The organism is Dokdonia sp. Asnod1-B02, assembly GCF_045063955.1.
Classification (GTDB): Bacteria; Bacteroidota; Bacteroidia; order Flavobacteriales; family Flavobacteriaceae; genus Dokdonia.
The window spans coordinates 1,724,899-1,782,202 of the sequence record NZ_JBEFNW010000002.1; the positions used below are offsets into that span (position 1 = coordinate 1,724,899).

A 57,304-nucleotide genomic window follows, 5' to 3' on the forward strand; every position below is an offset into this window, starting at 1 on the left:
CACTTGTCTAGCAACGTTACTAAGATCGCTTTTTTTAGAAAGGGCTTAGAGAAGCGTCTCTTGCTTTATCTAGGTATTCCTGCCGTAATTTTTGTGACGATAGGAGCATTTGCAAGCAAGTATGTAGACCCTACATTTCTAGGACTTATACTGGGCATATTTCTCATTCTCTTGAGTCTTACTTTTTTGATATTTAAAAAACTAACCATCAAAGATTCTCCTAAAAATGCAATCACGGGAGGTATACTTTCTGGTTTGAGTGCAGGATTGCTAGGCACTGGTGGAGCCATACGAGGTATTACCATGGCAGCCTTCAAGATGGATAAGGCAACTTTTATTGCAACCTCTGCGGTGATTGATCTTGGTGTAGACTTTAGTAGGACTGTCATTTATTTTTATAACGGATACATACATACGCATGATCTTTACCTAGCTCCATTATTACTCGTAGTAGCAGTCATTGGTACATGGATAGGTAAGAAAATTTTAAACCATTTTTCGCAAGAGCAATTTAGAACTTTTGTACTTGTATTGATTTTACTCGTTGGTATCGTCAGTATTGCGTCAGATTATATTTAAAAGAGTTCAGCTATCTAGAGTTATGAGCTCTCTGTTGTAAATGCTATGATTGATGTAAAAGGTTGTTACGCTTTCGCGAAAGCGTTATTATCACCATACAAAGTCTTGAAAACCTACTTAAAAAGATCAGAATTTTCAAGTTGCTTACAAGCCTCTTCATAACCAATCTCAAAAATCGCAGGAATACTTCGCATGCTGAAAGTACCAAATTTGGCTAACTTCTCTGGGCATATTAATAAATCACAGTCTTTGAACTTGTTGAGTCCTTTTTGATGTAAGTTGATTTCATAAGCTCTATTGAGTACTTGATATGAGTATTTTAAATCTCCTATTTCAATAGCACTCAGCGGATTTACATAACTACCGATAATAAGGTCACACTTGGGTACAAGTGGTTCTATAGGAAAGTCATCTATCACACCGCCGTCAAAGTAATGAACACCGTCAATCTCTATGGGAGTAAAAATCCCAGGAAAAGAAGCAGATGCGATAACTGGATTAATTAAAGGACCAGCGTCAAAAGTGCGCAGTTGGCCAGTAATCACCGTAGTCGCTGTAATGGATAATGGAAGTTGTAGGGACTCAAAACTATCTTCTGAGAAATATGCCGATAGGTCTTTGTGAAATAACAAGGAATCTAAGAAGCCAGGTTTCCTTCGAGCAAATCTTTTTATGGAGAAAACAGGCGTTGTTTTAAAAAAATCATAAATCGCTTCCCAGTCGTGACCAGCAGCATATAGCGCACCTACAATAGCGCCAGCACTAGTGCCAGAAATATGCGTAGGTTTAATATTATGTTCTGATAATGCTTTGAGTACGCCCAGATGAGCAACACCTTTAATTCCGCCTCCAGAAAAAGAAAGACCTATGTTCATGATTGATTTATTATAATGCTAAGATAGCAAACCGTGTAAAGGAATATCTTAAGATTTACTTACAACTTCACACCATAACTCAAATCTCCAGCATCACCTAGACCCGGAATAATATATCCTTTTGAACTAAGCTTATGATCAATAGCCGAAATCCACAAATGTGTGCTCTCTGGAAATTCCTTTTGCACATAATCAACTCCTTCTTGAGAACCAATTACTGAGATAATGTGTATTTGTGCTGGTGTGCCATGAGGTTTTAATGCATCAAGCACATTTTTAAGCGTTTTACCCGTTGCAAGCATAGGATCCGTAAGGATTAACGTCTTACCCTCAAGCGATGGAGCCGCTAGATATTTTACAATAACCTCAAATTCATCATCATCATTAGGGTGATTTCTATAGGCAGATATAAATGCATTTTCTGCTCCGTCAAAATAATTGAGGAGTCCTTGATGTAATGGTAATCCCGCACGTAATATAGAGCACAACACAATGTCTTGTTGTGGTAAACTCATTTCCTTTTCACCTAAAGGAGTTTGTACCTTTTTAGTATCAAACTCTAATGATTTACTCATTTCATAAGCTAGAATTTCTCCGACACGTTCAATATTTTTTCTAAAACGCATTGCATCTTTCTGAATATCATGGTCTCTCAACTCATAAATAAACTGGTTAAGGATAGAATGATCTTTAGAGTAATCGTGTATGTGCATATCAAGAATTTTTAATGAGATATAAATATATAGAAAGGCAGACTTATAAGACCTTTTTTAACACGGAGTACATAAAGGATTGTAGTCGGTACATTTCTGTTCTACCTGTTTTTTTTCCTATTCTACCCGCAATATAAAGACCAATCCAAATAAGAAAAAGCAGTATCATCCCTAATAATGGAAATATGTAAGATAGTGTCAAAGTAATGTTAGTGTATAACCATACTACACTTGCCATAAATAGAATAAAAACTACAAAATGAAAAAACATAAATAGTGTCCATACCGTTGGGCTAGGTCCATAAAGTCCCTTTATTACTGTAGGTTGTGAATCAATTTTGTAGATTTCAAGATGTAGTTGTGGAGACCAGAAGTGTTGCTCATTCTTAGGAATACTTATAAAAATATGATCATCTGCTCGATGTACTAAAAAGTCTTTTGAGATTGCCCCTACATCTTCATAAGCTCGTAGAATCGTTTCTGGAAGCACCGTATACTCAAGCGTAAAACGCGGTCTTAATACAATATCATTAGGAAGTTCCATAGGTTAGATGTTTCTAGTAATTATTATCATACTAGTAGGGCGATGTATATTATAAATATAGTTCTGTTCTATGGCATGTAATATGACCGTTGTCATAGTATTCCCTATACGTAGCCAATAGCTTTGAGTAGTTATATCTCTCAATAATTACGACATATGAAACATCTTTTCCAACTTCTTTTGTTAGGTCTTACCATGTCCAGTTATGCTCAAGTATGGAGCGTAGAGTTACGACCTACTTTACATATTCCTACTCGTGAAGTAGCAAATCAAAAGTTGCGCATAGGTAATGGACTAGAGTTGACAGGAGTTTTATCTATAGGTAAGCGCACAGATCTATATGGCGGTCTTATCTGGAATCGCTTTGATACGGATGAAGGTTTTGAAGAGTCTGATATAGAATTTATACAAAAAGGTTTTCTCTTTGGAGGGATGGTGTCATTCTCTATACTTGAATCCCAGAAAAATCCTTTTTATGTACGAGCTGGCTTAACCCTAATGACCGTAGACACAGAGCGTACTGAAGGAAATTTTATTATTAAAACAGATCCCGCAATTGGTACTCATCTAGGGCTGGGGATGAAAATTATAAGCTTAGGGAACTGGCATGTGCTTCCAGAGGTGCGCTACGGAAACTCTTCACACAGATATCAAGAAGCAGGTGAATATCGCCATATCTCCTTTGGTAATATTTCTATTACAGCAGCATTGAGAAGGAGTTTTTAATAGGATTAATGATGATATAAAGTAAGTATACAGCAGCTGATAATTATCATAGTATACACTGCTCTTTCTTTCTAGATTTACTGTAAACACTACATATTATGACAATTACATTTCAATACGTAAAAATTCAAGAGAGTGATACATTAAGTGCTGCTACGATAGAGCATCTCAATAAACTCAATAAAAAGTATCCAGAACTTATAAGAGCTCAGGTATACTTTAAGGTGGAGAATACTTCTGCAGCTGCCCATCAAATATGTGAGATAGAAATAAGTGCTCCTAGGCCTAGACTATTTGCCACTACAACCGCTGTACACTTTGAAACAGCAATGAAGGAAACCATCTCAGACCTCGATAAACAACTGAGTAAACGCAAAGCAATATTAAAAGCACACTAAATCAATTTATTATGAAAAAGATACTTGTACCCGTAGACTTTTCTGAGCATTCAGAATATGCACTTGAGACTGCTTCCGCTTTCGCGAAAGCGCACAACGCAGAGATTATATTGCTCCACATGTTAGGCTTATCAGATAGTCTTCTTCCTAAGGATGAAAGCGAAGGAGTAAACCAAGCTGTCTTCCATATGAAACTTGCCGAAAAGCAATTTAAAGAGTTTAGAAACAAACCTTATATGAAAGGTATCACAGTGACCGAAGAAGTTCAAAATCATACAGTTTTTCAAGATATCAACGAGCTGGCATCTCAGCAGGAAGTAGATTTAATAGTCATGGGGTCGCATGGGGTTAAAGGACTCAGAGAAGAGTTTGTAGGGTCAAATACTGAGAAAGTGGTGCGTAGCTCCACCATTCCCGTGCTAGTAGTTAAAGAAAAAATGACCTCTTTTATACCTAAGAATGTTGTTTTTGCCTGTGACTTTAAATTAGAAAATATCAAAGCATATAGAGACGCAATTCCACTATTTGAAGAAATGGAGGCTCGTATCCATCTTGTATATGTGAATCTCCCTACAGATCGCTTTAAAAGCTCAAAGGAGATAGAAGAAACCATGGCAGCCTTTATGCGTGCAGCAGAGTTTGGGACAGAATTACATCAAGAAGATCTTGTGATTGTAAACGGTTACACCATAGAGAGCGGACTTTATGAATATGCAGAAAAGGTAGGTGCAGATGCACTTGCAATGCCTACTCATGGTCGTAAAGGGCTAGCACATTTCTTTGCTGGGAGCGTGGCAGAGAATATAGCAAATCACTCAACACTACCTGTGTTTACTTTTAAAATGTAGCGCACAACTTCCAATTAAAGAGGGTGAGTTTCTCAAGAAACTCACCCTCTTTTATGCTTGACTTTTAGATGAATTATCTTGAAGCTAGCAACAAAGGTTGTTGATAGTGCTCTATAAGATGCATAATTTCTATGAGCGGTATTACAACGCTATACTGGCCGGTATATGAAGGGCAAATGATACAGTCGTCAAAGTAAAACTCAATAGCGTTATCGTTAATTACAAAGTTATTTTTATAGGCTTTAAAGTCGGTATCAGATATTTCCCAGCAGTCATAAAACATTTCGCCAGAGTGAATTTGCTCATAAATGGTTTGATTAATTAAATCAAATACTTTCTTCTCTGCTCCAGCGATAAAAAAGTCGTCAAAATAGATAAACTCCTCCTTATCTACATTGTAATTAAGACAGTCAAACATGTAAGTAGAGTGCAACATTCCTGAGTAATAATTTTCTTTATAGAGCAGTATACTTACAAGATTTCTCTCATTTGCATGCAGTTTAAAATCTATAATACGTTTATCTCTAAAACGTTTAATACTTAAAGTGTCGCATAGTAATTCTTTATCCTCAAGAATCTCATTTACAGTGCGCTCTACATTTAAGTAACTCTCTGCCATATATTCATTAAATGCCTTGTAATTAGGGTTTACAGTCTCGTTAAGATAAGGATAGGTGTAATCTAGAAGATAATCGTCTGCCTCTTTATATAGAATTTTTGACTCTACAACGGCTTTTAAAATTGTGCGATCATCTGGTATTTTGATCAACGCTTCTTTTTTTGAAAGCTGACTTTTTGCTTGAATTTCCATGATGTCCTTATCTGTGAGGTACAGAGAATCTGCAGAGTCTGGATCGAGTAATCCGGCTTCTTTCTGAGGTTCGGTATTTAATGGTGTTTTCTTCAGTTTATCTGTAGGTTCTTTGCAGCTAGCTAGTAATAATATGGCGATTAGGGTTAGATAGGTTTTCATAATGATGTTTTTAAGTGTCGTAAATGTAATTTTGAGATTGATAGATTACTATGATATCCGTCAGCTTAGATGTGTTACAACAAGAAGAAGTACATATTTTTTTAATTCGCTTTCGCGAAAGCGTACCTTAAAAATCCACCCTATTTTGTGGTAGTTGTAGTCATATTAATAGTAGTAGGCGGCATTTTAATAACCTCAAGAGTGGTAGAGGCGATAACCACTTGGTCATTGGTTTTAAGAATCGCTTGTTGAATACGAGACTGAAGAAGATCCTTTGTGATCCTACGCTTTTTGTAGTCTACTATATATCTCAAATTAAATTGCACCCAGTTATCTGTGAGCGTGATGGCAAGGCTAGGAGCAACAAGGGCATCTTCTATGTAGTACTTTGCAACAACTTGCTGCCAGTGATCGCGCGCAAAATTTACATAGTCTCCAAGTACCTCTTGTGCAACATTTGTGATAATCTCTTTTGTAAGTGCCATATCTGAACTATGATGAATGGGGAGATTAAATTCATCCCAGATAAAAGGAAAATCTTGGGAGTAATTATAAATAGGTCCTTTAAAAACAAAGGCATTACTCAGTTTTACAATTCGGCCGCTATAATTATCTGAGCTTACCCATTCTCCTATTTCCATCATGGTGGTGTAAATGCTATCTATATCGATCACATCTCCTTTAATCCCATTAATCTCTATGCGGTCTCCAGGCGCATATACTTTTACTATAAAAATGTATAAAGAGCCAGCAATACTGAGGATAAGTTCTTGTAAAGTAAATGCTATTCCTGCAGAAAATAACCCAATGGCGAGCGTAAAGTCTTCTATATTTCCAGTAAAATAGGAAACTGATAATAAGGCGATAAAGACGTAACCCACAATTTCAATCGCTTTTTGAGATTTGTAACGAGTGTTTGTATTGGGTAATCTTTTCTTAAGAAACTTACGTACTAGTTGTACGATTATAACAATAAAAAGCACCCATAAAACATAGCGTATTACATCAATACCTGCGGGATGCTCCGTAAACCAGTTTCTTATGTATTCTAGTTGATCCAAGATAATTAATTTTTTGCCTCCCCATATTTGAGAATAATCCCGATTTGTCCTGCGTGATATGCAGTATGTGATGTGATACGACCTAGGGCTTGCGCTTTTGTTTTTGCACCAAATTCTGTGGTCTCAATAACTGTCTCCCAGTCTGCATCTACTTGCTTCTCTATAATTGCCTTTAAAACAGATTTTGATCTTTTTAAGATGTCCTTAAGCGCGTTGAGATCTACCCACTCACCAGTATCATGCTTTGCGATAACCGTTTTTGCAATGATTTTTGTGTCTTTTGCTCCAAAAACATTTTTGGCAAATAATAATTCCACCTCTGCAATATGTCTTAGTAAGAAACCTAAACTATTAGGAGATGGAGATAGTTTTTTTTGTAAATCTTCTTCTGTAATTAAATGGAGTTTATCCTCTAGTCGTGTATGCGCTTCTTCCCATAATGCTAGTAATAATGAAGTTTGTGTAGCCATTATTGAAATCTTTTAAGTTGGTTTTCTAGCTCGCTCAGATGATGTTGCATTTTTTCAAGACGTTCTAATAGATGAAAAATCGTTTCAATACCGGGTAGGTTAATGTCGAGCTCTTGATTAAAAACAAGAATGCGTTCAAGTTTTTGAACTTCTGTTTCTGGTATAAAGAGCGTGTTCTCTTTAGTCACTACAGTAACAAGTCCAAAGTTGTTTAAATCTTCTATAAATGTTAGTGCAATCTCATGACTTGTACAGAAGTTTTCGGCGGGTATTAAGATGTGTTTTTCCATAATTAATCAAGTGCTGCAAGTTGTTTATAAAGCTCTTTTTGTGCTGGAGTAAGGGTAGTAGGTATGGTGATTTGATAAGTCACAAACAAGTTTCCGAAGGTGTCATCCTTTTTATAAACGGGAAATCCTTTTCCGCTAAGTTTTACTTTGGTGCCATTTTGAGTACCAGGTTTCACCTTGAGCTTTACGGTACTGTCTAAAGTTTTTATCTGAATATCTCCACCTAGTACAGCCGTGGTGAGCGGGATGTTATGTGTAATAAATAAATCTGCTTTTTCGCGATGAAAAGGAGTGTTATTTGTAATTGCAAAAGTGATATACAAATCCCCTTTAGGACCGTTATTAGGACTTTTACCACCATGATTCTTGATCTTAATGGTTTGACCATGTTCTACACCGGCAGGTATGGTAATTCTTAAGTTTTTACCATTTACAGTGAGGGTACGCTTTGTGGTTTTAAACACGTCCATTAAGTTGAGATGCAACTCTGCTTGCACATCTTGCCCACGATAAGTGGCTCGCTGTTGCTGTCTTCCAGCACCTCCAAACATTTTTTCAAAAAAGTCTGAAAAGTCCTCTTCACCACCTCCAGAATATCTTTGATATTGCTGTCGTGATTGCTGGCTATTACGTTGCTTACTAGCTTTTTCATAAGCCTCTGCATCTTTCCAGTTTTCACCGTATTGATCGTATTTTTTACGATTTTCAGGATGGCTTAAAACTTCATTTGCCTCGTTTATTTCCTTAAACTTATGTTCTGCCTCTTTATCATTAGGATTGAGGTCAGGATGGTATTTGCGTGCGAGTTTACGATATGCTTTTTTGATATCTGCTTCGCTTGCACTTTTGCTAATACCTAGTATCTTATAGTAATCTATAAATTGCATCTTTAAGAAAATATATTAATGTGAGAGCGCCATTTCTAATTTGCCTAGCATGACAAGTTCAGATTTATTAACGCCAGAAAATGCTCGCGCAATTGTCCATGCTGTTTGTAGAATGATGTTCTTAACTTCTAGTGTGAAAAACTGTGGCTGTTTATTTCTATAGGTAATAAAAGCATCATACATATCTTGAGGATCTTCATTAAAAGCTTCTACACCTTCAAAAACAATCTCTATAAGATAGGCAGCATCAGAGCCAAAGGCATCCTCCAGATCATCAAGATCTAGCCAGTAATCATGAATACACGATTTGAGCCTAGAAAACTCCTCATCTTTTACAACATTATCTGCTGCGGCAACAGCATAAAAGAGTTTTCCTAGCTGGTGATAAAATAAGTTGTCTTTTTTGTTAGTAAGAGCCATAAGGATAGTATTTACATCTGCAAATTAAGTCCTTGAAACGGTGTAGTCTATGATATTTATCATAGGCATATCTTGCTTTTATTCTCAAGTTTATAGGGTATTAAAAGTTATACCCACGAGCACTAGACAGCACATTACCAAGACAAGAAATTGCTCTCTTTATGTAATAGTATAAGTAAGCTTTCGCGAAAGCGTAAAACATTATAATTATGCTCTGTAAATAGTTATAGTAAAGTGCCTTTAAAATGAGGTGTGCAAGTTTCTTAATAAGTCGCAAATCCGATTTTGTTTTTGGTGTGTATTAATTTCTAGTTTCATTACTTCATACTCTATTATTCTTGTACTTTTAGGGGTATGGAATTTTTTGAAGAAAGTATTGAAGAAGCTTTTATGATTCTCTTTGAAGGAGCGTCAGAAGGGATTGTAGTTGTAAATGCAGACCAGATGATTGTAGCAACAAATCAATCTGCTCGCGACATTTTTGGCTATGAAAAGAAGGAGCTAGAAGGCAAGCCACTAGACACACTTATTCCTATGCGCTTCCATAAGAGGCACGGGGGTCATTTTGACAAGTTTATGAATCACAGTGATAAGCGCGAGATGGGTATGGGGCGTGATTTATTTGGACAGTGCAAAGATGGACGGCAAGTTCCGGTAGAAGCGGGTCTCAATCCTTTTGTACTGCATAATAAGAATTATGTAATGGCACTGGTAACAGATATTACCGTGCGTAAAAACGCAGAAAAGGAACTTAGACAATGGGCAAACATTTTTAATGAGTCGCTCAATGAGATTTTTATTTTTGATGCAACAAGTCTAAAGTTTATCAATGCAAATCTAGGAGCGCAAGAAAATATAGGATACACACTTGATGAGCTCATCTCAATGACTCCTGTTGATATAAAGCCAGAGTTTACACAAACTCAGTTTCGTGATTATATCGCTCCATTACTCAATGGAGTAGAGAAGAAGTTAATTTTTAAAACCACGCACGAGCGCAAGGACGGTAGTCATTACCCAGTAGAGATACACTTACAACCTTCAAACGCTGACGATACTAATACGCTTGTTGCCATTATTCTTGATATTACAGAGCGTGTAAATTATACAGATAGACTTGAGAGGACTGTAGAGGAACGCACACATCAGCTAGAAGAAGCCTTGCAAACAGAAATAGAACTCAACGAACTAAAAACAAAGTTTTTGTCTCTTGTTTCTCATGAGTTTAAAACACCATTGAGTGGTATTTTAACTTCGGCGACACTCGCAGGAAAGTATACAACAGAAGAGCAACAAGATAAAAGAGTAAAGCACCTTACCACGATACAGAATAAGGTTAAGTATCTCAATACTATTATAGATGATTTTCTATCTATCGAGAGGTTAGAAACTGGAAAAACTAATTATGCATACACGACGTTCCCACTTAGCAAAGTGCTTAACGAGGTAATTTATGATGCAAACATGCACCTTAAAGATGGCCAGCATATTAAGTATCCCACAGATGCAGATGAGTTTATTATTAATTTTGATGAGAAAATTATGGAGCTCGTGTTGAGCAATTTAATTTATAACGCCATCAAATATTCATCTGAAGGCACGATAGTAGATATCCAACTCAAAAAGAATGAGCAAGGACTCGAGATTAAGATTATTGATCAAGGAATAGGGATACCAGAACACGAGCAAAAATTTATTTTTAATCGATATTTTAGAGCAGAAAATGCATTGTTAAATGCAGGAACAGGGATAGGACTTAACATTGTCAAGACGCATTTAGAAAACCTTGGAGCTTCTATTAGTTTTGAAAGTAAACATAATGAAGGTTCTACATTTACAGTTACAATACCAATCACATAGATTATGAAAAAAGTACTTTTAATAGAGGATGATATGGCGCTGCGTGAGAATACAGCAGAACTTCTAGAGCTTTCTAACTATGAGGTTACGACGGCTCCTAATGGTCGCATAGGTATTGACCTAGCTATAGCAAACCCACCACAAATAGTAGTTTGCGATATCATGATGCCTGAGGTAGACGGTTATGGAGTACTAGAAGCACTATCTAGTAACCCTAGTACAAGTCATATTCCATTTATTTTTCTTTCGGCTAAGACAGAGCACAAGGAAATTAGAAAAGGAATGGATATGGGAGCAGATGATTATCTTACAAAACCTTTTGAAGAAGAAGAACTTATAAGTGCCATAGAAAGCAGAATTGCAAAGGCAACGATACTTAATAACATATTAAAAGAAGAACCAGTAGCAAAGGAGGAAGACTCACTGCGTAGTCTCAATGAGCTTAAAAACTTTTTTGATGACGAGGGTGGAGAGTTAAGCTTTAATAAAGGCGCATTAATCTATAAGGAAGGAGAACATTCTAACATGATTTACCTCATCCTCAAAGGTGTGGTAAAAACACATAAGATGGATGAAAGTGGAAAGGAACTTATCACCGGACTTTTAAAAGCAGATGATTTTCTTGGTTTTACCTCATTTATTGATAACATAGCTTACCTCGAGTCTGCTACGGCTATAGAAGATACTATTGTTGTAGGAGTGAGTAAAAACGAACTAAAAGAAGTGCTTGAAAAAAGTAAGAATGTATCCTTAGAGTTAATGGAACTTCTTACAGATAACCTTGCAGAGATTAAAGGACAATTATTACAAATGGCATACAGCTCTGTGCGCAAAAAGACAGCGCAAACCATTTTACAGTTTGCTGTAATTCTTAATAAAAAGCCAGAAGAAGGAATTAAAATTGCACGTAATGATCTAGCAAGTGTGGCAGGTATCGCTACAGAAAGTTTAATAAGAACACTATCTGGTTTTAAAAAAGAAGGTCTTATTGAAATAGAAGGGCGCAACATCAGGTTGATTGATGTGGAAGGACTTGAGATGATAGACTAAATCGTGTAAACTGACTTTTGTCATATTTTATGGCTCAACAGTAAAATACATTTGTGCTATTATATATAGTACTCATGAAGCATATTCTTATACCTGTAGATTTTTCAAGCCAGTCATGGAACACAGCCTTATGTGCAATAAACTTATATAAAAGTCCGAGAGTTCGCTTTTATCTTTTCTTTTCTGAAGAGCTTGATTACAGTACAGATAGAGAGGCAACTATTTGCGAACCTCCCACACAGCAACTTACTTCTTGGATAAAGAAATTAGACAAAGTAATAGCTGGAGGACAAACTATTGAACCCCTCAGATGGAAAAGTGATTTTATAGGTGGTATGCGTAAAGCAGTTGCAGATAATCACATAGATCTCATTGTGATGAGTACTAGCTACCCAAATATATTTTGCGATGTACTTAAAGGAAGTCATGTGCGAGAAGTAATCACACGCTTAAAATGCCCTGTACTTATCGTGCCTAGAGAGTTTCACTGTAAAAGTCCAGAGCAGGTAGTTTTAATTACAGATTATAATTTTAACCATAGGGCAGAGCCCACTTCTGTGATTAATAATTTTATAAAGCGCACAAGTGCACACCTCAATATTCTACAATTATCAAAAACAGGTAATGCGCTTAGTGAAACACAGCAAACTAATAAAACCTTCCTGCAGACTTCTTTTCATGACATACCACACAGTTTTCATTTTGTAATGGAAAGAACAATGGATGAGGCTTTGCAATTTTTTGTAGATGTGCAGCAGGTAGACCTAGTGGTTTTATTTGCAAAAAATATAAACCTGTCTGAGAATGTGCTTTTTTCTCCAGCCCTTTCAGAAGAGAAAGATTATCACAAAAACATCCCGTTTCTAATAGTACACGAATAACTGGCGAGCTGATAAAAGTCATAGTTTACAGAGTGTTAAGTTTCTAGTTTTGAGTATCAATAAATACTTGCTACTATGAGAGTTATCATCATACCCACAGATTTTTCAGAAAATGCTTTTAACGCACTTCGCTGTGCGCAACAGTATTTTAAATATGAAAAAAGTAAATTCATATTAGTTCATACCTATGCAGATGAAGTTTATGAGAATAAAGAGGTTCTCTCAAGAGATATTCTAGAAGAATATAAAGCAGTTAAACACAAAGAAACAGAAGCATCTCTTGCCTTAGTTTTAGAGCAAGCTATGGGTCTAGAGCCTAATCCGAGACATGAGGTGGAATCTCTTGCGATATTTGGAACCTTGGTAGATGAGGTTAATAGTCTTGTAAATAGTGAGAATGCAGATCTGGTAATAATGGGTTCTCAAGGTAAGACTGCAAATCGTAATATCACTTATGGTAGCAACACATTACAAGTTGTAAAATATGTGAAATGCCCAGTATTAGGAATTCCTTTAGGGTACAATTATGAGCGACCAGAGCGTATTTTATTCCCATCAGAATTGTTGATCCCTTATAAAAATAGAGAGTTAAAGCTCATAAGCTGTATGGCAAAGAGCTTTCGTTCTGAGTTGCACTTACTATATATCTCAAACTTTGATAGATTATCCCTTAGACAAGAAGATGTCAAGAGTGGTTGGGAATACCGCTTTCGCGAAAGCGAACAAACCTACACACGTCATGACGAAGGAGATATAGCTCAAATTATAAATGAGCACATAAGTAGCAATAAGATTGACATGGTGGTGCTAGTAAACTCAAAGCATACCTATATGGAAACATTGTTACATACATCGACCATTGATACAGTAGGTCTTAATACCAAAATCCCATTTTTAATTTTACAGAATCTCTCACGCTAAACCATCACTTTATGAAACATATATTAATACCTACAGACTTTTCTAATGCTTCATATAACGCACTTGAGTATGCAGTGCAGTTATTTATAAACGATGCATGTACTTTTTATGTGTTGAATACTTACACACCTGTTGCTTTATACACAAGCACTATTTACGATAATCATACAGCGCTTAATATAGACTTAGGTGAGATTTATAAAAACAACTCTTTAGAGCGACTCGAGACTATTATAGATAAAGTAAAATATGCCTACCCAAACAGTAAACATATATTTACTCCAATAGCAAGCTATAATGTATTAACACTGGAAATAGATGAGATTGTTACAACTTCAAACATTGACGCCATCGTTATGGGAACCAGTGGAGCATCTGGACTTAAAGAAGTTTTTATAGGTTCTCAAACAATGCATGTTGTAAAAGATGCAAAAGTGCCTGTAATAGGCGTACCAGAGGGCTATACTTATAAAGCCCTCAAGGATATTCTGTTTGCTACAGATTATCGCACTGGAACCCATCAAAAGGGACTTTCACTTCTAGAGGAGCTTTGTAGAAAACATATATCTAGGCTCATTTTTTTAAACGCTTACTTTGGTCTTTCACTAGATGAAGAACAGCTTGAAAATAAAGAGAGCCTTGATACATATTTTGAGCGCGATGCACATATAAATGAAATAGCAGATGGCATGACTGTGCTAGAAGCGGTTGAAGATTTTCAGTCTAAGCATTCGATAGATTTACTAGTACTCGTGCACAATAAGCATAGCTTTTTTGAGAATCTATTGTTTACACCTGTTGTAAATAAGATTGTCCATCATGCAGCCCTTCCTTTTATGATTTTACCACCCGTTAATACCGCTATATAATGATACGTGTTTTAGTACCTACAGATTTCTCTAAGCATGCATTGAATGCATTCACTTATGGGCAGCAGCTTTTTAAAGGAGAAAAAGTGACGTTTACATTATATCATGCTTATGAGCCATCTGCATTACAATTATTAGGAAATAAAAGTCCGCTCGCACTTTCTAAGATCTATAGGGATTTAAAAGACGAGTCAGAAGTGCGCTTATCTGTATTTCTATCAGAAATTCTAAGTAAAGATAAGAGTACGACTTTCTTTTACAAAACGGCAAGTTACTCTGGCCACCTTAAGGATGGTATTGCAGCGCTAGAGGAAAACGCGTATGATTATATAGTGATGGGAACCAGTGGAGCATCTGGACTTAAAGAAGTTTTTATGGGTAGTACGACCCATAGCATAGTAGCACTTCACAAAAAAATACCGCTACTTGTTATTCCAGAAAATGCTGTATTTAATGATCCAGACAACATAGGCTTTGCAACAGATTTTGCAAGAGCGTATAGCCATGAGGATTTACAACCACTTATCGTGCTTACTAGGTTATGGAAAGCAACGGTGCGCATGGTAGAGGTATATGAAAAACCAAAGATTACTCAAGTAAAAAAAGATCATTTACAACAACTAGAAGACTTACTTTCAGGGGTAGATTATCGATTTCATACAGTCCCTGAGTTTTCATCATTAGAAAATTGTATAAATGTGTTTGATGATGAACTCAACATAGATTTACTTGTGATGATTGATTATCCTAAAACATTTTTTGAAAGTCTCATGCGCGAGCCTGTTATAAAGAAGATGACATTCCACACTACACTACCATTTCTTATACTTCCCAGCCATAACTGATTATTGTCATAGAATAAGAGTGTATCTCTCACTAGTTTAGAGGTATAAAACTTATGAAAATGGCACACATACTAGTACCCACAGATTTTTCTGAGAACGCTTACAACGCATTATTTTATGCAACTAGATTGTATCCTAATGAGGAATGCATAATAACGCTAGTACACTCTTTTGAAAATTTATTTTCAACCAATACGAGTCGTATAGATATAGGTAGAAATGAGCAATTATATGATGAGTTAGAACGTGCAGCTTTTGATAAGCTTGATACGTTGAAGCATGAAATAACTCTTGATAGTGAAGGCATTTCTCTTGTTATTGATATGGTAACGAGCGCACAGCCTTTATACAAAATAGTAAATAAGCTTATCATAAATTCAAACATAGATCTAGTGGTGATGGGGACTAAAGGCTCCTCAGGAATGCGAGAAGTATTTCTAGGAAGCCAAACGGTAAAACTAATTAAGAAAATAAAGCCTGTGCCTGTGTTTGTAGTGCCTCAAAGCGCCACTTTTCAAGCGCCTACAAAGGTTGCTTATGCTACAGATCTTAAAATTGATTATGCTCAGTATCCACTAGAGATTATAAAGGAAATCATAAGAACTCATAAATCTAAGTTGTACATCACACATATTTATAATCAAATGAGCCCAGGTCAAACTGTGGAGACTAATTATAGAAAACTTAAGCACAAACTGGAAGACGTCTCTTATACTACGCACTGGTTGTCTAGTACAACTAAGATGGAAGATGCACTAGGCGTTTTTATTAATGAACATGATATCAATTTACTAGTGTTGATGTACCATAAAAGTGGCTTTTTAAAGAAACTTTTTAATAAATCGTTTGTAGATAAATTAAGCTTTCACTCAGAAATACCTTTACTCATATTACCAGAATCATTCTGATATATATCATAGTTTATACAATAGTACTCCCGTATTTTTAATTAATAATCAAACACTTACACGATGAAAAAGAAGATTCTAATACCTACAGATTTCTCAAAAAATGCTTGGAACGCGCTCACCTATGCAGCCGATCTTTTTAAGCATGAAGAATGTTCTTTCATTGTTCTCAATACCTATAGAACTAAAGGTTACAACTTAGGCGATTTGATGGTTCCAGAACCTGGAACACCATCGTATGAAAGTGCAAAAACGTCATCAGAGAAGCACATGGACAAGCTGGTGAGTATGATAGAATTCAGGGATACTAACCCTAAGCATGAGTATGAAATCATCACAAAGTTTGGTGGTCTTATGGAGGTGATGGAAGCTATAATTGAGCAACGAGACATAGAGTTAGTGGTGATGGGTACTAAAGGAGCAAGTAATAGTAGGGGAGCTCTTTTTGGTACAAGTACCATTCTCGCGATGGAAAAACTACGCAATTGCCCTGTGATGGGAGTGCCTCTCGATGTACGAGTAGCCAGTCTCAAAGAGATTGTAATGCCTACAGGATATAAAACTCATTATAAACGCAAAGAGCTCAGCAATCTCACAACAATTGCAAACCTTCAAGACGCAAATATCTGTGTGCTTTATGTAAATCCAGATGAAGAACTGAGTAAACAACAAGAAGCAAATAAAGAGTTGCTTGCAGAGTGTCTAGAAGATGCATCCTTTAGTTTCCACCATCTGAGTGGAGTGGATGCTACTATTGGTGTGAGAAATTTTGTAGAGAGTCGTGATAGCGATATGGTTGCTATCATTAATAGAAAGCATGCCTTTTTTGGAAGTGTTTTTACCACACCTATGATCAAGGAGCTCGGTATGTTCAGCAAAGTGCCTTTATTAGTGATGCATGATTTACGCAATTAATGGTGTGATTAGTACGCTTTCGCGAAAGCGTAATTGCACTATTTAGAAAACTACGTAGTTGCAAAATAAATTGATAACATAAACCCAGATTTACTCGTGATTAAAAAGTCTATCCAAGTCAAAAAGTCCTCTGGTGAAAAAGTAGATTTTTCACTAGAAAAACTGAAAGCCTCTTTACATCGCAGCGGCGCTGGAGAAAATGACGTAAGTCACATTCTTAATATAGTTCGCGATGAGCTTTATCAAGGCATATCTACCAATGAAATTTACAATAGAGCCTTTGCGCTGCTCAAAAAAAAGAAATCTGTTTTTGCGTCAAAATATAAATTAAAGAAAGCCATTTATGAATTTGGGCCTACAGGCTTTCCCTTTGAAAAATTTATAGGGCAGGTGTTAAAGCATAGTGGTTATGACACAGAAGTAGGAGTTCTTGTGGATGGAAAATGCGTACAGCATGAAGTGGATGTGGTGGCAAGTAAAGAAAACATAACGGTTTATGTAGAGTGTAAATTTCACGGTGAAGAAGGGCGTAACTGTAATGTAAAAGTGCCGCTTTATATTCATGCGAGATACAGTGATATTATTGCTGAGACCAAAATTAAAGGAGCTATAAGTACTGAAGGATGGGTAGTTACAAACACTCGTTTTACAAAAGATGCTATAGATTATGGTACCTGCGCAGGTCTTACTTTATTAAGTTGGGATTATCCTAAAGATAACGGACTTAAAGACCGTATAGACAGCTTAGGATTATATCCCATTACCGTTTCTACACTTCTTACAAAACGAGAAAAAAACTTTTTACTTGGTAGAGATGTTGTGCTTTGTAAGCAATTACTAGGTGATAGCTTTTACCTCGATCATCTAGGAATTTCGGAGACTAGGAAGTCAAAAATTTTAAAGGATATTCAATTTCTGTGCAATGTAAGTGAGTAATAAATACTGCTCGATAGCTGATAATTATCATAGTTTAGGTAGCTCTACTGCGCTATTTTTAAACTAGTTAACACGTAAAACTCTTTTAGTATGGAATCGACACTCCCACTCACAATAGACCAGTTTCATCAAGATGTTAAGGTCTGGAAATCTAATGTTGCACTCGCAAGCGACGAAATTCAGTTTATAGAAAATCTGACACATTCTTACATTTTTGAACCTAGTTCACCTAATCTTTTTGAGCGTTTAGAGCATTACAAAATCGAAGTTTCTAAAATCAAAGTATTACTCAAGAGTATTGAGGTTTTACTTGTAAAACATGATGCAGAACTAAGCGGCATGCTAGAGTGCGACACCGTTTCTTGTGATGTGTTTTTTCAAGAAAAACACTTGACAATTAAAGAGCAATACAGACAATTTATTGATTCTTACAATAAAACCAAAAGTGAGATTTTTAACTACTGTGGTAATATTCTTAAGACAAAAAAGAAATAAAGTATAAACATATAAATCTTCATATTAATTGGAGATTACATGAAGAGCCACCTCCTGGTTAGAGGGGAATCAGGAGTGGTTTTTCTTTGCTTTCGCGAAAGCGTATTCTCAACAATATCAAAACCTCATAGTTATTATGAAACATCCATTTTTTAATCAGTATAAGTTTAAATATCTTGAGTGGAATGATGCTCAAGCCATACATGATGTCACACTACTCTGGAAATCACAAGTGGAATTTATAGCTGTTGAGCAAGCTTTCTTAGGAGAGCTTTTAACCGAGCATACCCTGCAACTACTTTCTGAAACAAGCTTTGAATATGCAAGACATCTCGCCGTAGAGCTTGATGCTTTTATAAAAGAAGTTCCAAAATTAATTAAACGTATTACAGAGCATTTAAACGAGGTAAAAGTCCTTATGGATGGTAAAGATGAGTTCCAGAAGGAGCGCACTTTTCAAGATGCCCATATCTTGCTAGAACTCAAAATGGGTGACTATCAAGATAAGTACAAACTCTTAAAAGAGGAGATATTTAAAACGATGAAGTCTGTCTTTGTAAAAAGCAAAAGCAAAATAATAGCTTAAAACGTATTAAGATGAGAATATTATTAGTGTGTGTGAGTATATGTATAATAAGTCTGTTGCAAAGTTGTAACAGCTCAGAGCTTATTGAAAATTGGAAAAATCCAGATATCGATGTTTTTCAAGCAGAGAAAGTGCTTGTGCTTGCAATGACCAGCGATGTAAAAAACCGAAAACTGTTTGAAAAACGATTAGTAGATCTTCTTAAAGATAAAGGAGTTAACGCGGTAGGAAGTGATGCTTTTTTTAATCCAGAATTCACCTCTAGACCGCGCACAGAAGAAGAGTTAGGAGATCTTGAGAGAGCCATGCTCTCAGAAGGATTTGACGCTATTCTAGTTTCAAAAGTGCTAGGGGCAGAGGATAAGGTGACGCTAGTACAGTCTTATCGCAACTGGGATAAAAGTGTAAATGGTTTTGAAGATGATTATTTTGCACATCAAGGAATTTATGTGGAGGATGAAGAGATGCAAAAGTATACAGTCTATCATGCAGAGAGTGCACTGTACTGCATCTGCCCGACCAAGGAGCGTGAGATTATCTGGAAAGGATCTATAGATGTTACAGAGCCAGATAACGACCGTAAGGCGATTAAAGATTATATAAGCATGTTAGTATGGGCGCTTGAAGAACAAGAATTATTAATAATAGGACCTGTAGATTATTAAGTGTATAATTTATAACGCTAGCAACCTGCGATTTTAGTACCACAAGTTGCTAGCGTAATTTTTATAAAACTTTTAAACTTTAAGAACGTTCTCGTTGCGGAAAGTCTTCATACCTATCCTCAAAAGTTTTATCAGTAACATAGTTGTCTTTAAGAACTTTGTAAACCATTACAACCACAGATGCTTGACCTAGCATGGTGATATAAAATACCCAGTTAAAAGCTAGATTCATTGTTGCAAAAATGTTGACTGTAATCAAAAGTAGGGTAGTGATCGCTACCCAGTGCATTGCTGTAATTTTCATAGTTATCTTTTCTACTAAAGATAATAATTATTGTAACCATTTAAAAATGAGCATACATATTCTTAATAAGTAATAATCCTTCACGTGTACTATATAAATAGTGTCACTTATGATAGCAACTCATACGTTTGCTTAGCAATCTCCAGTTCCTCGTTTGTAGGGATTACTAGTATTTTTACAGTACTACTATTACTATTGATTTCCCTAAGTGTACTAGATGAGGCCTCATTTTTTTGATCATCCATCGTGATACCTAGGTAGTCCATATCTGAGCATACCATTTTCCTAATCAGGCTTGAGTTCTCACCTATGCCTGCGGTAAATATGATAGCATCGATGCCATTCATGGCAGCAGTATAAGCCCCTATGTATTTCTTAATGCGGTAAGCATTCATTTCTAACGCAAGTATGCAGTCTGCATTTCCTTGTGCAGCTTCTCTTTGTATGTCCCTTAAATCTGTAAAACCTGTAATACCTAGCATACCGCTTTCTTTGGTAAGTAGGCGCTCTACAGTCTCAAGCTTGTAACCTAAGTTATGTACTAGATAAAAGATAATCGCGTGATCTATATCGCCACTACGGGAGCCCATAATAAGTCCGTTAGAAGGTGCAAATCCTAAGCTATGGTCAACACTTTTACCATTTACAATAGCAGTCATGCTACATCCATTACCTAAGTGAATCGATAAGATTTTTGACTGTTTGAGTTTCAGGTAAGCTATTGCTTTTTCTGAAACGTATTTATGACTAGTACCATGAAAGCCATAGATCTGTACATGATAATCTGTGTAGAATTTAGATGGTATTGCATAACGCTTAGCCTTTTCAGGTAGCGTTTGATGAAAAGCAGTGTCAAAAACGGCAACTTGTTTTGATGCTGTAAAAAGCGCTTCGGCGAGTTCTATTCCTTGAAGATTTTTAGGATTGTGTAAAGGAGCAAGTGGAGCAAATTTTTCTATCTCTCTTTTTACATCAGGCGTGATTAAGGTAATGTTAGAAAATGAAGTTCCTCCATGCACAACTCGATGTCCTACGGCGTGTATTTCATCTATATGTTTGATAACACCTTTTTCTATATCTAGTAAAAGCGCTATAATTTTTTCAAAACCTTCATTATGCGTTTTAATTGCTTGTACAAGTTTGAGCTTAACCGTGGCGGTTTTAAATGAAAGTACTGCATCTTCTTCTCCTATGCGTTCCAGTAAACCTGTACACACAACTTCTTGAGAAGGCATGTTTAATAGTTGAAATTTTATAGAAGAACTTCCTGCGTTTATTACTAATATGTACATACTATCTTATGTTAATTCTTCTTGTGCTTGGATTGCTGTTACAATCACAGTATTAAAAATATCGTCTACGGTACAACCTCTACTTAAGTCATTTACAGGCTTGTTTAATCCTTGAATAATAGGACCTATGGCCAGTGCTTTAGTTTCTCTCTGCACTGCTTTATACGTGTTATTCCCAGTGTTTAAATCTGGAAAAATAAAGACGTTAGCCTGTCCTGCAACTTCAGAATCTGGCATTTTTGCCTTACCTACTTTAATATCTACTGCGGCATCATATTGTATAGGACCTTCTACTTTAAGGTCTGGTCTTTGTGATTTTATAATAGCAGTTGCTTGGCGCACACGCTCTACATCTTCACCCACACCAGATGTTCCAGAAGAGTAGGAGAGCATTGCAATCTTAGGCTCAATACCAAACGCCTTACTCGTAGCTGCAGATGAGATGGCGATTTCGGCAAGCTGTTGGGCAGTTGGGTTAGGATTAATGGCACAATCACCGTATACAGACACGCGATCTTCTAGACACATAAAGAATACAGAAGATACAATAGAGGCATCTGGTTTTGTCTTAATAAATTGTAGTGCTGGTCTTATGGTGTGTTGTGTGGTATGTACGGCTCCAGAAACCATTCCGTCGGCTTTTCCTTGATAGACCATCATGGTGCCGTAGTAAGAGACATCTTCCATAAGATCTCTTGCCATAGCAAGATTTACATTCTTATGTTTACGTAGTTCGTATAACGCTTTCGCGAAAGCGTCAAAATCTACACTCTCCGCTGGATTCACAATAGTAACGCGATCTAGATCTAGTCCAATATCTAAAGCCGCCACTTTTTCTGCAATTTGTTTTCTATCCCCTAGAAGTGTAATCTTTACCGCATCAATGTCTGTGAGCTGCTTTGTAGCTCTTAAAATGCGCTCGTCTGTTCCTTCTGGTAAAACGATATGCTTTTTGTGTGAGGTGGCCTTTTTCAATAAGTTGTATTGAAACATTCTAGGCGTGATACCAGCTGTTTTGAACGTGATAAGTCGTTCTACGAGCTCGTCTACGAGGACGTAGTTTTCAAAATCTTTTACAGAGGTCTCTATCTTTTGCGTATTTGCAGCATAGATTTGAGATTTAATATCACCTATGGTATTGGTCACCGAGAATGTACCTCCTTGTACAGAGATGATAGGTACTACATCAGAAAGTCCTTCAATGAGTTTATTAATAGAATCTTCTGGAACCAAGCCTCCCGTGAGTACAATACCCGATATAGAAGGATAGTTTGCCGAAATATTTGCTTGTAATGCGCCTAGTATAATATCTGCTCTATCTCCTGGAGTAATGACTAGGCCATCTTTTTTTAAGTGGGTGAGATAATTGCGCAATTGCATTGCACCTACGCTAAAATAGCCCGCTTGATTGTTTAAGTAATCCTTACCAAAAAGTACCGTTGCATCCAGTGCATCTACAATCTCTTTTATAGACGGATTTGCAAGAATAGGATTAAGCGGGATAGCATTTACAATAACCGATGGTGGCAGTTTCTTTTGCAGGGCTGTGATGACAAGCTCTCTATTTTCTATGGCAACTTTATTTGCTATAACAGAGAGCACCTCAACGCCTTTATCTCTAAAAGAGTCATAGGCAATCTGTAAACCTCCTACGAGTTCTTCAAGAGGTTTTCCTTTGCCACTAGCTAGAATTATCGCTGGTACACCTAGGTTTTTTGCTATGAGTACGTTAATGTCAAATTCTATTAAAGAACCTTCACCTGTAAAGCTTGTGCCTTCAATGAGGACATAGTCAAAACGTTCTTCGAGCGCTTTATACTTCTCTATAATCCTACTTATAATTTCATCCTCTTGGTTTTGATTTTTCTTGCGTAAGACCTCTGTGCGCTGAAATGCGTAGGCATCTTCAAAAGCCAGATCAAGGTTAAAATAAGAGGTTATGGTATTGATATGGTTATCTATCTCGCCAGGTAGGCAATCATCTATAATAGGTCTAAAATAACCTACTTTGGCAGTTTTACTTAGTAATAGCTTCATAAGGCCCAGCGATACAATAGATTTACCGCTATCTGGCTCAATGGTAGTAATATAAATAGCTTTATTAGTAGGCTTATAAGTCATAGTAGAAGATTATGAGAGATGCATAGTAGTCTCATTACAAAAATAATACTCTCGTACCATAATGCCTTATAAATAGCAGAGGTTCCTCCTGTTATTGGATATAAATAGTAAAGGGAATATTACTTAAAGCAACTTCCCTTTTATCCATATTATCTACGAGAGTAATAGTTTTTAAAATTGATCTAGTAAATAATTTATTAAGTCTGTAGTGGTAACAATCCCTACTAGTGTATTGTTTTGTAGTACTGGGAGTGCGTGAAACTCTTTGCTAGCAAGAATTTGTGCCACTTCTTTTACGGTTGTATCTGTGGTTACGGTCACAAGTTTTTTTGCCATAACTTGCTCAATGGTAAACATATTATAGACGATGGTATCTACGTCTTGCTCATCTTCATCTATTGCATCTGCAAAGCTTATTCTCAATAGATCTGTATAGCTCAAGATGCCTATAATATTATTACCGTCTACTACAGGAATATGTCTTATACTATGATTTTTAAAAAGTTGCTCGGCATGCTCTAATGAGTCAGTTTTATGTAGTGTGACCATATTTGAGGTCATTATGCTAGAAACGGGCGTTCTCTTTTTCATCTTTTAGGTTTTAATGATTTCTCAAAAGTAGCTGATGGCTTGCTTGAAAAAGATGATATAAATCAGCTTTTGGGATGACTTCTTGAGTACTCATTAAGAGCTCGAAAATTGCCCAATTAATTTATAAAAATCTTCTAAAAATGATATTTGTCATAATTTAAAAACCAACATAATCTCAAATTTGCCATAGGTATAATGGACTTTTTAAAAGTCTGAGCAAATTAGAATTATGGATAATTGTTTCCATTGTGGAGATCCCTGTACAACAGTGATACACCATCAAGAAAAATCGTTTTGTTGTCACGGTTGTAAGACGGTGTATGACATATTGAGCGATAACGATATGTCGTACTACTACGACCTTGAGAATACACCAGGTACGTCTCCGCTACTTCAAGAAGGTAAGTTTGACTTTTTAGAAAATGAACAGGTAGTTGCCAAACTTTTAGAGTTTGATGAGCAAGGAACACAAGTTGTATCCTTATTAATCCCTACCATACACTGTAGCTCTTGCATTTGGGTGCTAGAAAATCTTAACAAATTGAATCCTGCGGTCAAAACCGCGCAAGTAGATTTCCCTAAGAAAACTATAAGAATCACATACTCATCTCAGGAGTTGTCACTACAAAATCTAGTGATGCTTCTGGCAAGAATAGGGTATGAGCCATACATCTCGTTAGATGATACCACAAAGAAGAAAAAGACGGTAGACAGGAGCTTGACGTATAAGCTTGGTGTTGCAGGTTTTGCTTTTGGGAATATTATGTTTTTATCATTTCCTGAGTATTTTGAGGTAAGTGAGTTTTGGTTAGATAAGTATAAATATGTCTTTAGAGGGTTAATGCTTTTATTTGCTATTCCGGTAGCCTTTTACTCAGGTCGTGACTATTTTATCTCTGCCTACAAAGGATTGCGGTCTAATATCCTCAATATAGACGTGCCTATCGCCATTGGTATTTCTGTACTATTTATAAGATCTACCGTTGAGGTTTTGATGGATTGGGGTTCGGGATTTTTTGATAGTATGGCGGGACTTGTATTCTTCTTGTTGCTTGGTAAATTCTTTCAGCAAAAGACCTATGCGTATCTCTCTTTTGAGCGTGACTATAAGTCGTACTTTCCTATTGCTGTAACACGATTATATAGGGATGATAACGCTTTCGCGAAAGCGCAACCTTCAAGAAAAGAAGAGCAAACACAAGTATACGACCTTAAGAAAGGCGACCGAATTTTAATACGCAACAGTGAGTTATTGCCTGTAGATGGCGTCTTGATTAACGGAAATGCGCTCATAGATTACAGCTTTGTCACAGGAGAAGCAGAACCAGTAGCCAAAAAATCTGGCGATCAGTTATTTGCTGGAGGGAGACAGCAAGCAGGATCCATAGAAGTAGAAGTACTGAAGCCAGTGGCACAAAGTTACCTCACGCAATTATGGTCTAACGAAATATTCTCAAAAGGCAGACAGACCGTTTTTGAAACCCTTACAGATAGTATAAGTAGACGTTTTACAGTGAGTTTGCTCATTATTGCTGCGATTGCAACGGCTTACTGGTTATTTATAGACACATCAAAAGCACTTCAAGTATTTACGGCAGTTCTCATTGTGGCTTGCCCTTGTGCTATCGCGCTAGCAGCACCATTTACGTTAGGAAATATACTACGCATTTTTGGGAGACATAAACTGTATCTAAAAAACAGCGGCGTTATTGAGCAGCTTGCTCATATTGATACCATTGTCTTTGATAAAACAGGAACACTTACTACGAGTGCAAAAAGTGTAATCACTTATGAGGGAGTGGCGCTTACACCAGAAGAAGAATCACTATTGACAAGCACGCTGAGAGCTTCAAACCATCCCTTAAGTAGATTTCTTTATGATTTACTAGAATCTCACGATATAAAAACACTAGACTCCTTTACAGAGGAAGTAGGACAAGGAATCATAGGAACACATAATAATCATACGATTAAAGTAGGTTCTTATGGATTTGTGGCAACTGCACAAACAACTTCTCCTGCAGCCGGTGCCGAACGTACTGCTGTGCACATAAGTACAGATAATGAATATAAAGGTTGCTACATCTTTTACAATGAATATAGAGAAGGTGTGCAATCGCTTTTTAGTGAATTAAAAAGTAACTACGAGATTATCATACTTTCTGGCGATAATGCTGGAGAGCGTACTTTTTTATCACAGATATTACCAGATAATGCAACGCTACTTTTCAACCAGAAACCTGGAGATAAATTAGACTTTATAAAAAACTTACAGGAACAAGGTAAGAATGTACTTATGGTGGGAGATGGTCTTAATGACGCTGGTGCACTAGCACAGAGCCACGTAGGTATTTCTATCTCAGAAAATGTCAATGTTTTCTCGCCAGCTTGTGACGGTATTCTAGACGCTTCAAGGTTTACAGATATTGCAACTTTCTTAAAACTCTCACACAAGGGAGTGAGCATCATTAAGTATGCTTTTATATTCTCATTATTCTATAATCTTATAGGCTTAGGCTTTGCCGTTACAGGCAATCTTGCTCCCGTAGTTGCTGCTATTTTAATGCCGCTTAGCTCTATAAGTATTGTTTTATTTACAACGATTGCCACTCATTTTATGGGTGGAAGTCTCACATCAAAAAAACTATAATATGAACAGTATTATTAATGTACAAAGTACACCTCAACTTGCTCAAGTAGCATTTAAAAAAGCATCTTATACGGAGCGTGATCTCATAAGTCTTTTTCATAAATCTGCACATAAAGGTGCAGATGAGACGGTTTTTAATAGTTGGGTGAGAGACACCGAAAAGCGAATTTACAGCTTGCAAAGTGGCTTATATGGACGATCATCTGTGTGCAGTACGGTGAGCCTAGGCATTGCATCAATGCTTAATATGTATGTAAATGCGATTACTCGTTTTGAACAGCAGTTTATGATGAGTTGTCCTTGTGCTACAAATGGCGCAGGACCTATACTCAATAGTCTTAAAAAAGTATCGCAAAGTGCGCAAGTAGCGCTTTTGTATGTGGAAGTGTAAGTGCCGCTAGCATTATGATTAGTCTATGTTTTAAGAGATAATCTTACGTGTAAAAAGATAAGCTTTAAGGAAAGCATTTTTCGCGAAAGCATATTCAAAACTATTTATCTAAAACTGACAATTGTCATAATTCAAAAACAACTTCAATCTTAATTTTACACCATAATTCAGGTAGGTATGAGTATTATTTATATGCTTCTCGCAATCAGCGTTGTTGTTGCTCTCGTCTTTTTTGTCGCATTTATTGTGTCTGTAAAGAAGGGACAATATGATGACACCTATACGCCATCTGTGCGTATGCTTTTTGATGACGAGTTAGTAAAAGAAAAAAGTGCTCCTACAACGCCTGAGCCAATTGAAAAATCCATCCAAATAAAAGAGTAACTAATCAAACTATGGAAGTACAACAATTCTATTACGATAATAAAATCGTACGAAAATTTATAGTGGCTACGATGTTTTGGGGCATTGTGGGAATGAGCATAGGGCTACTTCTAGCCTTTATGTTTTTATTCCCTAATGTAACAGACGGCATCTCGTGGTTAAGTTTTGGGCGTTTACGTCCGTTACACACTAATGCAGTCATCTTTGCCTTTGTAGGTAACGCTATTTTTGCTGGTGTATATTATTCTTCACAGCGTTTGCTTAAGGCTCGTATGTGGAAAGACTGGCTCAGTAATTTAAACTTCTGGGGATGGCAAGCCATTATCGTGGGAGCAGCAATTACACTTCCACTAGGGTTTACAACATCAAAAGAATATGCAGAGCTAGAATGGCCATTTGATATTGCGATTGCTCTTATATGGGTAGCTTTTGGAGCCAACTTGATAGGTACAATCCTTAAAAGAAGACAACGTCACTTGTATGTTGCTATTTGGTTTTATCTAGCAACTTTTGTTACCGTTGCAGTACTACATATTGTAAATAGTATGGAGCTGCCAGTGAGTGCTTTTAAAAGTTATTCTATGTATGCTGGAGTGCAAGATGCACTGGTACAGTGGTGGTATGGACACAATGCAGTGGCATTTTTCTTAACCACTCCTTTCTTAGGATTGATGTACTACTTTGTACCTAAGGCGGCAAACAGACCTGTGTACTCTTATAGACTCTCTATTGTTCACTTCTGGTCACTTATATTTATCTATATCTGGGCGGGACCTCACCACTTATTATATTCTGCATTGCCAGACTGGGCACAGAATCTTGGTGTTGCATTCTCCATCATGCTTCTTGCTCCATCATGGGGAGGAATGATAAACGGACTACTTACACTACGTGGAGCGTGGGATAAAGTACGCACAGATCCTGTTCTTAAATTTATGGTTGTTGCGATTACAGGTTATGGTATGGCAACCTTTGAAGGGCCAATGCTCTCGCTCAAAAATGTAAATGCGATAGCTCACTTTAGTGATTGGATTATTGCTCACGTACACGTAGGAGCACTTGCTTGGAACGGTTTCTTCACATTTGGTATGGTATACTGGATGGTTCCAAAATTATTCAAGACAAAATTATGGTCTACTAAGTTAGCCAACTTCCACTTCTGGATAGGAACGTTAGGTATTATACTATATGCATTACCTATGTATGTTGCTGGTTTTGTACAAGCCTTTATGTGGAAACAATTTAATCCAGATGGAACGCTTACCTACGGTAACTTCTTAGAAACAGTAAGTGAGATTATCCCTATGTACTGGATGCGTGCTATAGGTGGTAGTATGTTTATTGTAGGAGCCCTTATAGGTGTTTATAATATGATCATGACTGCTCGTGCAGGTAGCAACGTTACAGATGAACTTGCAGAGGCTGCTCCTTTACCTAAAGTAACAAAGAAACGTACCTCAAAAGAAGGATACCATACATGGTTAGAAAGACGCCCGGTAAAGCTTACCATTTTTGCAACTATCGCTATTCTTATTGGAGGTATGGTGCAAATTATACCATCACTTATTGTTGATGATTATATCCCAGTGATATCAAGTGTGAAGCCATATTCACCACTAGAGCTACAGGGTAGAGATATTTATATACGTGAAGGATGTGTAGGGTGTCACTCTCAAATGGTACGACCATTTAGAAGTGAGGTAGAGCGCTATGGAGAATACTCAAAAGCGGGAGAGTATGTGTATGATCACCCATTCTTATGGGGAAGTAAGCGTACTGGGCCAGATCTTATGCGCGTGGGAGGAAAGTACAGTGATAACTGGCACTTGAATCACTTCTATGATCCGCAGAGTACTTCGTCTGGTTCTATTATGCCATCTTATAAATGGTTATTACGTAGAGAACTAGATAAAGATCTCACAGAGATAAAAATGGAAGCAATGGTAACCTTAGGAGTACCATACACTCCAGAAGATATTGCAAATGCACAAGAGTCTATGACGGCACAAGGAATAGCGATAGAGAAGAACCTCTACTCAGATCCAGACTTTGCCAAAACTTATGAGGCAGATAAAAAGTATGCCGAAGAAAACGGTGAAGACTTTGTGGAGATGCGTAACCGTGAGGTGGTAGCTCTTATAGCTTACATACAACGACTAGGAACAGATATTAAAGTTAAAAACGCAGATGGTACTACATCCATCTTAAACGACTAGCACCATGTTTAAATTTATAAAAGGAAACTTAGAAAATATAGATGGAGTGGAGATCTATCCTATAGTGTCATTACTCATATTTTTCATCTTTTTTGCTGCACTATTCTTTTGGGTATTTACAGCTAAGAAAGCACACATCACAGAGGTAAGTAACATCCCGCTTAATGATGATACACTCAACGTAAATACTATAGAAGAATGAGAACGACTGCATCATTTTTAAGAATACTAGGATTTTCACTATTAGGATATTTCCTCATAGATTACGTAGGGACTACAGGGGAGACCTCTATATTTCTAGAGCAACCGTGGGTATGGGCTATACTAGGCGTAATCATGCTTTTTTATACAGCAGGAGAAGTAAGCATGGCTGCGCTGCGCAATGTTCTTTACAAAACGCTTAAGCCAGAAGCACAAGCAAAGTTTGATGAAGAAGAAGCTCTTGCAGAAGCCAATCAGTTTAAGTGGATTAAAGAGAAGTATAAAGCATCTCTAGGAAGTAAAGAGATAGCTCAAGAGCATGAGATTATACTAGATCATAACTATGACGGTATACAAGAGCTTGATAACAACTTGCCGCCATGGTGGGTGTATATGTTCTACGCATCAATAGTCTTTGCAGTAATATACTTAGTGCGTTTTGAAGTACTAGACGACTACAACCAAGCCGAAGAATATGAAGTTGCTGTAGCAGAAGCAAAAGCAGAAATAGAAGAATGGAAAAAAACGGCTAAAGATCTTGTCGATGTAAATACGGTAACACTCCTCACAGATGCGAGTGATATCAATGCTGGTAAAGCCATTTTCACAAATAATTGTATTGCTTGTCACAAAGCAGATGGTGGTGGAGGTATAGGACCTAACCTCACAGACCAACACTGGATTCTGGGTGGAGGAATTAAAAATGTCTTCAAAACTATCTCAGAAGGTGGTCGTGATGGTAAAGGTATGATCTCATGGAAATCAGAACTTAAGGCTGCCGAGATGGCGCAAGTAGCTAGCTTCGTGTTAAGCTTACAAGGCACCACTCCAGCAGAGCCTAAGGAGGCAGAAGGTGAGTTATGGGTAAATCCAGATGCACCAGCAGCACCAGTAAAGGATGTTGTTACAGATAGCACAGCAGTGCAATTAACGAGTAACTAAATAATAAACGAATGATTCAAGATATAGCGATTGCATTAAGTTTAAGTACTGCTCCGATAATGAAGCCTTATTATGAAAATGATAAGACTAAAATTATAGCAATAGGACTTAAAAAGGATGTTGTACTAGAAAAACATACAGCACCTAGCAAAGCGCAAATCTTGATCATACAGGGAACGGTCACTTTTAGAACAGCGACTTTCTCAAAATCTATAGACACCTATGAGACTTTTGAAATACCATTAGAGGTAGAGCATGAGGTCATAGGTGATACAGACTGTATTTTTCTGTTAATCTTATCTAAGTAATATATAATGGCAGAGCAAGGAAAAGATAACTTTAGAGATACCATGGGAACCCTTGATAAGGAAGGGAAACGTGCATGGGTATTTCCTAAGAAGCCAAGTGGGAAATGGTATGAATACCGTAAGTATGTGAGTTATTTATTACTTGCTATTTTACTTAGCTCACCATTTATAAAAGTAGGAGGGAACCAGCTTTTTATGTTTAATGTGCTGGAGCGTAGGTTCAATATTTTTGGGTATCCATTCTGGCCTCAAGATTTTCATCTCTTTGTGATCATGATGATTATTGGGGTGGTATTTGTAATCCTATTTACGGTAGCATTCGGTAGAATATTTTGTGGCTGGATTTGCCCGCAAACTATTTTTATGGAGATGGTTTTTCGTCGTATTGAGTATTGGATAGATGGCGATCGAGGTAAGCAGATACGTCTTAAAAAAATGCCTTGGAACAAGGAGAAAATCAAAAAGAGAGTTTTAAAATGGACTATCTTTTTTATCATCTCTTTTATAATTGCAAATGTATTTCTTGCGTATCTCATAGGGAGCGATCAGCTTATTAGGTACATCACAGACGGACCATCTAAGCACGTTAGTACGCTAATATCACTTCTCATATTTACAGGAGTTTTCTATTTCATATTTGCATGGTTTAGAGAGCAGGTTTGTATCATAGCTTGTCCTTACGGAAGGTTACAAGGAGTGTTACTAGATAACAAATCTATTATTGTTGCTTATGATCATAAGCGAGGAGAGAAGGAAGAAGGAAGAGCTAAGTTTAAGAAAAATGAAGACAGACCATCTACTGGAAAAGGAGATTGTATAGATTGCTTCGCATGTGTGCATGTATGCCCTACAGGGATAGACATACGTAACGGTACACAGTTAGAATGTGTAAACTGTACCGCTTGTATAGATGCTTGTGATCATATGATGGAAGCAGTAGATCTTCCTAAAGGTCTTATACGTTATGCTAGTGAAGATAATATTGAAAAGAAAGCGCCATTTAAATTCACACCTCGTCTCAAGGGGTATGTTGCTGTACTAGGTATTCTTACTGCGGTACTCATAGGGATGTTGTTTTTACGTAATGATGTAGAAGCTCGCATTCTCAGATTACCAGGACAACTTTATGAGCATAAAGACAATAACATGATTAGTAATGTCTACACCTTTAAGCTGGTTAATAAAACGGTCGAGGAGATAGAAGATGTGCATTTTGAACTACGCTCTCATAAAGGGACTATAGAAGTAGTTTCTGGTAATAGTTTCAGTGTAGATGCACAAGGACTCGCAGAGGGAACGCTATTTATAGAAATCAATGCAAGCGGTATTAAAAGCGATAAAGAACGTTTGGAAATAGAAGTGTATAGCGGCGACCAACTTATTGAGACGACAACAACGGCATTTCTGGGACCTAGAAGTTATAAGTAAGAGTACGCTTTCGCGAAAGCAAAACAAAAAAACTATGAGTACAGAGCATAAAAAATGTTGTGATGGCTGTAAAAAAGGACAGCCAGGAACTAACGAAGCATGCAGCGCAAAGTTGATGATGGAAGCGCTGAAGAATAATCAAGAAATCACTAAAACACAAGAGTTATGAAATGGAACTGGGGAAAGGGTATTGTAGTGGCGATGGCTTGTTTTATGGGTTTTATTCTGTACATGGTTATCACGATGAGCACAGATGATAATTATAGCCATGATCTTGTGACAGAAGAGTATTATGCTAAAGAAATGGCATATCAAACCGAAATAGATGCAGAGACTAATGCGCGCAATCTCGTAGGAGAGATTAGCGGAAAACGCACGCCAGAAGGATGGTTACTCACCTTCCCACCGTCTATTTCAGAAAGTACAAATAAAGGAAAAGTGTTTCTATACAGACCGTCTAATCAGCAACTTGATTTTGAAGTGCCTTTGGCTATTTCAGGATCTAATTTGCTCATACCTGACAATCAGCTGATAGACGGTCGATGGAACATTATCATAGAGTGGACAGACGGGGAAGAGGAATTCATGTATAAAAAGTCAATCGTTTACTAATGTTGTGGTCTGCACTCATATTTGGTCTTTTGGGCAGTTTCCACTGTGTGGGAATGTGTGGTCCCATTGCATTTATGTTGCCCGTAGACCGTAAAAATCCTGTAAAAAGAGCTTTCCAATTAATGAGTTATCACGCGGGGCGTATACTTACTTACAGTGTTTTGGGCTTAGTATTTGGGATTGTAGGTAAAAGTTTTAATCTCTTTGGTATTCAGCAGCAACTATCTATAATCATAGGTGTACTTATGATTGTAGTTATTCTCATACCCACTAAAATTTTCAATAAATACAACTTCTCACGACCATTATATAAGGCAGTTGGGAAAGTAAAGAGCTCCATGGGAACCGCTCTTAAGAAAAAAGATCCAGGTACGTTTTTTACTATAGGATATCTCAACGGACTATTGCCTTGCGGACTTGTATATATGGCGATTTTTGGCGCACTTGCTTCTGGTGGTGCTTGGGAAGGAGGATTGTATATGGCAGTTTTTGGATTAGGTACCATTCCATTAATGACCACTGCTATCTATTTAGGTAATTTTTTAAAAGGAAAAGCAAAGCAGCGCATCGTTAAGATGATTCCTGTTTTTGTAGTCATTGTAGGAGTCTTATTTATAGTACGCGGCCTTGGTCTTGGTATACCATACGTATCACCATCAAAGATGGTAAGTGTAGAAAAAGTGGCTGCACAACATTCTTGTCATTAATAACAACCAAACATTTATAATTATGGAACATTTTTTAATACTTCTCGTAGACTGGGGAATGGGAGCACTACTCATAGGAGTATTTGCCTTAGTTTGTATCACTCTTGTACTTATCGTACTAAACATGATAAAGGGAGACTCAAAAAAATCTGATACTGATGAAAAGTAGAGGATTACAAATAGTAAGAGAATATACAAGTACTTTATTAAACTGCTTAGTTTTTAAAGGTCTCGACCTATTTATATCGTTACAATGGCTTTTAACTTATAACAAAGATCGTATTAGTTCGCAAAGATAATTGTGAACTTGATGAGGTCTTATAATCTTCAAGAGCATAAAAAAAGGGAAGCAGTAATGCTTCCCTTTTTTAGTATATGTTGAGGTGACTTTTAAACCGTCATAGAAAATAGCTGAGTCTCTGGTTTATTGCGCTGTAATCTCATGTCAAACGGAAGGCATATATTTCTTACAAAAGGACGTCCCTTTTCTGTAACAATTAATTTTCTTGCGTGTATTTCTAGAAGTCCGTCGTTTTCTAGTTCCTTTAATTTTATAAGAACATCTGGAAGCTCTGCAAAATTTCCTTGATCCTCATCCCAAGAAGTCTCAAATGAGCACATTAAATTAAGAATATGCTGTCTGATGATAAGATCTTCTTCAGTAAGGATATGTCCTCTAAAAATAGGTAGAATACCATCTTCTATAAGCTGTTGATACTCCTCTATATTTTTTACATTCTGAGCAAAACTATACCAGCTATCACTTATGGCAGATACTCCTAAGCCTATCATTACTTGCGTTTTGCTAGCGTTATATCCCATAAAGTTACGATGTATAGTTCCCGCTTGCTGGGCTTTAAATAGTGCATCTGTTTTAAGCGCAAAGTGATCCATACCTATCTCAATATACCCTGCTTTAACTAGCATCTTTTTGCCTATCTCATACTGCATTCTCTTCTGGTCTGCACTAGGTAAATCTCCATCCTTAAACCCTCGCTGTCCATTACCTTTTATCCATGGCACATGGGCGTAGCTATAAAAAGCAATACGGTCTGGGTGAAGGGATATGGTTTTATTTATGGTATTTATAACATCATCTTGCGTTTGGAATGGTAGTCCATATATTATATCATGCCCTACAGATTCATAACCTATTGCACGAGCAATTTCGGTAGCATTTTCCACGTGTGCATAAGGTTGTACACGATTTATAGCTTTCTGTACAGTTGTATTGTAATCTTGAACTCCGTAACAAACTCTAGTAAATCCTTTATTGTACAGTGCATCAAGGTGTTCTTTTGTGGTATTATTAGGATGCCCTTCAAAGCTGAGTTCAAAAGTGCTTGCTTTTTTTGTGAGCGCAAAAATCCCATCCATAAGACGTTCTAGATGTGCTGGCGAGAAAAAGGTAGGAGTACCTCCACCTAAATGTAGCTGTTTAATTACCGGCTTATCTCCTAGTAAATTTACGTACATCGCAAGCTCCTTAAGTACAGATTGTATATAAGGAATCTCTACATCATGGTTCTTTGTAATACGCTTGTTACACCCACAAAAAGTACACATACTCTCACAATAAGGTAGATGTATGTAGAGACTTATTCCTTGTGAAGTATTGCTTTCGCGAAAGCTTTCTTGTAAAGTGTTTTTCCACTGGGTTAGAGAGAAGTTATCTTGATCCCAATAAGGCACAGTAGGGTAACTTGTATATCGTGGTCCTGCCACATTGTACTTTGATATAAGTGTACACATTGATTTTGAGTTTTTTCAAAATTACTATATGGTAAAAACAGAGAATATGAGGAATATCAGCTTTTGAAAAAACACTGTTTATGGAGGGATATAGTAATTCATTTGAAAATGATAAATTATACATGTAAATTACCATTCGTCGACACTTAAACGTCATCCGTCTACAGTAAAGGACTCGTTAAACTTAATTATTGAAGAATATTGACTTTAATTGACCAACTTTGGAAACATAAAGATTAATAGTTTGGGGACAAAAAAATTACGAATACTGCTCATTGAGGACGATGCCATTGAGGTAATGAAACTCAAAAGAGCCATAGCAAAGCTAGAAATGAACCATGAGCTCATAGAGGCAAAAAATGGTGAGGAAGCACTTGAAATACTCAAGGATCACACAGTATTACCAGATGTAATATTTTTAGATCTTAATATGCCAAAAATCAATGGTATAGAGTTCTTGAAGATTTTGAAAAAAGACGAAATTTTACGATTTTTACCCACAGTCATGCTCACGACGTCAAGCAACCGCAAGGATATACTAGCCTGTTATGATACAGGAGTGGCAGGTTATATTATTAAACCTTTAAAGTATGATCACTACGTTGAAAAAATAAAATCGGCATTAGAGTATTGGAGTATGAATGAATTAATCAAAGCATAATGAAAGGAATTGTATTTACAGAGTTTTTAGATCTTGTTGAAACAAAATTTGGTTTAGAAATGGTTGACACCATTCTTAATGAATCTGAGTTGCCTTCTAATGGTGTTTATACAGCAGTAGGAACGTATAGTTTTACAGAGATGGTGAGCTTACTTACTAATTTAAGTAAGGAAACAGGACTTGTAATTGATGATTTATTACTGGTATACGGAGAACATTTTTTTACGGTTGTAGAAAAGAGCTATCCATCATTTTTAACCCAATATACAGACCCTATAGAGATGCTTTCATCTATAGAAAATCATATACATGTAGAGGTTAGAAAGATTTATCCAGATGCAGAATTGCCTACTTTTACCATAGAAGAGAAGACTCCAGATAGTCTCGTAATGATCTATAAGTCAAGCAGAGCCATGCATGCCTTTGGTCGCGGATTAATGAATAAAACTTTTGAGTTTTTTAATACAAAAGCTACTATCTTAGTTGAAAAATTAAAAGAAAACGGAACCGAAGTTAAATTCAGCATAGCAACATATGAGTGACCCCAAAATCAAGATGTATGAAAGAGCACTAGCACGTGAAAAAGCTGCTAGAAAAGAAGCCGAGCGTATTCTTGAAGAAAAGTCATTAGAATTATATCACAAATCTGAAGAGTTAAGGGTTTCAAATTCAAAACTTGAAGATATTGTAAAAGAACGCACTTCTGAACTTGAAGGAGTGTTTGAAAACATAGTAGATGCCTATGTGGTCATGGATCTAATGGGGACTGTTATTAAAATGAACCAAGCCGCAGAAGAGCTACTAGGTTACACCATAAAAGATGGTTTAAATTTAATAGAACTCGTACACCCAGATGAAGTTCAAAAAGCATCAAAAGGTTTTGAAGAACTTTATACCGCCGGCTCGGTTACAGATTTCCATATAAAAATAGTTATTGCGAGTGGTAAGACATGCTTAGTACACATTAACGCTAGTTTAGTACGTAATGCCTCAGGAAAAGTTATCGCAGCACAAGGTATTGTAAGAGATATCACCCAAGAAAAAGCCGCAGAGCAGCGACTCATAGATTCAGAAAATAGATTATCTACACTTATTTTAAATCTAGAGAGTGGTATTCTTCTAGAAGATGAGCACCGCAATGTTGTCATTACAAATAATCGCTTTTGCGATTTCTTTAGTATCTCTGCGACTCCAGATCAACTTATTGGAGTAAACTGTGATAATGCAGCTTCAGAAAGCAAGGATCTCTTTAAGAACCCAGAAGAATTTATATCAAGAATAAATACGCTTACGCAAAACAAAGAGCAAGTACTATCTGATGAGCTTAAATTAAAAGATGGTCGCATTTTAGAAAGAGATTTTATTCCAATATATGAGGAGGGTGTTTATAAAGGACACCTCTGGACATATAGAGATGTGACTTTGAGAAGAAAATTTCGCGAAAGCATAGAAGCAGAACGCCATAAATATAGCGACATTATTGCAAATATGAACTTAGGCCTTACTGAGGTAAATCTTGATAATGAGATCTTGATGGTCAATAATAGTTTTGAACTATTATCTGGATATACGGAAGAGGAATTACTTGGGAAAAATGCAAAGGAAATACTACTTACACCAGCATCTCAAAAAAGACTTACTCAAGAGAAAAAGAAAAGATTAAAGGGAGTATCAAATTCATACGAAGTAGAAGTTATAACAAAGAGCGGTGAGTTAAGACACTTGTTAATAAGTGCGGCACCTAATTATAATATTAATGGCAAAGTGATAGGCTCTATAGGTGTACACCTTGACATTACAGAGCTCAAAAGTTTAGAGATACAGAAAGAAAATCTTTTAAAGAAGCTTGAAAAAAGTAATGATGAGTTACAAGAATATGCACATGTAGTCTCTCATGATCTTAAAAGTCCGCTTAGGAGTATAAATGCCCTAGTAAATTGGATTAAGGATGATAATCAAGATAATCTTCCGTCCGAGACTATGAGCCATCTAGAGATGATAGACACCACTTTAGAAAAAATGGAACAGCTTATTTCAGACGTGCTTGAGTACTCCAGCGTAGGATCTGAAAATGCAGCTCCAGAAAAAGTGGATTTACAAGAAGTACTAGCAGATATAGAAACCTTACTTCATTGTCCAGAACATATAACACTAACTATTCATCCAGATTTACCTACGGTAAATGGTGATAAAGTCAAGTTACAACAGTTGTTTCAGAACTTGATGAGTAATGCGATACGCTATTGTGATAAAGAAAAAGGTCTTATAGAAGTAGGTTTTACAGAAAACAAAACTCATTACACGTTTACTGTAAAGGATAATGGAATTGGGATTCCTAAGGAGTATCACGATAAAATATTTAAAATTTTTCAATCACTTAATAACCACAAAGACTCTACTGGTATAGGACTTTCTATCGTGAAGAAAATAGTAGACTTATATAAAGGTAGTATCTGGTTAGAAAGTACCGTAGGAGAGGGCACAACGTTCTTCTTTACACTACAAAAATAACACAATGAAAACAGTACAACTACAACGCGACTCGTCTGGTTCATGGAACTATTTAAGTGAATCTATAGTGCTTAATAATCCGCTGGTGCTTATTCTAGGGAATCGCTTTCTTCTAGAAAAAGAAGGAGTTTGCGAGGAAGTAAGAGACTTATTTCCTTCGGGGCATTTAGTTTTTGGATCTTCTAGTGGTGAGATTGTAACTGGAGCTGTAAATGATAATCACATCACCATAACTGCCATTGAGTTTGAAAAAACCTCCTTTGAGATTCAAACATTTAATATTCATGAGGTAGGAGATGACAGTGAGAAGGCAGGATCTAAAATCGTAAAGAAGTTAACAGCAGAAGGTCTTAAGCATGTTTTTGTATTGTCTGAAGGTAGTTTTGTAAATGGATCTGCTCTTACCAAGGGGATGCAAGAAGCCTTGCCTAATGTTTTAATCACTGGCGGACTTTGTGGAGATGATGCACGTTTTGAAAAGACACTTGCTTCTTATAACGAAGCTCCAAAGGAAGGTGAGATTGTGGTAATTGGTTTTTATGGAGCAACTTTTGAAGCCTCATTTTCAATTTATGGTGGTTGGACCCCTTTTGGACCAGAAAGACTTATCACAAAATCTGATGGTAATATCTTATATGAGATAGATGGTAAACCAGCATTAGATTTATATAAAACATATCTAGGTGACAAAGCAAAAGAACTCCCAGGCTCTGCGCTTATATATCCGCTCAATGTAAAAAGTGCAGAAAATGACCAGTCATTTGTGCGAACTATCTTAAATATAGATGAAGATAAAAACGCGATGATTCTAGCGGGAGATGTGCCAGAGCAATCTAAGGTACAACTTATGATGACTAATATGGATAGCATCGCTTCGGCATCAGAAACAGCGGCATTACGAGCGATGGAAGGAAGAAATAATCCACCACAATTAGCATTGCTTATAAGCTGTATAGGACGTAAATTAGTACTAGATCAACGTATTGAAGAAGAAGTTGAGGAGGTAATGAGTGTGATAGGTGATGATGTTGTGATAAGTGGGATGTACTCTTACGGAGAGATTGCCCCTTTTTACGGAGAACGCAGTTGTAAATTGCACAACCAGACCATGACAATTACCTTAATAAGCGAGTAAATGAATCCACTGTTAAAAAGACAAATACGTAAATATCTTCCTGACGATCTTAAAGATCGTCATGATATGCAGGTCTTTTTTAATGCGGTGGCAGCATCGTATGATAATCTTGACGATCAATTCAAGATGACCCAGCGAGCTATGCAAATAAGCTCAGATGAGTTATTTGAGGCAAATAAGCAGCTTAGAGAAGAATCAGAACGCCAGCAAGGTTTATTAATACGTTTACAGTCTGTTATAAATGCTGTACAACCTTTTGGTGAAGAAGATGGAGACATAGATATTGGAGAAACAAATCTAGCCGAATATATAAGCCAGCAGGCAGAGCAACTTATCCTAGTAAATAGGGATCAAGAATTACTTGTAAAAGAGCTTGCGTTACAAAACCAAGAGCTCAATGATTATGCACACATTGTATCTCATGACCTCAAGTCACCACTGCGCAGTATTGAAGCATTGGTAAGTTGGCTCAAAGAAGATTATGGAGATGCCATAGGCGAGGAGGGGAAAACTCAAATAGGCCTTATAGTTACTCATTTAGAAAAAATGGATGCCCTTATTACGGGTATTTTAAATTACTCTTCTATTGATAAGGAAGTTCGCACAGAGCGACAAATAGACTTAAATGTACTTGTAAAAGAGACGGTAGATCTCATGCATTTACCAGAGCATATCACTATAAAAGTGCATAAAATGCCTACTATTCTTGCAGACCGTTTTAAGATACAGCAGTTATTTCAAAACTTGATAGGCAATGCCGTAAGCAGTATAGATAAGCCACAAGGACTTATAGAGGTAATTGCACGTGATCTGGATGATAGTTACCAATTTGAAATCAAGGATAATGGAAAAGGAATTAATCCAGCATATTTCCATAAGATTTTTCAAGTGTTTCAAAAGCTAGAAAATGATTCGGAAAGCACGGGAATAGGCTTATCTATCGTTAAGAAAATTGTCCATTTTTATGATGGTAAGATTTGGCTTGATAGTGCAGAAGGCGTTGGGACCACATTTTATTTTACACTACCTCAAACTACATAATATGGAACAGCCCAATCTCAATTATATCAAAGAACTTTCAGGAGGAGACGCAGGTTTTGAAAAAAAGCTGATAGGCGTAGTACAAGCAGAATTACCCCAAGAAATTGCCGAGTATGAAGGTAATATGAAGGATTCCGCTTTCGCGAAAGCGGCCGAAAACGTACATAAGATAAAGCACAAATTAGGAATCGTAGGATTAGAGAAAGGATATGAACTCGCCATTGCCTATGAAGATGAGCTTAAGGAGGGAAAGTCTACCTTAAAAGAAGAATTTGATAGCATTCTAACCGCTGTAATCCATTTCATAAAAGATTTATAATCTGTAAATTGCATACTAAATCACAAAATATCTAAATGTTGAACTGTATAATTGTAGATGATGAAACTGCGGCACGTACTATCGTATCGCATTTGTGTAGCCAGGTAGACGAACTCAATGTAATTGATGAGTTTCCTAATGCGATGCAGGCAATCAAGTTTTTAAATAAGAACGAGATTGACCTCATATTCTTAGACATACACATGCCAGATTTTACTGGTTTTGACTTTATAGATTCGCTTAAAAACCCGCCTAAAATTGTACTTACAACCTCAGATCGTGATTTTGCGATAGAGGCTTTTGAGTATGATTGTATTGTAGATTATCTAGTAAAGCCTATAACGCTGCCTAGATTTCTCAAAGCCATGCAAAAAGTAGAGAACTTTAAATCTCCAGTTATTCAAAAAACTACAGCACCTCAAGAAGTAAAACAAGAAGAGGCTTCAGAAAAGGAGATGTATGTAAATATAGATAGGCGTCTTATTAAAATTGAGTTTGATAAAATCTTTCTAGTAGAAGCAAAAGGTGACTACGTACTTATAAAAACAGAAGGAAAAAATTATACCGTACACTCTACACTTAAGAAAATAGAAGAAAAACTACCAGATAGTCTTTTCTTAAAAATACATCGCTCTTACATTATTAATATTAAGAAAATAGTTGATATTGAGGATAATAGCGTCCTGATAGCTAGAGATGTAATCCCAATAAGTCGATCTAACAGACCTGAACTTATGAAGCGTCTTAACTTGCTATAAAACAACAAATTCCATTCGTCTACAGTAAATTACCACTCAACGACAAATAGACCTTTACGGTCGAATAAATTGAAAATCAGGATATAAACAGCCTAATTTTGTTTCTATAATCACATCAATAGAAGCAATATGAAAGCAAATTTCTACTCTCTTACAAGACAATTAATCGCACTAAGCTGCTTGTTGTATTCATTTACAGCCAGCGCACAAGATGTACCTTTTAATTGTGATTTTAGCGCTTATTTGTTTCAATACAATGATGTGTATGCAATTGATCTAGCTTCTGGAAACTCTTTTCTAGCAGCAAAGGACATTACAGCAGGAAACATTAATGCAGCAGCATATAATCCAGCAGATGGTTACATCTGGGGATATTTATCAAGCCCTGCAAAATCTATTGTTAAAATAGGTAAGAACTTTGAGACCACTACCATCACTATTGATGCATTACCATCTGGTAATAAATATGTAGGTGACATAAGCGCTACAGGACAATATTACTTTAAAGCTGGTGGGAGCACATACTACACTGTAGATCTTGATCCAGCATCAGAAACATATACAGAGCTTACTGCAACTGTATCATTATCACAAAGTTTAAATATACACGACTGGGCATTTAATGCGGTAGATAATCAGTTGTATGCTGTAGAAAAAGGAACAAACATATTATATAGAATTAACCCAGAAAATGGACAGGTGCAACCTTTAGGTATCGTACCTATCCTATCAGGACTCAACTATACCTATGGAGCTGTATATTTTGATGCATCGGGACGTTTTTATGTATCTGCAAACCAAACAGGGACTATCTATGTAATACAAAGTGTTCAAGACCTTGATGGAATAGGAGTTATAGATTCAAATCTTTTTGCCTTTGGACCATCAAGTAATAGTAATGATGGCGCACGTTGCCCTACAGCACCAGTTTTACAAGAAATTTGTGATAACGGAATTGATGACGATGGAGACGGACTTATTGATTGTGAAGATCCATCATGCTCGGGATACGGGATGTGTGCGACTATTGATCCAGAAGCATCTACAGGAAATAAAGGAGGACTAGAAAGTAACAATAGACTGTCTAACGCCATTGCAAAACGTAATTTTAATCGTGCAAAGGAGAGTTATGAGTTTAATAAAGACCTTGCGCCACTAGTAGATAAGAAAGAAACCTATGCCGTAAGAACTGCTCAAGCCTTTACGCTTGCAGACCTTATCCCACTAGAGGAAATTGATGAAGATTATGTAGTAGAGTCTACACCTACAGATCTTGTAGCTATCACAAATGCAACAGATGTATATGCTGTAGATTATATAAAAGGAGAGCTCTCAACCGCATCTATACTTGCACTTAAGACAGAAAATGGCGTGTATGAGCACACTAAGTATATCTGTGATCGTTTATTAGGAGCAGAGCTTATCTCTGTCTCTACCATAGCAATTAATGATCAACAATTTATTAAGTCCCTCATTAAAAATATAGATGGGAGTGTAGAATTTGTTTTAAGCCTTTCGGCGAAAATGGTAAACAACGAGACTGAGTTTGCTGTAGAAAGCCACTGGAATCTTGATAGCTATGAAGATGATGTAACATTTTACAACTTCCAAATATGGGCAAACTCGATAGATGATTTACACAAACTAGGACAACAAGTTTTGAATCTTCTAGAAGTACAGAAGCCAGTAACTTCATATAATACCTCGACACCACCTACCATATTTGTAAAAAAAGGAAACTATAACAACGGAGCTTTACAACTAGAAATCATCAATACAAATGCAACCGAAAGTGTGACTTTTGACGCAGGAATAAGAGCAACAGAAACAAGCGAAATTGTAACAACAACCTCTAGCATCTCACTTGGCGAAAATTACATCACACAAGTAACCATAGATACTGGATACTTATTTGACATAGGCTTTAGAATAGGCGACGGGATTAATACTCCAGATGATTTATTCTTATCTGACGGGCCATGGGGAGTAGATGCATCTCAAGAAGGAACAGATGTAGTAACCTATGAGATTTCAGAAAATGAAGAAACATATGGAGATGACACCTATGCTATAGAGCGCAACCTGTCACTCACAGCAACTACAAACAGTTATGTTGCGGCATATAGAGCACTTACAGCACGTTTTCAAGCAGTAGATGTAAGCATGTTTAATGCATTACAAATGACAGCAAAGGGAACAGGAAACTTAGAAATCACCTTTGTAAAGGAAAGTATAGAAATCTGGGAAGATCAGTATAAAGCTACAATAGCACTTACAGATAACTATCAAGATTTTGATATCTCATTTGAGAACTTTACAAGTCCGTCGGGAACACCGTTGTTACTTAATGATCTAGTAACGGTAGTATTTACCATGGTATCTCATGATGGAACGATGGTTACAAAGGAAATGGATGTTAATGATATACAATTTGCAAACTCAGAAGTACTCTCAACAGACGAAAATATAGTGGTAGCAGATGCCTTAATAAATTACCCTAATCCATTTATATCGCAAACAACAATACGCTTACCGCAAGCAAGTGCAACAATACAAATCACAGTAGTAGATATGCTAGGACGCATAGTAGATGTACAAGATATAACAACAAATAACGGAGGCCTAACAGCAGCCTATAACGCTCCTAATTTACAAACAGGTATCTACACTTATAAAATAATAGATAGTACCTCACAACAACACAGTGGCAAGTTTGTCATAAAAAGATAAGTAGTTTTTTGATTTGATTTGATTGATGTTTAGCCATCACCGGGGACGGTGGTGGCTTTTTTTTGTGGGTGGGGTGATAGTTGATAGCTACTGTTTACAATATTCTAGAAGATAAATTTGATCAGTTTCCCTTTAACGTAATATTGTTTCTATGTTCTTTATATAACTGATATATAAAAATTCAAAGAGTGTAGACAGTTGTTCAATTATATTAAAGTGAATTATCTATGAGCTATAAAGTTTCTGAGATGAAGTTTTTTAATCCGTTTCTATTTTCATTTCGGTACTACATGAAGTGCCGCAAATTTTGCAAATTCCATCAATGTAAATTTTTTCATCAAACTTATATTCGATTGGATAATTCAATCCAGTATCAGCTTTTTTACATTTTACGCAATAATTATTCTGGGTAATCCATTCTTGCTCGTCGGAATCTCTTTCATTAAAGTTTTTTTCGATTCTTTGGTAAACAACGTTTTGTAATGAAACGAGTTTATCGTGTGGTTTGGTTTTTTTTAAAATTTCATTGATTCCATATTCCCAGGAAAAATTCGCAATTATTTCAGTTCCAGCTACGGCACAATCTTCGATGTCCTCGTGTGTTGCTGAATAATCTAACATACATAGCCATTGCACTTCTTTCTCTTTTAATTCAATAGAGGCTTGTCGTAAAGATTTCGGAGTATTCCCTCCGAGAGCTTGTTTTGCAATACTTTTTAAAAATTCGTCCTTGTCTTTACCGAAATCCATTTTTTTCTCAAATTACCTTAAGGCTATATTATATTGAAGAGATATTTTTCTAATTACTTCATCAAATTTAAGAAAAAATGATTTCTCTAGTGGATCAATTTTTAAATCTTCCAGTGTGGAATTGAAGACAATTGAACCTCTGTGAGTTTTCTGAAATTCTGAGTGAAGATTATTAATAGTAATAGCTTCTTTTAATATATCGAACTCCTTTTTATCAAGAATTTGATCTAAATCAACATTTAATCTTTTGTCAAAAAAGAATAATAATTCATCAAAACATAAAAGTTTTATCTCAAAATCGTTGAATGATAAAGGGTGTATCTTATCAAGATTACTAAGAGCATATAGAACATTACAAGTTCTCAGAAAATGTCGTTCGTAAATAAAAGTTACCCTATTAATGTTCTCCTCTGATTTGAGAATTTCAAATGACCAATTTGTTGAATGTACTCTATTAATAAGTATTGAAAATGACAATTCTTTTATATCTAGTGTCTCTCTATCATAATTATTTAATTCATTAATAAATTCAATGCGTTTATTGGAGTTTTTTAAATCTGATTGAAGTCTCTTATGATCTTGAAATTTATGATTAATCCACCAATCCTGTAAACGATCTGACGATTTATAAAATTCAACTATATTTTGAATTTGAGAACATATTTCGACAGTCAACTTAGATAATGTGCGTGCTGTCATTTCATAATCGCTAGTTCTTGGGTGTCCAAAAGAGTAGTTTTCTATTTTCCCAACTAATTCATCTTGAATATAAAGAATCTTAACTATTTCTTTTTCAATTTCCGTCTGTTGTGGGTATTCAAAGGGATTACAAGGCACGGCTTATTTTATTTTTAGGTTCGACATCCTCTTCTTTAATGCTTTTAGAATTGTTTGAAGAATTGTTTTATAAAACTAAATATACAATGAATATCGTAGTTCTATAATTCTCAAAACAAACATTATGCTTGTAATATGAATGAGTATTATAACAACAAAAAAACGCCCAAAAGGGCGTTTCTAAATACTTTAAACTAGTAGTAAGGTAGTCTTAAAGATTACATCTTCACAACACCACCCTTAAGCACTTGCCATCTCAGTTTTAAACCTACTTCCATAAACTCAAATCCTGCTGCGGTTGCAGAGGCGATGTTACTGTACTTACCATAAGCACCTACTTGAAAACGGTTAGATATTGCATATTGAAGTCTAGCTTCTAAGCGAAATAACGTAGTAGCCTCATCATCTTCTACTACTTGTAAACCTCCAGCTGCGTTTGCTGCATAGCTCCACTTTCCTGCTTGTCCCGTAAGATCTAAAAACAACTCAACTGCTTGGTATTTTGATGGGCTAAAATATAGCGTAGGCACTTGATCCTTAAAACCTACATACTGGTAATTGATACCACCTTTAAGCGTTGGGTTTTTTGTGAAGTTGTAGTATAAAGAAGTAAATAGTAAGTTACGAGAGTTGCCATCCGTTTGCTGCGTGTGCATAAGACCAGAATACCAACCTAAATTAATGTTTGTTCCCATATTGTAGTTAAGGGAGTAGTTATTCATAAATATCTTCTCGTCTAGTAACGCTGCGTTAAAATCTTGTAACGTTCTGCTGTATCCTATCTCTAAATATTGCAGTGGCAATGGTCTTGATTTTACAAAAATAGATCCATTTACATCTGTATAGTTATTTGCATTTGCGTCTGCTTTTACAAATCCTAGCGTTCCTTCTAACCACGTATTATTAATCACTCTATAGTGAGCACCTATAGATGCATCTGTATTATATGCCATCGTATTTGTAGTCATATTTTCAGTAGTTCTATAGTTATATGAGAACACTGTTTTAAATCTACTTGTAAATGGTAGGGTAGCCGTCATTCCAGCAGAGTATGCTTGGTTATCACCATTATCAGAGGTGTAGGCAGCTCTTGTTTCAATTACTGGAGCTAGGCTACTTTCTATAGTTTTCATTAACCCAGTAGCATCTTTCTGATTAGGGTAGAAGGTTAAGGTATTTTTCGCGAAAGCGTATGCCTCATCCAGATTCCCCTGTGCGCGGTATGCATTTGCAATTCCTAGGTTTCCATCAAAAGAGGCGCTATCCTTCTCGAGGATACCGTTATACACCTCGATACTCTTCTTGAAAGTCCCAGTATACATCCCTAGCGTAGCTTTGAGTGCAGTAACACGCTGGTTTGTAGGGAATGTCACTTTTAGATCGGCAATGGCAGTTCTTGCCGTGGCGTATTTTCCGTTCCAGATGAGTGCCTGGATATAGCGCTCGTTTGCGGTAATAATTTTTGTGGTGTCCGCTTTCGCGAAAGCGATACTCTCCTGCGCTAGTGATAAAGCAAGCTTGTCGTCCTTCTGTAAGTGAGCAACTAATGACTTTCCTACCTGAGAATTTAAGGTATCTGAAAGTTGGTTATACATCGTGTTTGCATTCTCATAATCCTTCTTTGCGATATAAGTATTTGCAAGAGCACTTATGATTTGCTCATCGTTAGGCATATCCTCAAGAGCACTTTTAAGCAATTGTATAGCCGCATCATATTGAAAAGCAGTTGTAAGTTGGTTTGCTTTACCCAAACGCATAAACTTTTTTGACACGGCAGCATTTGCATTGCCAGGTTGTACCGTAAGTGCTTTGTTTACATAAGTGATAGCAGCGTCGTATTCCTTAAGGTTAGAAAGCGTGTTTGCATAACCGAGTAGGGCAGAGAAGCTCGTGCTGTCTTTGGCAACGAGGGTTTCATAAAAGTCCTTTGCAGCGCCAAAATCACTATCCCATAAAAGAGACTCGGCATAGTTTAAGCCAACTTCAAAATCTGTTGGGTAATCTGCTTTTAGTGTTGTAAATAATGATCTAGCTTCTACGCTATCACCGCTCAGACCTAAAGCACGACCGTAACAAAGTCTTGCTGTCTTATTATCTGGGTAGTCTTCTAGTACTTCTCCAAAAAAAGCTTTTGCCTCCTCATATTTTCCAGTTTCTAATAAAGTGAAACCTGCAGACATATCTTGAGCGTATGCTGTGGCACTTAAAAGGAAGACGATAATTAATGTTGCTATTCTCATTACGTTTGTTTTACAGTTGCAAGTTATGGTCATGTATCAAGATTTCAATCTGAAGATAATTGCAACTCATCGACACTTATCGTCGACTGGTGGAGGTTAAGATCTGGTAAAGGGTAGTTTTGAGTTTATAGGTAATAAAAATATTCAATATTTAGCCAAGAACCATCTAATTTTTAGGCTTTTATGTTACGTTGTAAATTGAAATGTGAAAATAGGATAGAGATGAGTTTTAGGTAGAAGTTGTATACATTTTTCAAATGTGGCTTACTCTCATTCTTGAAGTATTTGCTGCTAATATCTCTCCAAATGTGCTTTCCTTTCCTTCTAAGGTTTGATAAATTCTCACTGTTGCTAACATCTCCCCAAATGTGCCTTTCATTCATTCTAAGGTTTGATAAATTCTTACTGTTGCGAACATCTCCCCAAACCCCTCTTCGAAGAGGGGCTTCACTATTTGGTCATCTTTCAAGAGAAGCTTAATATTTTTTACTCCTCCTCTTCGAAGAGGAGGCTGGGTGGAGATGTTTTTGTGTTCGAGTAAGAAAATCGCTACGAACATCTCCCCAAATGTGCTTTCCTTTCCTTCTAAGGTTTGATAAATTCCAACTGTTGCTAACATCTCCCCAAACCCCTCTTCCAAGAGGGGCTTTCATCGTTGTGTGCTCCTCCTCTTCGAAGAGGAGGTTGGGAGGAGATATTTTGCGTGTGAGTGAGAAATTCAAAAAGGTCGGGTAGAGATGTTTTGCGTTCGAGTAAGAAAATCGTTGCGAACATCTTTCCAATTGTGCTTTTTTTTTAAGACTATGATAAATTCCAACTGTTGCGAACATCTCCCCAAACCCCTCTTCGAAGAGGGGCTTGATTTTTTTTACTCCTCCTCTTCGAAGAGGAGGCTGGGTGGAGATGTTTTGCGTTTGAGTGAGAAAAACAACAACTAAGTCAATTACAAACATTCCTCTATTCTATCTTCTATAGCAATAATAACGGCATCTATATTTTTAAACACTTCGTCATTTGTAAATCTTAAAAAGTGCACACCTTTCTCCTCTAGACGACCTTGACGAAGTCCGTCTTCTATGATTTGGTATTCGTGAATGCTTCCATCTAACTCAATAGCAAGACCTATTTCATGACAATAGAAATCGACGATGTAATCTAATAACGGCACTTGTCTATGAAATTCTGCACCGGTTGCCTTTCTTCTGATCTTATCCCAAAGAGTTAATTCGGCTAGCGTCATATTCTTTCTCAGTTCCTGAGCTCGCTCTTTTAAGTCTCTACGATATGGAATTAATCTTTGCATTAGTTTTTATGGTAAATATATGTAAATCAATAACATAGATGATTTTAAATATATTAGGTTGCTAACATCTCCCCAAATGTGCCTTCCATTTATTCTAAGGTTTGATAAATTCTTACTGTTGCTAACATCTCCCCAAATGTACCTTCCTCTCCTTCATACTTCAGTCGTCGGAGGCAGGTTCAAAGAGGGGCTTTCTATTTTTTTACTCCTCCTCTTCGAAGAGGAGGCTGGGAGGAGATGTTTTTTGCGTTTGAGTAAAAAATCGTTGCTAACATCTCCCCAAATGTGCCTTCCATTTATTCTAAGGTTTGATAAATTCTTACTGTTGCTAACATCTCCCCAAATGTACCTTCCTCTCCTTCATACTTCAGTCGTCGGAGGCAGGTATAAAGAGGGGCTTTCTATTTTTTACTCCTCCTCTTCGAAGAGGAGGTCGGGAGGAGATGTTTTACATCTGAGTAAGAAATTCAAAAAGGCCGGGAGGAGATGTTTCACATCCGAGTAATAAGTCCACAATGATTGGGAGGCGATGCTTCACGTCTGAGTAAGAAAAAAAACTAACAATCTAAAAACCCTCTCCTTATATAGTAACAAGTAAAGCTTTCGCGAAAGCGATACAACCACTAAACATGCTTTAAAGAAGAAATACTACCATTCGTCTACAGTAAAAATGTGCTCATCGAAATTTCAACCGAAAGCCTCTTAATTGCTTGCATCTTTGTACCAGAATCAAACAACAAACTATTATGGGACTTACAGTAATAAACAACAAGAGCACATTAAGAATAGTGCACAACGCAAGAACGATGTCAACAGGAGCTACATTAAATGTAGTGCATAGAAAGGTTGATAAGCCAGTTATTCAACTAATGACTTATTAATCAATAATCATGATCGCAATCCAACAAAAAATCAAAAAAGCACTTTCACCAGAGCAAATATTTATGCTCAGTGCCTTTGTAGTAAATGGAGGGAATTACCTCTATAACTTAGGCTTAGGTAGAGTACTAGGACCTGGAGCTTTTGCAGATGCTGCTATATTAATCACATTACTTCTAGTACTATCTTTTGTAGCGATGACTTTCCAACTTGCAGTTGCAAAGTTTACTACAGAGTTTGACGCGTCAAAGCAAGAAGCTTTTGTAAAAAGAGCTTACAAGCAGGCTACCACTTTTGGGATTGTACTCGGAGCGTTGATTGTAGTTTTTGCAACTTCATTACAGTCACTTTTTCAAACGGCATCACCTATAATGTTTACCATTTTTGGAATAGCAGTCCCTCTTTATTTTGTGATGAGTGTAAATCGTGGCAATCTACAAGGACGCAAATCTTTTATTCAACTCTCTGTTACATATCAGCTAGAGATGGTATGCAGGCTCGCTCTTACTTTTGCATTCTTACTGTTTTTCAATATAGAATCCTCTGTAGCAGTATCTACAGCAATAGCAGTTTCTTTTATCGCTGGAGTGTTTCCTTTTAAGAAACTCACTTCAAAAAAAGCGATAGAGACGGCACTTACCTCAAAAGAGAGTAAGGCCGTAACTCAGTTTTTTGTACTTACCGCATGTTATGAACTTACCCAGATCATTTGTAATAACAGTGACATATTATTAGTAAAGCACTTTTTCCCATCGTATGATGCAGGATTATATGCCTCACTAGCACTTATAGGCCGTGTTGTATATTTTGTAACTTGGATGTTTGTAATGTTATTACTTCCTACCGTTGTAACCATGCGTAAAGAGGGTAAAAACTCTGTTCCAGTACTTATGAAGTATGTAGGTTACATCACAGTCCTTGCAAGCGCTATTGTGTTATTCACATTTTTATTCCCATCATTTGCCGTACAGGTTCTCTTTGGAGATCAATATATGGCAATTGCTCCCTTACTTGGCTGGTATGCCCTTGCCACATCTTTTTTTGCCCTATCTAATATTTTTGCCTACTACTATTTATCCCTAGATCATTATAAGCCTATTGTAATTGCGGCCATTTTCGGAGTGTTACAGATAGTGTTAATCATATTATTCCACGATTCATTATTTGAAGTTGTGTTAGCCCAAGTTGCAGCGATGGGTGGTTTACTTATCGCGCAACTACTTTATTTCTGGAAAATGCAAGTAAAGTAAAATATACCCCCAGATTGTAGTTTGCCCTCTTATAGAAGCTGTTGCTTTGATAAGAGGGTTTTGTTTTAGCAATACTTTATAAAACTGCTATTGCCATCCAAGCGTCGTCCTTTTAATATGTTCTACATTGATAAAAGAACACTTTTGATAGCATTCTTAAGTGCTGTAATATAAGCTGTTGGCGTAAATACCTGATAAATCGCCCATTTTCAAAAATCGTTTATCGAAGGTCAATTACCATTCGTCTATACTAATGGTCGAGTAAACGTTTTTCGTCCGCTTTCGCGAAAGCAAAGCCGCATATTTGTACTATCAAAAAAACATAACTACTTAAAAATAAATATCATGGCTTTAGAAATCAACAACATTTACGGAGTAACTTGTATCAAAGGAAAAGTATCTAGCACACACGTTCAAGAAGTAAAAGGATACTTCAAAGCATTACTTACGATACAAGATAATGTCATCATCAACTTATGTGAGATCAAGAAAGGATCTAAGAAGTTAGTAAGAGTTTTAGAAAACTTACAAGCTGAAATCTCAGAAGAAAAATCACTTAAATTTTTCAGCTACCCAGAGCCAGCAGTAAAGGAATTATACGCACAGCTTAATAATGAAGCCAACTATTACCAGGCAGCAGCATAACAAAAAGAATACTACTACAACAACATCAAATCTATATATCATGAAATTAGCAATCGTAACGGCCTATCCACCGAGCAAAGTAACTTTAAACGAATATGCATATCACTTAGTTAAGCACTTTCGTCAAAACCAAGAAGTAACAGAACTTGTACTTCTTACAGATGTAACTCCAGAACAAGCAGATATCACTTTTGAAGAAGATGGATGCGCAATCACAGTAAAGCAGTGCTGGAAATTTAATAGCTTATCTAATGTACTATCCATTGCAAAGGCAGTAAAAGCTACAAAGCCAGATGCCGTACTTTATAACCTGCAGTTTATGAAGTTTGGAGATAAGAAAGTAGCAGCCGCTTTAGGTTTATTTTCTCCTTGGGTTTCTAAGTTAATGGGAGTTAAAACTACGGTGTTACTTCATAATATTATGGAAACTGTAGATCTTGATAGCGCAGGATTTACATCTAATAAACTTAAAATAAAAGCCTATAACTTTATTGGAGAGATGCTTACTCGTGTAGTTCTTAAAGCAGATACTGTAGCACTTACCATAAGCAAGTATGTGACTATCCTAGAAGAAAAGTATAACGCAAAAAATTGCGTACTAATCCCTCATGGTACTTTTGAAATTCCATTAGAACCATCTTACCAAGCTGCTCCTGGTCCTCTTAAGATAATGACTTTTGGAAAATTTGGAACTTATAAAAAAGTAGAAATACTTATAGAAGCAGTACAAAAGGTAAGAGAAAACACAGGACGTGATCTTGAGATTGTAATTGCGGGTACAGATAGCCCTAATACACCAGGATACCTAGCCGAAGTAAAGGAAGCATATAAGCATGTTCCTAATCTCACTTTCACAGGTTATGTAGAAGAAGAAGATGTACCAGTGATATTTTCAGAGAGTGCGATGGTGGTTTTTCCATACACATCTACTACTGGAAGTTCTGGAGTATTGCACCAAGCAGGAAGCTATGGTAAAGCAGTAGTAATGCCAGATCTAGGAGATTTAAGCATCTTAGTAAAAGAAGAAGGGTATAAAGGTGAGTTCTTTAATCCAGAAAGTATGCACAGTCTTGCATCTGGTATAGAAAACCTAGTAATGAATGAAGCATATAGAACAGAAATTGCAAAAGCTAATTACAAAGCAGCAACAGCGTTACCTATGAGCCGTATCGCTCAGATGTACCTAGATGTCTTTGCAGGAAGAAGTACTAATAATAACGAAGTAATATTAAAGGTAGCATAATTACCGATTCTTAATGATCAAATAGGCATCGTCTTTCACCCCAAGTGTATTTACAATTCCAAAAAAAGCCTGTTTGTTCTTTCGCCACGGTAATCTTCCAGCCACTTCAGTCGGTATTTCCCTAAAGTCGTAAAGTGTCCAAGAGAGATAGTGTAAGCTATCTCTTTTCTGGGTTACATAAAACTCCTTAAAATATGCTGCTTGATCTTTCTCATCAGGTCCTAGAGGATTCCATAATCCGTGATAAGCTGCGAGACCAAATTCTTGCAAAACCACAGGCTTGTTAGTTGCATCTGTAAGGGATTTGTGAGCCGCTGCAAGATCCTCAAGATCTTTATAATAATGATAAGAGACAATATCTACATGCTCTTTAAGATGTAGCGCAGCCTCTGGAGAAGACCAGCCTATAGTTACTGGATGCGTATTATCTATAGTCTTGAGATAACCTATTGTTTGACTCAGCCACGATAATACCTCGCGTTCCCCACGACTTTCAAAATCGAGGTTAGGTTCATTTTTAATATCCCAACCTAATAATGCAGGATGATCCTTTACATGAGTGACAATACTATGAAGGTGTGCATTTGTTATCGTCCAGTCTTGTATGCGATAATCTCCATAAAAGTCAAAAAGAGTAACCACAACCTTAAGTTTTGCTTTTTCTGCTTCGTCTAGAAGTGAGGTGAGTTTCTCAAGCTTTTCTTTAGGAACACGTGCTTTTCCAAAATCTTCAAAACCTACAAAGACTCTTATGGAATTAAGTTTAAGATCATTTATAATTTGAAAATCTGTAGCGAGAGTGTCTTTACTAAATGTAGGGCCAAAGGTATCCCAAGGACTTCCTTGTGGGTAATAATTCATGCCTTCTAGCATTGTAAGATCTAGCGGTACAGTTTCATTTTTAATTTCGGTAGGGTGTGAGGCTACTTTTTCAAAATGACGCACTCTCCAAAATCCATCTTCTAGCAGTAGTATGATTTTGTAGTCATTATTAAAAGCTCGTTCTACGAGAAATTGTTCATTTTTAAAAACACGCTCTACACCAGTTACATTGCGATCTGTGAGCACTACTAATGTACCATCTGCACTATAAAATTCTACAGAGAGGTGATGTGTAAGCGTTGTGCTTTCTATATAGGTGTTTGTTTCATTATTAAGTGCTAGCAAGTCAAGAACTTTCCCTCGAGCACGCTCTGTATAATGGTCAAAAATACCCGCATCTTCTCCTGTGTAAAAAGCCCTGTTTTTCACATACCAAGCATCAAGATAGTCTTCTTCTATACTCGCTAGGTTTGCTTCTTCCATAGGCCTTCCAGGGTTTTTAATAGACCGCCAAGTAACTTCTGGTACATAATGACGGTCTTTTGTTTCGTCTAGATGTAGCATTTTACTCCTATCTGCACCCGTATTTAAAAAAGCAATCACCTGACTCACACCATAGAGTATACCTGCATTTATGAGTATAAATCCAGCCAAAATCAAAATGCGATATAGGGTTTTGTTACTTTTCAATCTATTGATATTTGGGTGTTACTTTCTAGTCCTAAACAACGTACTACGACGTCATAAGTTCCAGCAGGATAATTTTCTTCTTTTAGATAAAAGGTAGCCTCACCATTTTTTGTTTGTCCGTTGCGGGTTTCTTTGCCTATGGTTACAGATACGTCAATTCCATTTTGCACCAATTGCCCTAAATAGCTTGTAAGCGGTCCTATGGTCAAGTTTCTTTCGGTTATCGTTGGAGTAGGGATGGAGGTTATGATGGATTTAAATTGCTGCGTTATGGTGTTGCTTTGTGCAATGCCTGTTACGGCTGCTCTTACATTCCACGTGGTAGGTGATTGTGGGTGTAACGCTTTCGCGAAAGCGTACCCATTAACCGTACTTGCCTTATTCTGCCAATGGGCACCTGTTGCATCTGTCATATAGAAGGTAACCAGCGTTCCATCTGTCATCACATTACCATGCTCATCGCGTATTTGCGTACTCTGAAAGCTGATGATCTCGTTGCCATCTGCATAGTTATGATTACTGTTTGCTTCTATTCCGAAATTTTGAGCTATATCTGGAAACACATCTGCTACGAGTTCTTTTGACGAGATATTTTCAAGCGTACTCCCTGTACTCACTCTTCCTGTGCGTAGCGGAGAAGAAATGCGTTTCCACACAAAACCAGAAGTTATAGGATGTGTAGTAGTCGTAACTGCCGACTTAAATTGTGATTTAAGTGCTACTTGAGTGTTGTCTGGAAGGGTGTTATCTAGCGTATCAGTCGGTATGCTCACAAGCATCGTGTAATCACGCACATTTGCAACAATACTACGCGGACCAAGGTATGTTTCAATAGTGCCTAAATGGTTTGTGTTTGGTAATAAGCTGAATTCACCTTCTTGAGTGATGTTCCCATTACTATAAAGACTATAATTCACAACACCACTTCGTTTAGTAAAACTAGGCGGAATGTAAAACTGTGCTGTATTATCTAGTATTTCGGGTTCAACAACGATGGTAGCGTAGGTACTTGATAGAATTAGATAGACTGTTTGCTCATCTAGTGCGCTGCCTGTTTTAATAGATATATACAATCCCTTATCTGTAACTGTTTGATCACCTATATCCTCTAAAGTTATGGCAGTATGTTGCACTGTTTTTACTGCAGCTTTATCTGCACAAGAACAGAATACTGTGAGCAGCGATAGTGCAACGATAGCAAAGGACGATATGTATGTGCTACGATTTATCATTTTGGATTACCCACATAGTTGTTACTGGTAATTGTTATATATGCATACGGCATATTTTTGATAGGTATAAATGATTGCTCACTTCCAGATGTATTTCTTTTTGGTACTACCTTATCAGATATACTCTGGTTAGGTAATCCGTTTACAGAAGCTGTTTTTAATCCAGAGGCTATTTCTATAGGCAAGATATCTGAGTATAATACCTCAGAAAATGGCCTTTTACGTTGCTGGCGCACACTCTCATCTATATACCTGCTTTCTACCCATAACAACTCTTTGTCTTCATTATAGTAGCCTATAAGTAGTTGTGGTATGGTCGCTTCTTCTATACTTGTATTGAAGAGGAAACCATTGAGTGTATTTTCTTCTTGCTTCACCTTAGAAAGATCTACTGCCTGATATAAATCTGTCGTAGCAACATTGGCGCTTACTTGTACTTCAAAGTTGACAGGAATGTCTGTAAGATCAATCTCTGTAAATGCATCTGGAGCGTACGTAGTTGGTTTTTCTTCTGTTGCAGAAGCCCATGCAATACCTTCAAAATTGATGCGGTAAAGTGTTGTTTCCTTTGGTAGTAATTTATGTTTGACTACATCCTTAGCATTAAATCTAGCCAGCTCTTCATTCTCTTCATTATAGATAGC

63 protein-coding genes (2 of these 63 running past the window's edge) are annotated in these 57,304 nt (G+C 36.7%); 40 read left to right on the forward strand and 23 right to left on the reverse strand.

The window, feature by feature from the left end:
• Positions 1 to 579: the 3' portion of a sulfite exporter TauE/SafE family protein gene (locus tag ACJJVU_RS07900; RefSeq protein WP_405223964.1), read on the forward strand. 153 nt of this gene lie to the left of the window's left edge; the window shows 579 of its 732 coding nt (coding positions 154-732); its start codon lies off the left edge, out of view; it ends in the stop codon at positions 577 to 579.
• A gap of 113 nt (positions 580 to 692) precedes the next feature.
• Here the strand turns inward: ACJJVU_RS07900 and ACJJVU_RS07905 are convergent, their stop codons facing one another.
• Genes ACJJVU_RS07905 through ACJJVU_RS07915 form a run of 3 tightly spaced genes read right to left on the reverse strand, consistent with a single transcriptional unit; the run spans position 693 to position 2,711 of the window.
• Complete coding sequence (locus ACJJVU_RS07905; RefSeq protein WP_298327487.1) at positions 693 to 1,454, reverse strand: patatin-like phospholipase family protein; 762 nt, start codon at positions 1,452 to 1,454, stop codon at positions 693 to 695.
• 59 nt (positions 1,455 to 1,513) lie between these two features.
• Positions 1,514 to 2,167, reverse strand: a complete 654-nt coding sequence (gene upp / locus ACJJVU_RS07910; RefSeq protein ID WP_013751823.1) for a uracil phosphoribosyltransferase — start codon at positions 2,165 to 2,167, stop codon at positions 1,514 to 1,516.
• A gap of 43 nt (positions 2,168 to 2,210) precedes the next feature.
• Positions 2,211 to 2,711 carry a GTP-binding protein gene (locus ACJJVU_RS07915; protein ID WP_405223967.1) on the reverse strand — a complete coding sequence of 167 codons (501 nt, stop codon included), beginning with the start codon at positions 2,709 to 2,711 and terminating at the stop codon, positions 2,211 to 2,213.
• Positions 2,712 to 2,867: 156 nt separating this feature from the next.
• On the opposite strand from ACJJVU_RS07915, the gene ACJJVU_RS07920 reads away from it, so the two are divergent.
• From ACJJVU_RS07920 to ACJJVU_RS07930, 3 genes are all read left to right on the forward strand, one after another.
• On the forward strand, positions 2,868 to 3,437 hold the full coding sequence (locus tag ACJJVU_RS07920) for a hypothetical protein (RefSeq protein ID WP_013751825.1): 570 nt from the start codon (positions 2,868 to 2,870) through the stop codon (positions 3,435 to 3,437).
• Positions 3,438 to 3,535: 98 nt separating this feature from the next.
• A complete protein-coding gene (locus ACJJVU_RS07925) occupies positions 3,536 to 3,835 on the forward strand; it encodes an HPF/RaiA family ribosome-associated protein (protein WP_405223969.1) in 300 nt (99 codons plus the stop codon).
• Between the two features lie 11 nt (positions 3,836 to 3,846).
• Positions 3,847 to 4,683, forward strand: coding sequence for a universal stress protein (locus tag ACJJVU_RS07930; RefSeq protein WP_405223971.1), 837 nt, complete (start codon positions 3,847 to 3,849; stop codon positions 4,681 to 4,683).
• 73 nt (positions 4,684 to 4,756) lie between these two features.
• Here ACJJVU_RS07930 and ACJJVU_RS07935 read toward each other — a convergent pair whose 3' ends face one another.
• From ACJJVU_RS07935 to ACJJVU_RS07960, 6 genes are all read right to left on the reverse strand, one after another.
• Entirely contained in the window at positions 4,757 to 5,656 is a 900-nt protein-coding gene (locus ACJJVU_RS07935) for an RsiV family protein (RefSeq protein ID WP_405223973.1), read from the reverse strand.
• Between the two features lie 140 nt (positions 5,657 to 5,796).
• Complete coding sequence (locus tag ACJJVU_RS07940; RefSeq protein ID WP_405223975.1) at positions 5,797 to 6,717, reverse strand: mechanosensitive ion channel family protein; 921 nt, start codon at positions 6,715 to 6,717, stop codon at positions 5,797 to 5,799.
• 5 nt (positions 6,718 to 6,722) lie between these two features.
• Positions 6,723 to 7,187, reverse strand: coding sequence for a DinB family protein (locus ACJJVU_RS07945; protein ID WP_405223977.1), 465 nt, complete (start codon positions 7,185 to 7,187; stop codon positions 6,723 to 6,725).
• Positions 7,187 to 7,477 (reverse strand): chaperone modulator CbpM, encoded by a 291-nt coding sequence (locus ACJJVU_RS07950; protein WP_339849425.1) that lies wholly within the window; start codon positions 7,475 to 7,477, stop codon positions 7,187 to 7,189. The genes ACJJVU_RS07945 and ACJJVU_RS07950 overlap by 1 nt, the downstream gene beginning before the upstream one ends.
• A 2-nt stretch (positions 7,478 to 7,479) precedes the next feature.
• Positions 7,480 to 8,364 (reverse strand): DnaJ C-terminal domain-containing protein, encoded by an 885-nt coding sequence (locus tag ACJJVU_RS07955; protein WP_405223979.1) that lies wholly within the window; start codon positions 8,362 to 8,364, stop codon positions 7,480 to 7,482.
• A 15-nt stretch (positions 8,365 to 8,379) separates the two neighbouring features.
• Positions 8,380 to 8,784, reverse strand: coding sequence for a hypothetical protein (locus ACJJVU_RS07960; protein WP_405223981.1), 405 nt, complete (start codon positions 8,782 to 8,784; stop codon positions 8,380 to 8,382).
• 354 nt (positions 8,785 to 9,138) lie between these two features.
• Between ACJJVU_RS07960 and ACJJVU_RS07965 the strand changes: the two genes are divergently transcribed.
• The 12 genes from ACJJVU_RS07965 (at position 9,139) to ACJJVU_RS08020 (ending at position 19,715) form a co-directional block, all read left to right on the forward strand.
• A complete protein-coding gene (locus ACJJVU_RS07965) occupies positions 9,139 to 10,644 on the forward strand; it encodes a PAS domain S-box protein (RefSeq protein ID WP_405223983.1) in 1,506 nt (501 codons plus the stop codon).
• Positions 10,645 to 10,647: 3 nt separating this feature from the next.
• Positions 10,648 to 11,694 carry a response regulator gene (locus tag ACJJVU_RS07970; protein WP_405223985.1) on the forward strand — a complete coding sequence of 349 codons (1,047 nt, stop codon included), beginning with the start codon at positions 10,648 to 10,650 and terminating at the stop codon, positions 11,692 to 11,694.
• 74 nt (positions 11,695 to 11,768) lie between these two features.
• Complete coding sequence (locus ACJJVU_RS07975; protein WP_379953265.1) at positions 11,769 to 12,575, forward strand: universal stress protein; 807 nt, start codon at positions 11,769 to 11,771, stop codon at positions 12,573 to 12,575.
• Between the two features lie 75 nt (positions 12,576 to 12,650).
• Positions 12,651 to 13,496 carry a universal stress protein gene (locus tag ACJJVU_RS07980; protein ID WP_405223987.1) on the forward strand — a complete coding sequence of 282 codons (846 nt, stop codon included), beginning with the start codon at positions 12,651 to 12,653 and terminating at the stop codon, positions 13,494 to 13,496.
• Positions 13,497 to 13,507: 11 nt separating this feature from the next.
• On the forward strand, positions 13,508 to 14,365 hold the full coding sequence (locus ACJJVU_RS07985) for a universal stress protein (protein ID WP_405223989.1): 858 nt from the start codon (positions 13,508 to 13,510) through the stop codon (positions 14,363 to 14,365).
• Positions 14,365 to 15,210, forward strand: a complete 846-nt coding sequence (locus ACJJVU_RS07990) for a universal stress protein (protein ID WP_405223991.1) — start codon at positions 14,365 to 14,367, stop codon at positions 15,208 to 15,210. Before ACJJVU_RS07985 ends, ACJJVU_RS07990 begins: the two co-directional genes overlap by 1 nt.
• Positions 15,211 to 15,269: 59 nt before the next feature.
• Positions 15,270 to 16,118: a universal stress protein gene (locus tag ACJJVU_RS07995; RefSeq protein ID WP_405223993.1), complete on the forward strand. Its 849-nt coding sequence runs from the start codon at positions 15,270 to 15,272 to the stop codon at positions 16,116 to 16,118.
• 63 nt (positions 16,119 to 16,181) lie between these two features.
• The gene (locus ACJJVU_RS08000; protein WP_405223995.1) at positions 16,182 to 17,033 is read left to right on the forward strand and encodes a universal stress protein; all 852 of its coding nucleotides are present in this window, start codon (positions 16,182 to 16,184) and stop codon (positions 17,031 to 17,033) included.
• Between the two features lie 96 nt (positions 17,034 to 17,129).
• Positions 17,130 to 17,969: a restriction endonuclease gene (locus ACJJVU_RS08005; RefSeq protein WP_405223997.1), complete on the forward strand. Its 840-nt coding sequence runs from the start codon at positions 17,130 to 17,132 to the stop codon at positions 17,967 to 17,969.
• Positions 17,970 to 18,059: 90 nt separating this feature from the next.
• Complete coding sequence (locus ACJJVU_RS08010; protein ID WP_405223999.1) at positions 18,060 to 18,464, forward strand: hypothetical protein; 405 nt, start codon at positions 18,060 to 18,062, stop codon at positions 18,462 to 18,464.
• Between the two features lie 136 nt (positions 18,465 to 18,600).
• The gene (locus ACJJVU_RS08015; protein WP_405224001.1) at positions 18,601 to 19,050 is read left to right on the forward strand and encodes a hypothetical protein; all 450 of its coding nucleotides are present in this window, start codon (positions 18,601 to 18,603) and stop codon (positions 19,048 to 19,050) included.
• 11 nt (positions 19,051 to 19,061) lie between these two features.
• Entirely contained in the window at positions 19,062 to 19,715 is a 654-nt protein-coding gene (locus tag ACJJVU_RS08020) for a hypothetical protein (protein WP_405224003.1), read from the forward strand.
• A gap of 79 nt (positions 19,716 to 19,794) precedes the next feature.
• On the opposite strand, the gene ACJJVU_RS08025 is transcribed toward ACJJVU_RS08020, so the two are convergent.
• From ACJJVU_RS08025 to ACJJVU_RS08040, 4 genes are all read right to left on the reverse strand, one after another.
• Positions 19,795 to 20,019 (reverse strand): hypothetical protein, encoded by a 225-nt coding sequence (locus tag ACJJVU_RS08025; protein ID WP_405224005.1) that lies wholly within the window; start codon positions 20,017 to 20,019, stop codon positions 19,795 to 19,797.
• 107 nt (positions 20,020 to 20,126) lie between these two features.
• Positions 20,127 to 21,311 carry an acetate/propionate family kinase gene (locus ACJJVU_RS08030; protein ID WP_405224007.1) on the reverse strand — a complete coding sequence of 395 codons (1,185 nt, stop codon included), beginning with the start codon at positions 21,309 to 21,311 and terminating at the stop codon, positions 20,127 to 20,129.
• 6 nt (positions 21,312 to 21,317) lie between these two features.
• The gene (gene pta / locus ACJJVU_RS08035; protein ID WP_405224009.1) at positions 21,318 to 23,432 is read right to left on the reverse strand and encodes a phosphate acetyltransferase; all 2,115 of its coding nucleotides are present in this window, start codon (positions 23,430 to 23,432) and stop codon (positions 21,318 to 21,320) included.
• Between the two features lie 171 nt (positions 23,433 to 23,603).
• A complete protein-coding gene (locus ACJJVU_RS08040; protein WP_144784326.1) occupies positions 23,604 to 24,023 on the reverse strand; it encodes a CBS domain-containing protein in 420 nt (139 codons plus the stop codon).
• A gap of 229 nt (positions 24,024 to 24,252) precedes the next feature.
• Here ACJJVU_RS08040 and ACJJVU_RS08045 point away from each other — a divergent pair, with 229 nt between their 5' ends.
• From ACJJVU_RS08045 to ACJJVU_RS08100, 12 genes are all read left to right on the forward strand, one after another.
• The gene (locus ACJJVU_RS08045) at positions 24,253 to 26,673 is read left to right on the forward strand and encodes a heavy metal translocating P-type ATPase (RefSeq protein ID WP_405224012.1); all 2,421 of its coding nucleotides are present in this window, start codon (positions 24,253 to 24,255) and stop codon (positions 26,671 to 26,673) included.
• 1 nt (position 26,674) lies between these two features.
• Positions 26,675 to 27,064 carry a hypothetical protein gene (locus tag ACJJVU_RS08050; RefSeq protein WP_405224014.1) on the forward strand — a complete coding sequence of 130 codons (390 nt, stop codon included), beginning with the start codon at positions 26,675 to 26,677 and terminating at the stop codon, positions 27,062 to 27,064.
• A 177-nt stretch (positions 27,065 to 27,241) separates the two neighbouring features.
• Complete coding sequence (gene ccoS / locus ACJJVU_RS08055; RefSeq protein ID WP_298327557.1) at positions 27,242 to 27,448, forward strand: cbb3-type cytochrome oxidase assembly protein CcoS; 207 nt, start codon at positions 27,242 to 27,244, stop codon at positions 27,446 to 27,448.
• An 11-nt stretch (positions 27,449 to 27,459) separates the two neighbouring features.
• Positions 27,460 to 29,664 (forward strand): cytochrome-c oxidase, cbb3-type subunit I, encoded by a 2,205-nt coding sequence (gene ccoN, locus ACJJVU_RS08060; RefSeq protein ID WP_405224016.1) that lies wholly within the window; start codon positions 27,460 to 27,462, stop codon positions 29,662 to 29,664.
• Between the two features lie 4 nt (positions 29,665 to 29,668).
• A complete protein-coding gene (locus ACJJVU_RS08065; protein WP_013751852.1) occupies positions 29,669 to 29,866 on the forward strand; it encodes a CcoQ/FixQ family Cbb3-type cytochrome c oxidase assembly chaperone in 198 nt (65 codons plus the stop codon).
• A complete protein-coding gene (locus ACJJVU_RS08070; protein WP_405224018.1) occupies positions 29,863 to 30,807 on the forward strand; it encodes a cbb3-type cytochrome c oxidase N-terminal domain-containing protein in 945 nt (314 codons plus the stop codon). Before ACJJVU_RS08065 ends, ACJJVU_RS08070 begins: the two co-directional genes overlap by 4 nt.
• Positions 30,808 to 30,818: 11 nt before the next feature.
• Positions 30,819 to 31,115: a hypothetical protein gene (locus ACJJVU_RS08075; RefSeq protein WP_405224020.1), complete on the forward strand. Its 297-nt coding sequence runs from the start codon at positions 30,819 to 30,821 to the stop codon at positions 31,113 to 31,115.
• A 6-nt stretch (positions 31,116 to 31,121) separates the two neighbouring features.
• Positions 31,122 to 32,543 carry a cytochrome c oxidase accessory protein CcoG gene (gene ccoG, locus ACJJVU_RS08080; protein WP_298327573.1) on the forward strand — a complete coding sequence of 474 codons (1,422 nt, stop codon included), beginning with the start codon at positions 31,122 to 31,124 and terminating at the stop codon, positions 32,541 to 32,543.
• A gap of 34 nt (positions 32,544 to 32,577) precedes the next feature.
• On the forward strand, positions 32,578 to 32,712 hold the full coding sequence (locus ACJJVU_RS08085; protein WP_261375735.1) for a hypothetical protein: 135 nt from the start codon (positions 32,578 to 32,580) through the stop codon (positions 32,710 to 32,712).
• Positions 32,709 to 33,155 carry a FixH family protein gene (locus ACJJVU_RS08090; RefSeq protein ID WP_405224023.1) on the forward strand — a complete coding sequence of 149 codons (447 nt, stop codon included), beginning with the start codon at positions 32,709 to 32,711 and terminating at the stop codon, positions 33,153 to 33,155. Before ACJJVU_RS08085 ends, ACJJVU_RS08090 begins: the two co-directional genes overlap by 4 nt.
• The gene (locus ACJJVU_RS08095; protein WP_108879159.1) at positions 33,155 to 33,862 is read left to right on the forward strand and encodes a sulfite exporter TauE/SafE family protein; all 708 of its coding nucleotides are present in this window, start codon (positions 33,155 to 33,157) and stop codon (positions 33,860 to 33,862) included. The genes ACJJVU_RS08090 and ACJJVU_RS08095 overlap by 1 nt, the downstream gene beginning before the upstream one ends.
• 22 nt (positions 33,863 to 33,884) lie before the next feature.
• Positions 33,885 to 34,031: a hypothetical protein gene (locus ACJJVU_RS08100; RefSeq protein ID WP_013751859.1), complete on the forward strand. Its 147-nt coding sequence runs from the start codon at positions 33,885 to 33,887 to the stop codon at positions 34,029 to 34,031.
• 221 nt (positions 34,032 to 34,252) lie between these two features.
• On the opposite strand, the gene hemN is transcribed toward ACJJVU_RS08100, so the two are convergent.
• Complete coding sequence (gene hemN / locus ACJJVU_RS08105; RefSeq protein WP_405224026.1) at positions 34,253 to 35,614, reverse strand: oxygen-independent coproporphyrinogen III oxidase; 1,362 nt, start codon at positions 35,612 to 35,614, stop codon at positions 34,253 to 34,255.
• A 244-nt stretch (positions 35,615 to 35,858) separates the two neighbouring features.
• Between hemN and ACJJVU_RS08110 the strand changes: the two genes are divergently transcribed.
• The 8 genes from ACJJVU_RS08110 to ACJJVU_RS08145 all read left to right on the forward strand — a co-directional run bounded on the left by ACJJVU_RS08110 (position 35,859) and on the right by ACJJVU_RS08145 (position 44,769).
• Positions 35,859 to 36,275, forward strand: a complete 417-nt coding sequence (locus tag ACJJVU_RS08110; RefSeq protein ID WP_108879318.1) for a response regulator — start codon at positions 35,859 to 35,861, stop codon at positions 36,273 to 36,275.
• Entirely contained in the window at positions 36,275 to 36,817 is a 543-nt protein-coding gene (locus ACJJVU_RS08115; RefSeq protein ID WP_339849500.1) for a heme NO-binding domain-containing protein, read from the forward strand. The genes ACJJVU_RS08110 and ACJJVU_RS08115 overlap by 1 nt, the downstream gene beginning before the upstream one ends.
• On the forward strand, positions 36,810 to 38,786 hold the full coding sequence (locus ACJJVU_RS08120) for a PAS domain S-box protein (RefSeq protein WP_405224028.1): 1,977 nt from the start codon (positions 36,810 to 36,812) through the stop codon (positions 38,784 to 38,786). Before ACJJVU_RS08115 ends, ACJJVU_RS08120 begins: the two co-directional genes overlap by 8 nt.
• Before the next feature lie 4 nt (positions 38,787 to 38,790).
• Positions 38,791 to 39,921, forward strand: a complete 1,131-nt coding sequence (locus ACJJVU_RS08125; protein ID WP_405224030.1) for an FIST signal transduction protein — start codon at positions 38,791 to 38,793, stop codon at positions 39,919 to 39,921.
• Entirely contained in the window at positions 39,922 to 40,962 is a 1,041-nt protein-coding gene (locus ACJJVU_RS08130; protein WP_405224032.1) for an ATP-binding protein, read from the forward strand.
• Position 40,963: 1 nt separating this feature from the next.
• The gene (locus ACJJVU_RS08135; RefSeq protein ID WP_405224034.1) at positions 40,964 to 41,281 is read left to right on the forward strand and encodes an Hpt domain-containing protein; all 318 of its coding nucleotides are present in this window, start codon (positions 40,964 to 40,966) and stop codon (positions 41,279 to 41,281) included.
• Between the two features lie 38 nt (positions 41,282 to 41,319).
• Positions 41,320 to 42,039: a LytR/AlgR family response regulator transcription factor gene (locus ACJJVU_RS08140; RefSeq protein WP_405227487.1), complete on the forward strand. Its 720-nt coding sequence runs from the start codon at positions 41,320 to 41,322 to the stop codon at positions 42,037 to 42,039.
• A 129-nt stretch (positions 42,040 to 42,168) separates the two neighbouring features.
• Positions 42,169 to 44,769 (forward strand): DUF6923 family protein, encoded by a 2,601-nt coding sequence (locus tag ACJJVU_RS08145; RefSeq protein ID WP_405224036.1) that lies wholly within the window; start codon positions 42,169 to 42,171, stop codon positions 44,767 to 44,769.
• 258 nt (positions 44,770 to 45,027) lie between these two features.
• Here the strand turns inward: ACJJVU_RS08145 and ACJJVU_RS08150 are convergent, their stop codons facing one another.
• The 6 genes from ACJJVU_RS08150 to ACJJVU_RS08175 all read right to left on the reverse strand — a co-directional run bounded on the left by ACJJVU_RS08150 (position 45,028) and on the right by ACJJVU_RS08175 (position 49,899).
• The gene (locus ACJJVU_RS08150) at positions 45,028 to 45,519 is read right to left on the reverse strand and encodes a hypothetical protein (protein WP_405224038.1); all 492 of its coding nucleotides are present in this window, start codon (positions 45,517 to 45,519) and stop codon (positions 45,028 to 45,030) included.
• Between the two features lie 12 nt (positions 45,520 to 45,531).
• Complete coding sequence (locus ACJJVU_RS08155) at positions 45,532 to 46,356, reverse strand: hypothetical protein (RefSeq protein WP_405224040.1); 825 nt, start codon at positions 46,354 to 46,356, stop codon at positions 45,532 to 45,534.
• Between the two features lie 218 nt (positions 46,357 to 46,574).
• Entirely contained in the window at positions 46,575 to 48,596 is a 2,022-nt protein-coding gene (locus ACJJVU_RS08160; protein WP_405224042.1) for a tetratricopeptide repeat protein, read from the reverse strand.
• Between the two features lie 253 nt (positions 48,597 to 48,849).
• On the reverse strand, positions 48,850 to 48,975 hold the full coding sequence (locus ACJJVU_RS08165; RefSeq protein WP_405224044.1) for a hypothetical protein: 126 nt from the start codon (positions 48,973 to 48,975) through the stop codon (positions 48,850 to 48,852).
• Positions 48,976 to 49,072: 97 nt separating this feature from the next.
• Positions 49,073 to 49,549 (reverse strand): hypothetical protein, encoded by a 477-nt coding sequence (locus ACJJVU_RS08170; RefSeq protein WP_405224046.1) that lies wholly within the window; start codon positions 49,547 to 49,549, stop codon positions 49,073 to 49,075.
• Entirely contained in the window at positions 49,540 to 49,899 is a 360-nt protein-coding gene (locus ACJJVU_RS08175; protein WP_405224048.1) for an endonuclease domain-containing protein, read from the reverse strand. The genes ACJJVU_RS08170 and ACJJVU_RS08175 overlap by 10 nt, the downstream gene beginning before the upstream one ends.
• A 746-nt stretch (positions 49,900 to 50,645) precedes the next feature.
• Between ACJJVU_RS08175 and ACJJVU_RS08180 the strand changes: the two genes are divergently transcribed.
• The 4 genes from ACJJVU_RS08180 (at position 50,646) to ACJJVU_RS08195 (ending at position 53,916) form a co-directional block, all read left to right on the forward strand.
• A complete protein-coding gene (locus ACJJVU_RS08180) occupies positions 50,646 to 50,780 on the forward strand; it encodes a hypothetical protein (protein WP_262497446.1) in 135 nt (44 codons plus the stop codon).
• A 9-nt stretch (positions 50,781 to 50,789) separates the two neighbouring features.
• Positions 50,790 to 52,028, forward strand: coding sequence for an oligosaccharide flippase family protein (locus ACJJVU_RS08185; protein ID WP_405224050.1), 1,239 nt, complete (start codon positions 50,790 to 50,792; stop codon positions 52,026 to 52,028).
• Positions 52,029 to 52,373: 345 nt separating this feature from the next.
• On the forward strand, positions 52,374 to 52,673 hold the full coding sequence (locus ACJJVU_RS08190) for a hypothetical protein (RefSeq protein WP_405224052.1): 300 nt from the start codon (positions 52,374 to 52,376) through the stop codon (positions 52,671 to 52,673).
• A gap of 40 nt (positions 52,674 to 52,713) precedes the next feature.
• Positions 52,714 to 53,916: a glycosyltransferase gene (locus ACJJVU_RS08195; RefSeq protein ID WP_405224054.1), complete on the forward strand. Its 1,203-nt coding sequence runs from the start codon at positions 52,714 to 52,716 to the stop codon at positions 53,914 to 53,916.
• Here ACJJVU_RS08195 and ACJJVU_RS08200 read toward each other — a convergent pair whose 3' ends face one another.
• The 3 genes in view from ACJJVU_RS08200 to ACJJVU_RS08210 are tightly spaced (each overlapping or abutting the next) and all read right to left on the reverse strand, a layout consistent with a single transcriptional unit that may run on beyond the window.
• On the reverse strand, positions 53,917 to 55,428 hold the full coding sequence (locus ACJJVU_RS08200; RefSeq protein WP_405224056.1) for a glycoside hydrolase family 2 TIM barrel-domain containing protein: 1,512 nt from the start codon (positions 55,426 to 55,428) through the stop codon (positions 53,917 to 53,919).
• On the reverse strand, positions 55,425 to 56,660 hold the full coding sequence (locus ACJJVU_RS08205) for a hypothetical protein (protein ID WP_405224058.1): 1,236 nt from the start codon (positions 56,658 to 56,660) through the stop codon (positions 55,425 to 55,427). Before ACJJVU_RS08205 ends, ACJJVU_RS08200 begins: the two co-directional genes overlap by 4 nt.
• Positions 56,657 to 57,304 carry the 3' end of a hypothetical protein gene (locus ACJJVU_RS08210; RefSeq protein WP_405224060.1) on the reverse strand. 2,439 nt of this gene lie beyond the right edge of the window, so 648 of the gene's 3,087 nt are visible here — the last part of the coding sequence; its start codon lies beyond the right edge, outside the window; it ends in the stop codon at positions 56,657 to 56,659. Before ACJJVU_RS08210 ends, ACJJVU_RS08205 begins: the two co-directional genes overlap by 4 nt.

Bases quoted from the DNA above. Each gene is read 5' to 3' on its own strand.
- ACJJVU_RS07905 (WP_298327487.1), bottom strand. From the start codon at position 1,454: ATGAACATAGGTCTTTCTTTTTCTGGAGGCGGAATTAAAGGTGTTGCT.
- upp (WP_013751823.1), bottom strand. From the start codon at position 2,167: ATGCACATACACGATTACTCTAAAGATCATTCTATCCTTAACCAGTTT.
- ACJJVU_RS07915 (WP_405223967.1), bottom strand. From the start codon at position 2,711: ATGGAACTTCCTAATGATATTGTATTAAGACCGCGTTTTACGCTTGAG.
- ACJJVU_RS07920 (WP_013751825.1), top strand. From the start codon at position 2,868: ATGAAACATCTTTTCCAACTTCTTTTGTTAGGTCTTACCATGTCCAGT.
- ACJJVU_RS07925 (WP_405223969.1), top strand. From the start codon at position 3,536: ATGACAATTACATTTCAATACGTAAAAATTCAAGAGAGTGATACATTA.
- ACJJVU_RS07930 (WP_405223971.1), top strand. From the start codon at position 3,847: ATGAAAAAGATACTTGTACCCGTAGACTTTTCTGAGCATTCAGAATAT.
- ACJJVU_RS07935 (WP_405223973.1), bottom strand. From the start codon at position 5,656: ATGAAAACCTATCTAACCCTAATCGCCATATTATTACTAGCTAGCTGC.
- ACJJVU_RS07945 (WP_405223977.1), bottom strand. From the start codon at position 7,187: ATGGCTACACAAACTTCATTATTACTAGCATTATGGGAAGAAGCGCAT.
- ACJJVU_RS07950 (WP_339849425.1), bottom strand. From the start codon at position 7,477: ATGGAAAAACACATCTTAATACCCGCCGAAAACTTCTGTACAAGTCAT.
- ACJJVU_RS07955 (WP_405223979.1), bottom strand. From the start codon at position 8,364: ATGCAATTTATAGATTACTATAAGATACTAGGTATTAGCAAAAGTGCA.
- ACJJVU_RS07960 (WP_405223981.1), bottom strand. From the start codon at position 8,784: ATGGCTCTTACTAACAAAAAAGACAACTTATTTTATCACCAGCTAGGA.
- ACJJVU_RS07965 (WP_405223983.1), top strand. From the start codon at position 9,139: ATGGAATTTTTTGAAGAAAGTATTGAAGAAGCTTTTATGATTCTCTTT.
- ACJJVU_RS07970 (WP_405223985.1), top strand. From the start codon at position 10,648: ATGAAAAAAGTACTTTTAATAGAGGATGATATGGCGCTGCGTGAGAAT.
- ACJJVU_RS07975 (WP_379953265.1), top strand. From the start codon at position 11,769: ATGAAGCATATTCTTATACCTGTAGATTTTTCAAGCCAGTCATGGAAC.
- ACJJVU_RS07980 (WP_405223987.1), top strand. From the start codon at position 12,651: ATGAGAGTTATCATCATACCCACAGATTTTTCAGAAAATGCTTTTAAC.
- ACJJVU_RS07985 (WP_405223989.1), top strand. From the start codon at position 13,508: ATGAAACATATATTAATACCTACAGACTTTTCTAATGCTTCATATAAC.
- ACJJVU_RS07990 (WP_405223991.1), top strand. From the start codon at position 14,365: ATGATACGTGTTTTAGTACCTACAGATTTCTCTAAGCATGCATTGAAT.
- ACJJVU_RS07995 (WP_405223993.1), top strand. From the start codon at position 15,270: ATGGCACACATACTAGTACCCACAGATTTTTCTGAGAACGCTTACAAC.
- ACJJVU_RS08000 (WP_405223995.1), top strand. From the start codon at position 16,182: ATGAAAAAGAAGATTCTAATACCTACAGATTTCTCAAAAAATGCTTGG.
- ACJJVU_RS08010 (WP_405223999.1), top strand. From the start codon at position 18,060: ATGGAATCGACACTCCCACTCACAATAGACCAGTTTCATCAAGATGTT.
- ACJJVU_RS08015 (WP_405224001.1), top strand. From the start codon at position 18,601: ATGAAACATCCATTTTTTAATCAGTATAAGTTTAAATATCTTGAGTGG.
- ACJJVU_RS08020 (WP_405224003.1), top strand. From the start codon at position 19,062: ATGAGAATATTATTAGTGTGTGTGAGTATATGTATAATAAGTCTGTTG.
- ACJJVU_RS08025 (WP_405224005.1), bottom strand. From the start codon at position 20,019: ATGAAAATTACAGCAATGCACTGGGTAGCGATCACTACCCTACTTTTG.
- ACJJVU_RS08030 (WP_405224007.1), bottom strand. From the start codon at position 21,311: ATGTACATATTAGTAATAAACGCAGGAAGTTCTTCTATAAAATTTCAA.
- pta (WP_405224009.1), bottom strand. From the start codon at position 23,432: ATGACTTATAAGCCTACTAATAAAGCTATTTATATTACTACCATTGAG.
- ACJJVU_RS08040 (WP_144784326.1), bottom strand. From the start codon at position 24,023: ATGAAAAAGAGAACGCCCGTTTCTAGCATAATGACCTCAAATATGGTC.
- ACJJVU_RS08045 (WP_405224012.1), top strand. From the start codon at position 24,253: ATGGATAATTGTTTCCATTGTGGAGATCCCTGTACAACAGTGATACAC.
- ACJJVU_RS08050 (WP_405224014.1), top strand. From the start codon at position 26,675: ATGAACAGTATTATTAATGTACAAAGTACACCTCAACTTGCTCAAGTA.
- ccoS (WP_298327557.1), top strand. From the start codon at position 27,242: ATGAGTATTATTTATATGCTTCTCGCAATCAGCGTTGTTGTTGCTCTC.
- ccoN (WP_405224016.1), top strand. From the start codon at position 27,460: ATGGAAGTACAACAATTCTATTACGATAATAAAATCGTACGAAAATTT.
- ACJJVU_RS08065 (WP_013751852.1), top strand. From the start codon at position 29,669: ATGTTTAAATTTATAAAAGGAAACTTAGAAAATATAGATGGAGTGGAG.
- ACJJVU_RS08070 (WP_405224018.1), top strand. From the start codon at position 29,863: ATGAGAACGACTGCATCATTTTTAAGAATACTAGGATTTTCACTATTA.
- ACJJVU_RS08075 (WP_405224020.1), top strand. From the start codon at position 30,819: ATGATTCAAGATATAGCGATTGCATTAAGTTTAAGTACTGCTCCGATA.
- ccoG (WP_298327573.1), top strand. From the start codon at position 31,122: ATGGCAGAGCAAGGAAAAGATAACTTTAGAGATACCATGGGAACCCTT.
- ACJJVU_RS08085 (WP_261375735.1), top strand. From the start codon at position 32,578: ATGAGTACAGAGCATAAAAAATGTTGTGATGGCTGTAAAAAAGGACAG.
- ACJJVU_RS08090 (WP_405224023.1), top strand. From the start codon at position 32,709: ATGAAATGGAACTGGGGAAAGGGTATTGTAGTGGCGATGGCTTGTTTT.
- ACJJVU_RS08095 (WP_108879159.1), top strand. From the start codon at position 33,155: ATGTTGTGGTCTGCACTCATATTTGGTCTTTTGGGCAGTTTCCACTGT.
- ACJJVU_RS08100 (WP_013751859.1), top strand. From the start codon at position 33,885: ATGGAACATTTTTTAATACTTCTCGTAGACTGGGGAATGGGAGCACTA.
- hemN (WP_405224026.1), bottom strand. From the start codon at position 35,614: ATGTGTACACTTATATCAAAGTACAATGTGGCAGGACCACGATATACA.
- ACJJVU_RS08115 (WP_339849500.1), top strand. From the start codon at position 36,275: ATGAAAGGAATTGTATTTACAGAGTTTTTAGATCTTGTTGAAACAAAA.
- ACJJVU_RS08120 (WP_405224028.1), top strand. From the start codon at position 36,810: ATGAGTGACCCCAAAATCAAGATGTATGAAAGAGCACTAGCACGTGAA.
- ACJJVU_RS08125 (WP_405224030.1), top strand. From the start codon at position 38,791: ATGAAAACAGTACAACTACAACGCGACTCGTCTGGTTCATGGAACTAT.
- ACJJVU_RS08130 (WP_405224032.1), top strand. From the start codon at position 39,922: ATGAATCCACTGTTAAAAAGACAAATACGTAAATATCTTCCTGACGAT.
- ACJJVU_RS08135 (WP_405224034.1), top strand. From the start codon at position 40,964: ATGGAACAGCCCAATCTCAATTATATCAAAGAACTTTCAGGAGGAGAC.
- ACJJVU_RS08145 (WP_405224036.1), top strand. From the start codon at position 42,169: ATGAAAGCAAATTTCTACTCTCTTACAAGACAATTAATCGCACTAAGC.
- ACJJVU_RS08150 (WP_405224038.1), bottom strand. From the start codon at position 45,519: ATGGATTTCGGTAAAGACAAGGACGAATTTTTAAAAAGTATTGCAAAA.
- ACJJVU_RS08160 (WP_405224042.1), bottom strand. From the start codon at position 48,596: ATGAGAATAGCAACATTAATTATCGTCTTCCTTTTAAGTGCCACAGCA.
- ACJJVU_RS08165 (WP_405224044.1), bottom strand. From the start codon at position 48,975: ATGAAAGGCACATTTGGGGAGATGTTAGCAACAGTGAGAATTTATCAA.
- ACJJVU_RS08170 (WP_405224046.1), bottom strand. From the start codon at position 49,549: ATGTTTGTAATTGACTTAGTTGTTGTTTTTCTCACTCAAACGCAAAAC.
- ACJJVU_RS08175 (WP_405224048.1), bottom strand. From the start codon at position 49,899: ATGCAAAGATTAATTCCATATCGTAGAGACTTAAAAGAGCGAGCTCAG.
- ACJJVU_RS08180 (WP_262497446.1), top strand. From the start codon at position 50,646: ATGGGACTTACAGTAATAAACAACAAGAGCACATTAAGAATAGTGCAC.
- ACJJVU_RS08185 (WP_405224050.1), top strand. From the start codon at position 50,790: ATGATCGCAATCCAACAAAAAATCAAAAAAGCACTTTCACCAGAGCAA.
- ACJJVU_RS08190 (WP_405224052.1), top strand. From the start codon at position 52,374: ATGGCTTTAGAAATCAACAACATTTACGGAGTAACTTGTATCAAAGGA.
- ACJJVU_RS08195 (WP_405224054.1), top strand. From the start codon at position 52,714: ATGAAATTAGCAATCGTAACGGCCTATCCACCGAGCAAAGTAACTTTA.
- ACJJVU_RS08205 (WP_405224058.1), bottom strand. From the start codon at position 56,660: ATGATAAATCGTAGCACATACATATCGTCCTTTGCTATCGTTGCACTA.